General features: G+C 69.1%; 48 protein-coding genes and 1 pseudogene (2 of these 49 cut by a window edge). 33 read left to right on the top strand and 16 right to left on the bottom strand.

Features of this window, described 5'->3' with window-relative positions:
- Positions 1-769, bottom strand: the 5' portion of a protein-coding gene (gene corA, locus OG966_RS08180) for a magnesium/cobalt transporter CorA (protein WP_326648778.1). The gene continues 221 nt to the left of window position 1, outside the view; the window shows 769 of its 990 coding nt (coding positions 1-769); it begins with the start codon at positions 767-769; its stop codon lies off the left edge, out of view.
- A 59-nt stretch (positions 770-828) separates the two neighbouring features.
- Between corA and OG966_RS08175 the strand changes: the two genes are divergently transcribed.
- The 5 genes from OG966_RS08175 (at position 829) to OG966_RS08155 (ending at position 7,710) form a co-directional block, all read left to right on the top strand.
- Positions 829-1,515 carry a histidine phosphatase family protein gene (locus tag OG966_RS08175; protein ID WP_326648777.1) on the top strand — a complete coding sequence of 229 codons (687 nt, stop codon included), beginning with the start codon at positions 829-831 and terminating at the stop codon, positions 1,513-1,515.
- Between the two features lie 109 nt (positions 1,516-1,624).
- Entirely contained in the window at positions 1,625-2,215 is a 591-nt protein-coding gene (locus OG966_RS08170; protein WP_326648776.1) for a DUF3090 domain-containing protein, read from the top strand.
- Complete coding sequence (locus OG966_RS08165; protein WP_326648775.1) at positions 2,179-3,006, top strand: SCO1664 family protein; 828 nt, start codon at positions 2,179-2,181, stop codon at positions 3,004-3,006. Before OG966_RS08170 ends, OG966_RS08165 begins: the two co-directional genes overlap by 37 nt.
- Positions 3,007-3,342: 336 nt before the next feature.
- Positions 3,343-4,572 (top strand): cysteine--1-D-myo-inosityl 2-amino-2-deoxy-alpha-D-glucopyranoside ligase, encoded by a 1,230-nt coding sequence (gene mshC / locus OG966_RS08160; protein ID WP_326648774.1) that lies wholly within the window; start codon positions 3,343-3,345, stop codon positions 4,570-4,572.
- A 93-nt stretch (positions 4,573-4,665) separates the two neighbouring features.
- A complete protein-coding gene (locus OG966_RS08155) occupies positions 4,666-7,710 on the top strand; it encodes an NPCBM/NEW2 domain-containing protein (protein ID WP_326648773.1) in 3,045 nt (1,014 codons plus the stop codon).
- 66 nt (positions 7,711-7,776) lie between these two features.
- Here the strand turns inward: OG966_RS08155 and OG966_RS08150 are convergent, their stop codons facing one another.
- Both OG966_RS08150 and OG966_RS08145 read right to left on the bottom strand, forming a co-directional pair.
- Entirely contained in the window at positions 7,777-8,277 is a 501-nt protein-coding gene (locus OG966_RS08150; RefSeq protein ID WP_326648772.1) for a hypothetical protein, read from the bottom strand.
- A gap of 24 nt (positions 8,278-8,301) precedes the next feature.
- Positions 8,302-10,077, bottom strand: coding sequence for a S8 family peptidase (locus tag OG966_RS08145; RefSeq protein WP_326648771.1), 1,776 nt, complete (start codon positions 10,075-10,077; stop codon positions 8,302-8,304).
- Positions 10,078-10,359: 282 nt separating this feature from the next.
- On the opposite strand from OG966_RS08145, the gene OG966_RS08140 reads away from it, so the two are divergent.
- Complete coding sequence (locus tag OG966_RS08140) at positions 10,360-10,773, top strand: hypothetical protein (RefSeq protein ID WP_326648770.1); 414 nt, start codon at positions 10,360-10,362, stop codon at positions 10,771-10,773.
- A gap of 93 nt (positions 10,774-10,866) precedes the next feature.
- Here the strand turns inward: OG966_RS08140 and OG966_RS08135 are convergent, their stop codons facing one another.
- Positions 10,867-11,883: a PAC2 family protein gene (locus tag OG966_RS08135; RefSeq protein ID WP_326648769.1), complete on the bottom strand. Its 1,017-nt coding sequence runs from the start codon at positions 11,881-11,883 to the stop codon at positions 10,867-10,869.
- Between the two features lie 263 nt (positions 11,884-12,146).
- Here OG966_RS08135 and OG966_RS08130 point away from each other — a divergent pair, with 263 nt between their 5' ends.
- The 5 genes from OG966_RS08130 to OG966_RS08110 are packed head-to-tail and all read left to right on the top strand — an operon-like array spanning position 12,147 to position 17,851.
- Positions 12,147-13,505 (top strand): enolase C-terminal domain-like protein, encoded by a 1,359-nt coding sequence (locus OG966_RS08130; protein ID WP_326648768.1) that lies wholly within the window; start codon positions 12,147-12,149, stop codon positions 13,503-13,505.
- Positions 13,463-14,239, top strand: a complete 777-nt coding sequence (locus tag OG966_RS08125; RefSeq protein WP_326648767.1) for an SDR family NAD(P)-dependent oxidoreductase — start codon at positions 13,463-13,465, stop codon at positions 14,237-14,239. The genes OG966_RS08130 and OG966_RS08125 overlap by 43 nt, the downstream gene beginning before the upstream one ends.
- Before the next feature lie 35 nt (positions 14,240-14,274).
- Positions 14,275-15,312, top strand: coding sequence for a sugar ABC transporter substrate-binding protein (locus OG966_RS08120; protein ID WP_326648766.1), 1,038 nt, complete (start codon positions 14,275-14,277; stop codon positions 15,310-15,312).
- A 2-nt stretch (positions 15,313-15,314) separates the two neighbouring features.
- Positions 15,315-16,826: a sugar ABC transporter ATP-binding protein gene (locus OG966_RS08115; RefSeq protein ID WP_326648765.1), complete on the top strand. Its 1,512-nt coding sequence runs from the start codon at positions 15,315-15,317 to the stop codon at positions 16,824-16,826.
- Positions 16,823-17,851, top strand: coding sequence for an ABC transporter permease (locus OG966_RS08110; protein WP_326648764.1), 1,029 nt, complete (start codon positions 16,823-16,825; stop codon positions 17,849-17,851). The genes OG966_RS08115 and OG966_RS08110 overlap by 4 nt, the downstream gene beginning before the upstream one ends.
- Positions 17,852-17,965: 114 nt before the next feature.
- On the opposite strand, the gene OG966_RS08105 is transcribed toward OG966_RS08110, so the two are convergent.
- From OG966_RS08105 to OG966_RS08085, 5 genes are all read right to left on the bottom strand, one after another.
- The gene (locus OG966_RS08105) at positions 17,966-18,637 is read right to left on the bottom strand and encodes a FadR/GntR family transcriptional regulator (protein WP_326648763.1); all 672 of its coding nucleotides are present in this window, start codon (positions 18,635-18,637) and stop codon (positions 17,966-17,968) included.
- Positions 18,638-18,864: 227 nt separating this feature from the next.
- Positions 18,865-20,475 carry a glycerol-3-phosphate dehydrogenase/oxidase gene (locus tag OG966_RS08100; protein ID WP_326648762.1) on the bottom strand — a complete coding sequence of 537 codons (1,611 nt, stop codon included), beginning with the start codon at positions 20,473-20,475 and terminating at the stop codon, positions 18,865-18,867.
- Positions 20,476-20,481: 6 nt separating this feature from the next.
- Positions 20,482-22,017: a glycerol kinase GlpK gene (gene glpK, locus OG966_RS08095; protein WP_326648761.1), complete on the bottom strand. Its 1,536-nt coding sequence runs from the start codon at positions 22,015-22,017 to the stop codon at positions 20,482-20,484.
- A gap of 30 nt (positions 22,018-22,047) precedes the next feature.
- Positions 22,048-22,836 (bottom strand): MIP/aquaporin family protein, encoded by a 789-nt coding sequence (locus OG966_RS08090; RefSeq protein ID WP_326648760.1) that lies wholly within the window; start codon positions 22,834-22,836, stop codon positions 22,048-22,050.
- 244 nt (positions 22,837-23,080) lie between these two features.
- Positions 23,081-23,845, bottom strand: a complete 765-nt coding sequence (locus OG966_RS08085; protein ID WP_326655127.1) for an IclR family transcriptional regulator — start codon at positions 23,843-23,845, stop codon at positions 23,081-23,083.
- 240 nt (positions 23,846-24,085) lie between these two features.
- Between OG966_RS08085 and metH the strand changes: the two genes are divergently transcribed.
- From metH to OG966_RS08070, 3 genes are all read left to right on the top strand, one after another.
- A complete protein-coding gene (gene metH / locus OG966_RS08080) occupies positions 24,086-27,598 on the top strand; it encodes a methionine synthase (RefSeq protein WP_326648759.1) in 3,513 nt (1,170 codons plus the stop codon).
- A 96-nt stretch (positions 27,599-27,694) separates the two neighbouring features.
- Entirely contained in the window at positions 27,695-28,396 is a 702-nt protein-coding gene (locus tag OG966_RS08075; protein ID WP_326648758.1) for an HAD family hydrolase, read from the top strand.
- 502 nt (positions 28,397-28,898) lie between these two features.
- Positions 28,899-30,494, top strand: a complete 1,596-nt coding sequence (locus tag OG966_RS08070) for an ABC transporter substrate-binding protein (protein WP_326648757.1) — start codon at positions 28,899-28,901, stop codon at positions 30,492-30,494.
- Between the two features lie 70 nt (positions 30,495-30,564).
- Here the strand turns inward: OG966_RS08070 and OG966_RS08065 are convergent, their stop codons facing one another.
- Both OG966_RS08065 and OG966_RS08060 read right to left on the bottom strand, forming a co-directional pair.
- The gene (locus tag OG966_RS08065; RefSeq protein ID WP_326648756.1) at positions 30,565-31,236 is read right to left on the bottom strand and encodes a response regulator transcription factor; all 672 of its coding nucleotides are present in this window, start codon (positions 31,234-31,236) and stop codon (positions 30,565-30,567) included.
- Positions 31,237-31,251: 15 nt separating this feature from the next.
- Complete coding sequence (locus tag OG966_RS08060; RefSeq protein WP_326648755.1) at positions 31,252-32,112, bottom strand: RecB family exonuclease; 861 nt, start codon at positions 32,110-32,112, stop codon at positions 31,252-31,254.
- Between the two features lie 117 nt (positions 32,113-32,229).
- Between OG966_RS08060 and OG966_RS08055 the strand changes: the two genes are divergently transcribed.
- The 3 genes from OG966_RS08055 to OG966_RS08045 all read left to right on the top strand — a co-directional run bounded on the left by OG966_RS08055 (position 32,230) and on the right by OG966_RS08045 (position 35,257).
- Positions 32,230-33,477 carry a site-2 protease family protein gene (locus OG966_RS08055; RefSeq protein ID WP_326648754.1) on the top strand — a complete coding sequence of 416 codons (1,248 nt, stop codon included), beginning with the start codon at positions 32,230-32,232 and terminating at the stop codon, positions 33,475-33,477.
- A 90-nt stretch (positions 33,478-33,567) separates the two neighbouring features.
- Positions 33,568-34,455, top strand: coding sequence for a tRNA (adenine-N1)-methyltransferase (locus OG966_RS08050; RefSeq protein WP_326648753.1), 888 nt, complete (start codon positions 33,568-33,570; stop codon positions 34,453-34,455).
- Between the two features lie 229 nt (positions 34,456-34,684).
- Positions 34,685-35,257: a hypothetical protein gene (locus OG966_RS08045; protein ID WP_326648752.1), complete on the top strand. Its 573-nt coding sequence runs from the start codon at positions 34,685-34,687 to the stop codon at positions 35,255-35,257.
- Positions 35,258-35,261: 4 nt separating this feature from the next.
- Here the strand turns inward: OG966_RS08045 and OG966_RS08040 are convergent, their stop codons facing one another.
- Complete coding sequence (locus OG966_RS08040; RefSeq protein WP_326648751.1) at positions 35,262-35,576, bottom strand: ferredoxin; 315 nt, start codon at positions 35,574-35,576, stop codon at positions 35,262-35,264.
- A gap of 253 nt (positions 35,577-35,829) precedes the next feature.
- Here OG966_RS08040 and arc point away from each other — a divergent pair, with 253 nt between their 5' ends.
- From arc to prcA, 5 genes are all read left to right on the top strand, one after another.
- Complete coding sequence (arc, locus tag OG966_RS08035) at positions 35,830-37,596, top strand: proteasome ATPase (RefSeq protein ID WP_326648750.1); 1,767 nt, start codon at positions 35,830-35,832, stop codon at positions 37,594-37,596.
- Between the two features lie 237 nt (positions 37,597-37,833).
- Positions 37,834-39,345, top strand: coding sequence for a depupylase/deamidase Dop (dop, locus tag OG966_RS08030; RefSeq protein ID WP_406732641.1), 1,512 nt, complete (start codon positions 37,834-37,836; stop codon positions 39,343-39,345).
- Between the two features lie 137 nt (positions 39,346-39,482).
- Positions 39,483-39,701, top strand: a complete 219-nt coding sequence (locus OG966_RS08025) for a ubiquitin-like protein Pup (protein ID WP_326648749.1) — start codon at positions 39,483-39,485, stop codon at positions 39,699-39,701.
- Between the two features lie 171 nt (positions 39,702-39,872).
- On the top strand, positions 39,873-40,718 hold the full coding sequence (prcB, locus tag OG966_RS08020) for a proteasome subunit beta (RefSeq protein ID WP_326648748.1): 846 nt from the start codon (positions 39,873-39,875) through the stop codon (positions 40,716-40,718).
- Positions 40,719-40,770: 52 nt separating this feature from the next.
- Positions 40,771-41,538: a proteasome subunit alpha gene (prcA, locus tag OG966_RS08015; protein WP_326648747.1), complete on the top strand. Its 768-nt coding sequence runs from the start codon at positions 40,771-40,773 to the stop codon at positions 41,536-41,538.
- A gap of 190 nt (positions 41,539-41,728) precedes the next feature.
- Here the strand turns inward: prcA and OG966_RS08010 are convergent.
- A pseudogene (locus tag OG966_RS08010) lies at positions 41,729-42,727 on the bottom strand (LacI family DNA-binding transcriptional regulator); the annotation flags it as partial.
- Positions 42,728-43,273: 546 nt separating this feature from the next.
- Here OG966_RS08010 and OG966_RS08005 point away from each other — a divergent pair.
- The 11 genes from OG966_RS08005 to OG966_RS07955 all read left to right on the top strand — a co-directional run bounded on the left by OG966_RS08005 (position 43,274) and on the right by OG966_RS07955 (position 54,507).
- Positions 43,274-44,542: an MFS transporter gene (locus tag OG966_RS08005; RefSeq protein ID WP_326648746.1), complete on the top strand. Its 1,269-nt coding sequence runs from the start codon at positions 43,274-43,276 to the stop codon at positions 44,540-44,542.
- Between the two features lie 9 nt (positions 44,543-44,551).
- Positions 44,552-45,913 (top strand): Pup--protein ligase, encoded by a 1,362-nt coding sequence (gene pafA / locus OG966_RS08000; RefSeq protein WP_326648745.1) that lies wholly within the window; start codon positions 44,552-44,554, stop codon positions 45,911-45,913.
- A gap of 109 nt (positions 45,914-46,022) precedes the next feature.
- Positions 46,023-46,967, top strand: a complete 945-nt coding sequence (locus OG966_RS07995; RefSeq protein ID WP_326648744.1) for an FKBP-type peptidyl-prolyl cis-trans isomerase — start codon at positions 46,023-46,025, stop codon at positions 46,965-46,967.
- A gap of 43 nt (positions 46,968-47,010) precedes the next feature.
- Positions 47,011-47,385, top strand: coding sequence for an FKBP-type peptidyl-prolyl cis-trans isomerase (locus OG966_RS07990; protein WP_326648743.1), 375 nt, complete (start codon positions 47,011-47,013; stop codon positions 47,383-47,385).
- Positions 47,386-47,513: 128 nt separating this feature from the next.
- Complete coding sequence (locus OG966_RS07985; RefSeq protein ID WP_326648742.1) at positions 47,514-48,470, top strand: helix-turn-helix transcriptional regulator; 957 nt, start codon at positions 47,514-47,516, stop codon at positions 48,468-48,470.
- A gap of 17 nt (positions 48,471-48,487) precedes the next feature.
- Positions 48,488-49,468, top strand: coding sequence for a helix-turn-helix transcriptional regulator (locus OG966_RS07980; RefSeq protein WP_326648741.1), 981 nt, complete (start codon positions 48,488-48,490; stop codon positions 49,466-49,468).
- Positions 49,469-49,496: 28 nt separating this feature from the next.
- The gene (locus OG966_RS07975; protein WP_326648740.1) at positions 49,497-49,751 is read left to right on the top strand and encodes a hypothetical protein; all 255 of its coding nucleotides are present in this window, start codon (positions 49,497-49,499) and stop codon (positions 49,749-49,751) included.
- Positions 49,752-49,770: 19 nt separating this feature from the next.
- Positions 49,771-49,968: a hypothetical protein gene (locus OG966_RS07970; protein ID WP_326648739.1), complete on the top strand. Its 198-nt coding sequence runs from the start codon at positions 49,771-49,773 to the stop codon at positions 49,966-49,968.
- Positions 49,969-50,182: 214 nt separating this feature from the next.
- Positions 50,183-50,476, top strand: a complete 294-nt coding sequence (gene tatA, locus OG966_RS07965; RefSeq protein ID WP_326648738.1) for a Sec-independent protein translocase subunit TatA — start codon at positions 50,183-50,185, stop codon at positions 50,474-50,476.
- A 98-nt stretch (positions 50,477-50,574) separates the two neighbouring features.
- Complete coding sequence (tatC, locus tag OG966_RS07960; protein ID WP_326655125.1) at positions 50,575-51,483, top strand: twin-arginine translocase subunit TatC; 909 nt, start codon at positions 50,575-50,577, stop codon at positions 51,481-51,483.
- A gap of 195 nt (positions 51,484-51,678) precedes the next feature.
- A complete protein-coding gene (locus tag OG966_RS07955; RefSeq protein ID WP_326655124.1) occupies positions 51,679-54,507 on the top strand; it encodes a DEAD/DEAH box helicase in 2,829 nt (942 codons plus the stop codon).
- 77 nt (positions 54,508-54,584) lie between these two features.
- Here OG966_RS07955 and OG966_RS07950 read toward each other — a convergent pair whose 3' ends face one another.
- From OG966_RS07950 to OG966_RS07940, 3 genes are all read right to left on the bottom strand, one after another.
- The gene (locus OG966_RS07950) at positions 54,585-54,980 is read right to left on the bottom strand and encodes a nuclear transport factor 2 family protein (protein ID WP_326648737.1); all 396 of its coding nucleotides are present in this window, start codon (positions 54,978-54,980) and stop codon (positions 54,585-54,587) included.
- Positions 54,981-55,090: 110 nt separating this feature from the next.
- Positions 55,091-56,725: an allophanate hydrolase gene (gene atzF, locus OG966_RS07945; protein WP_326648736.1), complete on the bottom strand. Its 1,635-nt coding sequence runs from the start codon at positions 56,723-56,725 to the stop codon at positions 55,091-55,093.
- A gap of 520 nt (positions 56,726-57,245) precedes the next feature.
- Positions 57,246-57,671 carry the final stretch of a 5-oxoprolinase/urea amidolyase family protein gene (locus OG966_RS07940; RefSeq protein WP_326648735.1) on the bottom strand. It continues 3,081 nt past the right edge of the window, so only the last 426 of its 3,507 coding nucleotides appear in the window; its start codon lies beyond the right edge, outside the window; it ends in the stop codon at positions 57,246-57,248.

Genomic DNA, 57,671 nt, shown 5'->3' with positions numbered 1-57,671 from the left:
GGGCGGACAGGACGTCCGACAGCAGCCGGTCCAACCCCTCCACCTGCTCGTTCACTCGGGTCAGATGGTCGCTGACGTCCCGGAAGAACGGCTGTGCATGCTTATGGACGAACGGCACGCCCGCGCTCGCGAGACGGACCATCGGAGCCGCCAGCGGCGCGGCGGCGCGGCGGAACTCCAGCACCTGCCGCTTGAAGGTGTAGATCCGTACCGCGCTGTTGCGCGTGCTGCCGACGGGTGCGAAGACCTCGGTCTCCAATTCCTCCAGGTCCACCTGGAGCTCGCTGACCACATCGATGTAATGGTCGACGACCGCGTCACTGATCGCGTACAGCACAGCCGTCGGGCCGTGCTTGAGAACCTCGGGCTCGTTCTCCATACGCAGCCGTACGTCGTGCAACGGCGCGCTCTCACCGTGTCGCACGGTAACCACGAACGAGTCGCCGATGAAGACCATCAGCTCGTCGGTGGAGACGGCGTCGCTCTGGGGCTCGTACACCACCGGCTTGAGAACCACGAAGAGCGAGTCGTCATACACCTCGAGCTTGGGGCGCTGGTGAGCGTTGAGCGCGTCCTCCACCGCCAGGGGGTGCAGCCCGAACTCCGCCGCGACGTGGTCGAACTCCTTCTCGGTCGGCTCGTAAAGACCGATCCAGAGAAAGGCGTCCCCGGCGGCCCGTGCCTCGGCCAGAGCATCCGACAAGTCGGACGGGCCTTCGGTTCGGCGCCCGCCGCGGTAAATGGCACAGTCCACGATCACGGCGTGCATTCTTCCCTGCATGTGGCCCGGACGCACCCCCGGGCGCCGGGCCGCCTAGGCTGACGGGCATGGCCACGCTGATCCTCGTACGCCACGGACGCTCCACCGCCAACACCGCGGGGGTGCTCGCAGGCTGGACGCCGGGCGTCTCCCTCGACGAGCGCGGTGCGGCGCAGGCAGCCGCGCTGCCGGAGCGACTCGCCGCCGTGCCGCTCGCCGCGGCCGTCTCCAGCCCGCTGGAGCGCTGCGTGCAGACCCTGCGACCGCTGCTGGAGGCCCGGCCGGGTCTTGAGCTGCACACCGACGAACGGATCGGCGAGTGCCACTACGGCGACTGGTCCGGGCGCAAGCTCGCGGAGCTCGCCGACGAGCCGCTGATGGAGGTCGTGCAGCAGCATCCGTCCGCGGCGGCGTTCCCGGGCGGCGAGTCGATGCGGGACATGCAGGCGCGTGCCGTCGACGCCGTACGCGACTGGAACGCGCGCATCGACGCCGCGCACGGCGAGGACGCGGCCTATGTGATGTGCTCGCACGGAGACATCATCAAGTCCCTGGTGGCCGATGCCCTCGGTATGCACCTCGATCTGTTCCAGCGGATCCATGTGGAACCGTGTTCCGTGACAGCGATCCGTTACACCCGCACTCGCCCGTTCCTTCTGCGCCTCGGTGACACCGGGGACTTCGGCTCGCTGGCGCCGCGCGAGAACGCCGGTGGCGGGGCCGGAGTCGTCGGGGGCGGCGCGGGCGCACCGTGATCGCCGCGCGCAGTAGGGTGGACGGGCCGAAAACCCGTATGCCCACCCGATAGCCGTCCGAAGTCGTACGACAGTCGTCGATACCGACCGATCCCAAGGGAGACAGAACGTGTCCCGTCAGGTGTTCCTCTACGACCCGCCGGACCGCTTCGTGGCCGGTACGGTCGGGCTGCCTGGACGCCGTACGTTCTTCCTGCAGGCTTCCTCGGCGGGGCGCACCACCAGCGTCGCTCTGGAGAAGACCCAGGTGGCCGCACTCGCCGAGCGGATCGACGAGCTGCTGGACGAGGTCGTGCGCCGGACCGGGGGCAATGCGCCGGTGCCCGCTGTCGCGCCCGCCGACGTCGCCGACACCGCGCCGCTCGACGCGCCGGTGGAGGAGGAATTCCGGGTCGGCACGATGGCGCTGGCATGGGACGGCGAGGAACAGCGCATGATCGTCGAGGCGCAGGCGCTGGTGGAGCTGGACGCGGACTCCGAGGAGGACCTCGCGGAGGCCGAGGAGCGGCTGCTGCAGGACGAGGAGAACGGTCCGCCGATGCTCCGCGTCCGGCTGACCGGAGCGCAGGCCAGGGCCTTCGCCAAACGCGCGCTGGACGTGGTGAACGCCGGCCGGCCGCCGTGCCCGCTGTGCAGCCTGCCGCTCGATCCGGAAGGACACGTATGCCCGCGCCAGAACGGATACCGCCGGGGCGCGTGACCTCGGGGGACCTGCGCACCCTGCTGACCAAGGGTGAGCTCACCGTGCGCGGACGGATTCGTGAGGCGTCCAACGCGGTGCTGTACTGCTCCGTCTCGCACGAGGGCGAGGAGGCCCACTGCGTCTACAAGCCGATCGCCGGGGAGCGGCCGCTGTGGGACTTCCCGGACGGGACGCTGGCGCAGCGCGAGGTGGCGGCGTACGAGCTCTCGGAGGCGACCGGATGGGGCCTGGTGCCGCCCACGGTCCTGCGCGACGGCCCGTACGGCGAGGGCATGGTCCAGCTCTGGATCGAGGCGGACCCGTCGGCGTCCCTGCTGGGCCTGGTCGAGGACGAGGAGCCGGGCGAGGGCTGGAAGGCGGTGGGCTTCGCGGAAGTGGGCGCTGGCCGTACGGCGCTGCTGGTCCACGCGGACGATGTGCGGCTGCGGCGGCTGGCGGTGCTGGACGCGGTGATCAACAACGGTGACCGCAAGGGCGGGCATCTGCTGCCGACGGCGGACGGCGGCCTGTACGCGATCGACCACGGGGTCACGTTCAACGTGGAGGACAAGCTGCGGACGCTGCTGTGGGGGTGGGCCGGGGAGCGGCTGCCGTCCGAGGCGACGCAGGCCCTGGCCGCGCTCACGGTCGCCCTGACCGACGGCGAACCGCTCGCCACCCGTCTGGCGGAACTGCTGACGGCGGCGGAGGTGGAGGCGCTGCGGGAGAGGGTTGCCGGGCTGAAGGAGTCGGGGCGGCATCCGGGGCCGTCGGGGGAGTGGCCGGCGATTCCGTGGCCGCCGGTGTAGATGGCTGTTCCCCTGACCGGTCCCTTTCCGGAAACCGGGGGGCAGGCCCTGGGCGCCGATGGCGCAAGACGTGGGAGTGATGCCCCCCACACCCCGGGAGCGCCGACTTCGCGCTCGGCTTGAGCCCTGGTGCCGTCCGCTTCGCGGCGCGGGACCTTGCACGCCCGGGGCGTCGGCTGCGCCTCGCACGACAACGCACCCGGTCCCCGGAGCGGCAGCTCCACGGCGGCCGACCCCACGCGCGGCCACCGGCCCGTGACCGGGCACACGAACCCCAGTCAGCAGTTGGCATGATCCGGGTCGTATGCGGAACACCCGTCCGGTTAGGCTCATGACATGCATGCCTGGCCCGCTTCTGAGCTCCCCGCCCTGCCTGGCAAGGGCCGCGACCTACGGATCCACTCCACCGCGACCAGGGGTCTTGTGACCCTCGACCCCGGTCCCGTCGCCCGTATCTATGTCTGCGGCATTACGCCGTACGACGCGACCCATATGGGTCACGCGGCGACCTACAACGCGTTTGACCTGGTTCAGCGCGTGTGGCTCGACACCAAGCGGCAGGTTCACTACGTCCAGAACGTGACCGACGTCGACGACCCCCTGCTCGAGCGGGCGATCCGCGACGGGCACGACTGGACCGAGCTCGCCGAGCGGGAAACCGCCCTCTTCCGCGAGGACATGACCGCTCTCCGAATGCTTCCGCCGCAGCACTACATCGGCGCTGTCGAGGCGATACCAGGCATCGTGCCGCTCGTCGAGCGGCTCCGGGACGCCGGTGCCGCGTACGAGCTCGAAGGCGACGTGTACTTCTCCGTGGAGGCCGATCCGCACTTCGGGGAGGTGTCCCACCTCGACGCCGAGGCCATGCGGCTGCTCTCCGCCGAGCGCGGCGGCGACCCCGACCGGCCCGGTAAGAAGAACCCGCTCGACCCGATGCTCTGGATGGCCGCCCGTGAGGGCGAGCCGAGCTGGGACGGCGGCACCCTCGGCCGCGGCCGGCCCGGCTGGCACATCGAGTGCGTGGCCATCGCCCTGGACCACCTCGGCATGGGCTTCGACGTGCAGGGCGGCGGCTCCGATCTCGCCTTCCCGCACCACGAGATGGGCGCCTCGCACGCGCAGGCGCTCACCGGTGAGTACCCCTTCGCCAAGGCGTACGTCCACGCCGGCATGGTCGCGCTCGACGGCGAGAAGATGTCCAAGTCCAAGGGCAACCTCGTCTTCGTCTCCAGGCTGAGGCGAGACGGCGTGGACCCGGCGGCGATCCGGCTGGCGCTGCTCTCGCACCACTACCGGGCCGACTGGGAGTGGACCGACGCCGTACTCGACGAGGCGGTCGAGCGGCTCGGGCGCTGGCGCGCGGCCGTCTCGCGGCCCGACGGGCCGTCCGCCGACGCCCTCGTCGAGGAGATCCGCGACGCCCTCGCGAACGACCTCGACGCCCCCGCCGCGCTCGTCGCCGTCGACCGCTGGGCAGCGCTCCAGCAGTCCGACGGCGGTACGGACGAGGGCGCGCCCGGCCTCGTGTCCCGCGCCGTCGACGCCCTCCTCGGCGTAGCCCTGTAAACCCCTCCGGCCGCTCCTGGGCGTGCGACAAGTCCAGGAGCGGCCGGACACAAGTCCATGGTCGTGTCCGTGCCGACGCGCTACACACACGCCATGAGATCACCAACACGGTTCAGATCAGCGGTCGTTGCCGCTCTGCTCGGTCTCCTTGCCGCCTTCGTACCGACGGCCACGGGCGCGCACGCCGAACCGGCCGACACGACGGTCGGTGACATCACAGGCTTCGCTCACGACGGAGCCGTGTACCGGCTCACCGCCGGCGACGCCGCGGCCCGCGTCAGCTTCGTCTCCGCCGATACCTTCCGTATCGAACTCGCCCCGGACGGCGCCTTCACCGACCCGACCGGCAAGGACATCGTCCTGCCGCAGGGCGCGCCGCCCGCCACCCACTGGCGCGACAAGGGCGACCGCTACGAGCTGAGCACCTCCAAAGTCACCCTGCGCGCCTACAAGACGCCCCTGCGCTTCGCCCTCCACCGCGCCGACGGCACTCCGCTCTGGGCCGAGACCAAGGGGCTGACCTGGAACCGGGACAAGACCACACAGACGCTCGCCCGCGGCGCCGACGAGCAGTACTACGGCGCCGGAATGCAGAACGGCCGCGGCAACACCTCGCACCGCGGCAAGACCGTCGAGGTCGGCGTCGACTACAACTGGAACGACGGCGGACATCCCAACTCCGTCCCGTTCTATCTCTCTTCCTCCGGATACGGCGTCTATCGCAATACGTACGCCCCCAACACCTACGTCTTCGGTGATCCGGTCACCGCCACCGCCGGGGAACAGCGCTTCGACGCCTACTACTTCGCGGGACCGAGCACCAAGGACGTCATCGGCCAGTACACCCGGTTGACCGGGAAACCCTTCCTGCCACCCGTCTACGGCCTCGAAATCGGGGACGCCGACTGCTATTTGCACAACGCCAACCGCGGCGAGCGGCACACCCTCGACTCCCTCAAGGTCGCCGACGGGTACGTCCAGAACGACATGCCCAACGGGTGGATGCTCGTCAACGACGGCTACGGGTGCGGATACGAGAACCTCGCCGAGACCGCCAAGGGGCTGCAGGACCGCAAGACGCACATGGGCCTGTGGACCGAGGACGGCATCGGCAAGCTCGGCGACCAGGTCAAGGCAGGCCAGCGCGTCGCGAAACTGGACGTGGCCTGGGTCGGCGACGGATACAAGTTCGCTCTGGACGGCTGCAAGGGCTCCTACCGGGGCATCGAGGAGAACAGCGACGCCCGCGGCTTCACCTGGGCGCCGGAGAGCTGGTCCGGCGCGCAGCGCTGCGGAGTCCAGTGGTCCGGCGACCAGTCCGGGAGCTGGGAGTACATCCGCTGGCAGATCCCGACCTACGCGGGCGCGAGCATGTCCGGACTCGCCTACACCACCGGCGACGTGGACGGAATCTTCGGCGGCAGCCCCAAGACGTACACCCGTGATCTGCAGTGGAAGATGTTCCTGCCGGTCACGATGACCATGGACGGCTGGGCGGCGAGCGACAAGCAGCCCTTCCGGTACGGGGAGCCGTACACCTCGGTCAACCGCAGCTATCTCAAGCTCCATGAGTCGCTGCTGCCGTACATCTACTCCCACGCACACGAGGCGACGAAGACGGGCGTCGGGCTCGCGAGGCCGCTCGTGCTGGAGTATCCGGACGACCCGAAGGCTGCGACGGACGCGGCCAAGTACGAGTTCCTCAGCGGTGCGGACTTCCTCGTCGCGCCCGTCCACCAGGACGCCGTCGAGCGCGACGGGATCTACCTGCCGAAGGGGACCTGGATCGACTACTGGAGCGGGCGGACCTACGAAGGGCCGGTCACCGTCGACGACTACAGCGCGCCGCTGGACACGCTGCCGCTGTTCGTGAAGGCGGGGGCCGCCGTCCCGATGTGGCCGGGTATCCGCTCGTACGCCGACCGCACCGCCGCCTCCCCGCTCGCCTGGGACATCTATCCGCAGGGGAGGTCATCCTTCACGCTGTACGAGGACGACGGCGTCACGCGGCAGCACCGCACCGGCAAGTACGCCACCCAGCGCGCCGACGTCGAGGCGCCACTGCGCGGAGCGGGCGATGTGACGGTCCGGATCGGCGCGAGCAGGGGCGAGTTCACGGGCAGGCAGCCCACGCGTCCGTACAGCTTCAGCGTGCACACCGGGGACGCGCCGAGCAAGGTCGGGCTCAACGGGCGCGGGCTCCCGCGGCAGAACTCGAAGGCGGCGTACGCGAAGTCCACGCAGGGCTGGTGGTACGACCAGGACGACCGCGGCGGTGTGGTGCACATCAAGACGCCCTCGATGCGCACCGACCGTGGCTTCGGGCTGAAGCTCGAGGACACCAGCGCGGTCGGCGGCAGGACTCCTGGCGCTGCCGCGGCCGTGTCCGTCCCGGCGGGTCAGGAGCTCGGCGCCGGTTCGCCGGGCACGGTCGCCGTCGATGTCACGGCGGGCGGCCGGGACGCGACCGGCGTCCAGGTCTCGCTGGACGCGCCGGCGGGCTGGCAGATCACCCCGGCCCGGGCCGTCGACCGGATCCCGGCCGGGACGACGAAGCGCGTCGAGGTGGCCGTCGTCCCGGCCGCGGACGCCGGGCCCGGCGAGGCGACGCTGACCGCGACGGCGCGCCACCGGGCGGCGGGCGTGGACCGTACCGCCGTGCAGCGGTTCGCGGTCGGGGTGATGCCACCGCCGCCGGCCGCCGACGCCTGGGCGAGCGACCTCGTGTGGCTGAAGTCTGCGAACGGCTACGGCCCCGCGGAACGTGACCGCAGCAACGGTGAGTCGGGAGCCGCCGACGGGCGCCCTCTCACGCTGGCGGGCACGACGTACGCGAAGGGGATCGGCAGCCACGCCGACTCCGATATCGAGATCTACCTCGGCGGCCGCTGCACGGCGCTCACGGCGGACGCCGGCATCGACGACGAGATCAACGGCTATGGGGAGGTGGCTTTCTCGGTCGAGGCGGACGGGAAGGTGTTGTGGACCTCGCCCAGGGTGACCGGGTCCTCGGCGACCGTGCCCGTCAATGTCGCTCTGGACGGCGCACGCCATGTGCGGCTGAAGGTCACCGACACCAACGGGTCGAAGACCGGCGACCACGGGGACTGGGCCGCCGCGCGTTTCAACTGCGCCTGAAGCCACGGGAACAGATACGGGCGCCGGGTGGGCCGCTGCCCACCCGGCGCCCTCTGCGCCGACGTGTTACTTGTTCACCACGATCGCCACGAGCGTGCCGGCGTTGTTGGTGTCCCAGAACCCGATGACCTGCTGCCCGAAGGCGAACGCCTCCTGGACCTCGTCATGGGTGATCTGGTTGGGGTTCACCAGCTGACGCCAGGCGCCCTGGATGAACAGGAACAGGATGACCGGCTGCCCGGGCAGGGGCGTCACGACGTCCCAGAAGTGCTCGGCCACACCACTGGTGATGGCCTGGCTGTCGATCGCGCTCGGCAGGATCAGCGGCTGGCCCTGCTGCTGGCCCTGCTGCTGGCCCTGCTGACCGAGCTGCTGGAGCAGCTGCTGGTAGGGCTGCTGCTGGCCGAGCTGCTGCAGTTGCTGGAGCGGCTGCTGGCTCTGCTGACCCTGCGGGGGCGGAGAGGTGCTTGCGCCCTGCATCCGGCCGAACGGCTGCTGCTGGGCGTACTGCTGCTGGCCGTACTGCTGACTCATGGAGCTGGGGTTCATCTGCGGGGTGGTGCTCATGCGATGTTCACCTTCCCTTTCGATTCATCCGGCGACGACCAGGCCCACGACCTCGTCGTCCGAGTACCAGACGCGTACGTCCGGCCGGCCCCCCGCGAAGGCGGCATGTACCGCCTGGCGGACTTCTGGGGCGGGGTGGTTGAGGTTGCGCCACGCGCCGGCCACGAACAGCCTCAGGCGCGGCGGAAGTTCACGGGGGTACGGCATCAGTTCGTCCCAGTACCGCTCCGCCTGTCCCGAGCCGACCGACGACGGCACCAGCTGGGTGACCGCCGCCTTGATGTCGGGGCGGTTGCCGATCCGCTGCGAGGCGGGGCGGCCCGGAGCGTCCTGCTGCGGCGAACCGGTCCTGCGCAGCGCCTCACGGGCCTCCTCCGGGCCCATCGGCGCAAGGTGCGCGGCCTTGAGGATGCCCTGCAGCGACGCCAGGGCGCCGGCCACCACCGGCGAGGCCGAGGAGGTGCCGGAGAAGGTGTCCGTGTACCAGGCGATCTCCTCCGCGCCGCCCTGCAGGTCACCCGCCCGGTCCCAGAAGCCGCCGGTCGTGGTGACCTCGCGGCCCCAGCCCTGGGCGTCCAGCCGCGCGCCGTAGTTGGAGAACGCAAGCCGCGAGCGGTCGGGACCGTGATCGCGGCCGTGCGTCCCGGGCGGGGGAGCGCCCGCGCCGACGAGGACCGCACCGGAGGGCTGGTTCGACGGGTTGAAGGGGTTGCGCCACCACTCGGGGAACGCGTCCGGCCTGCGCTCGTACACCGCGTCGTCCAGGCTCTCGCCGCCGTTGCCGGCCGCCTCCACGACCAGGACGCCCTTCGACGTCGCCCAGCGGATCGCGGCGAAGTCGTCCGGCCACCACTCCACCGCGATGTAACCGCGCTGGTCGTCGCGGACCTCGAAGTCGAACCGTGGTCCTGGCCGGTGGAGTTCGATCAGGAGGAGGTCGCCGTGGCTGAGCCGCTCGGCCGCGGCGTGGATGGCCGCGGCGGAGCCGATGCCCTGGAACGACGCCGCCGCGGTCACCGCTTCGGGCGCGATACCGGTGATCCCCTTCTCGTCGCGGTCACCGCCGATGACGCCGAGGACCGCCGTGCCGTGGTTGCGCCATGCGATGTCCTGGACCGGGTTGCCGACGACAATGCCGGCGAGCTTCTCCGCCAGGTCCTCGTGGCCCAGCTGCCAGGCTCCTTCGACATCGACGACGGTGACGTGCTGTCCCGAGCCGCCTGGCCGCTGCCACGCCCAGTACGCGTCCACGCCTTCGGGCGCGGGTGCCAAGTAGCCCTGGCGCCCGGTGAAGTCGGGTGTCGCGGGTGCGCCTTCCTTGAGCCGCTTGGCCTCTTCGGGCTGGGCTTTCGCCGGGGCGCCGTGGGGTGCGGTCCGAGCGGGTACGGCGCCGGGCTTGAGGTACGCCGTCTCGATCTCGGGGAGGGCCGCCAGCCTGGCGGTGAGCTCCTCGGTCCGGTCCCCGCCGCCCCGTACACGGTAGAAGAGCGAGAGGTCCGGCAGCGTGCCCCGGCCGCCGCCGGCCGGTCCCTCCGGCTGCGGAGGCAGAGCGGACCGGGTCCGTTCCTCACTGCCGAACACCGGTTCCAGCGCGAGCTGTTCGTCGCTCAGGAACATGTTCAGTGCGGAGATGTCCGCCCCGGAGGCCGACCGTACGCCTTGAGTGTCGGCGCGCAGCCGGGCCTCGGCCCGTGCGACGACGATCAGCTCCGGCTCGGCTCCTTGATAGGTGAATCCAGCTCCGTCGGGTCCAGGGCCCGTAGTTCCAGGGCCCTGACCTGGGAGTTTCTGATCGGTCATCGCTATGACCGCTCCCTTCGGGTGCCGTGCTCCTTGTCGTTCGTGGACTGTGCCTCGGCCGTGCTGGTCTGTGCTCGGTCTGCGTGGTGGCCACCCTGCTCCCTCCGCCACAGCCCGTCCACCCTGCTTACGCGAAATACGTTTTAAATCAAGCTGAATGGGAACCCCGTGCAATTCGGCTGGAAGAAGATGTCACGCCACAATTCGGCCAAACACTGTGGAGGGGCCTGCCGTGTGCTGAGGTGAAAGGGGCTGTAGAACCTTTGCCGCAAGGACCGTTCGATGCACCGTTCCTTTGCACGTCGAAGAGTTCTCGGAGCGGCCGCGGCCGTGGCGGGCGCGGCACTCCTTGCCCCATGGGAAGGGGCGGCCCGGGCGGCCGAATCAACAGGTACGCGCCGGCCCGCCCATTTCCTGCTGCCGAACGGATTCCAGCCCGAAGGGATCACCATCGGAGCGAGTCCGTATGCCCGTTTCGGGTCGCCGGCCACCGGCGATATCTACCGGGCGAGCCTGGCCAACGGCCGGGGAAGCGTCATCAGCCACGGTCTCGGAGCGGACCACCCCGCAGTCGGACTCAAAATCGACCGGAGCGAGCGGCTGTTGTTCGTCTGCGGCGGTGTGAGCCGGGAGATCTTCGATGTGGAGCCGACACCCAGCACGTCCTACGACGCGGTCGCGGTGGACCAGGTCTGAGCACCTCAGGACGTACGTACCTCACGAGATACGAGCCAGACGCATGAGCGGGGCGGCGCCCACCGGCGCCGCCCCGCTCATCGTTCAGGTGTCTCAGTCCTCCGGGGAATCCTCCTCGTCGCCGGTTTCCCCTTCGGCGCCCGCTTCGGGCCCGGTCCCGGCTTCGGTCTCCGGCTCCGCACGTGGTGGCATCGGCGGCCGGGTGCGCCCGCTGGAGGTTTCGCGCAGATACGAACTGGCCTCGCCCCCGTCGGTCGCATGCCCGGGACCCCCGTCGCGCCGCCGCAGATACCGCTCGAACTCGCGGGCGATGGCCTCGCCGGTCGCCTCGGGAAGCTCCGCGGTGTCCCGCGCCTCCTCCAGTGTCTGGACGTACTCCGCCACTTCGCTGTCCTCGGCGGCCAGTTGATCCACGCCGAGCTGCCAGGCCCGCGCGTCCTCGGGCAGTTCGCCGAGCGGGATGCGCAGGCCGATGAGGTCCTCGAGACGATTGAGCAGCGCCAGCGTCGCCTTGGGGTTGGGAGGCTGCGACACATAGTGCGGCACCGCGGCCCACAGACTCACCGCCGGCACACCCGCATGCGTGCACGCCTCCTGGAGAATGCCGACGATGCCGGTCGGCCCCTCGTACCTGGTCTCCTCCAGATCCATGGTTCTGGCCAGATCCGGGTCCGAGGTGATCCCGCTGACCGGCACCGGCCGGGTGTGCGGCGTGTCGCCGAGCAGCGCGCCCAGGATCACCACCATCTCGACGCCCAGCTCATGGGCGAAGCCCAGGATCTCGTTGCAGAACGAGCGCCAGCGCATGGATGGCTCGATGCCGCGGACCAGCACCAGGTCCCGCGGTTTCTCGCCGCCGATGCGGACCACGGAGAGCCGGGTTGTCGGCCAAGTGATCTTCCGTACCCCGCCGTCCAGCCACACCGTGGGCCGGTTGACCTGGAAGTCGTAGTAGTCCTCGGCGTCCAGCGCCGCGAACACCTCGCCCTTCCATTCCCGGTCCAGGTGTGCGACCGCGGTGGAGGCGGCGTCGCCGGCGTCGTTCCAGCCCTCGAACGCGGCCACCATGACCGGGTCGATCAGCTCGGGTACCCCCTCGAGCTCGATCACCCAGTGCCTCCTTCCGAAGTTCCCGTTCGTACGCCCCAACCTTACGGCTTACGAGGCACCTCGCCGCAGCCCCCATGCACGGCCGGGTGAACTTCCGCTCGATAGGGCACGCGTCGGAGAACCAGGGCACCTCGCAGTCGATTCATCCGAGCTGTGTCTGATTAATTTCGTCACCGTCCTGGACGTTGTCGCGCGGACGGCGCTATACATCGGATGACAAGAGGTCCGATGTTCTCCGATGTTCGTCTCACGGGGGTGCGTGCATGAGTCAGACCGTCACGGAGTTCGAGGTCCACGACATCCGCTTTCCCACCTCGGAACAACTCGACGGCTCGGACGCCATGAACCCGGATCCCGATTACTCAGCCGCCTATGTGGTGATGCGCGCGACCGACGGGGCCGAGGGGCACGGCTTCGTCTTCACCATCGGGCGTGGCAACGATGTCACCGCCGCGGCCATCGAAGCACTGCGTCCCTATGTGGTCGGCCGCCCGGCGCCCCGTACCGCGGCCGACCTCGCCGCGCTCCACTACGACCTGACCCATGACTCCCAGTTGCGCTGGCTCGGCCCGGAGAAGGGAGTGATGCACATGGCGGCCGGCGCGGTCGTCAACGCGGCCTGGGACCTGGCGGCGAAGCGCGCGGGGCAGCCGGTCTGGGAGTTCCTTGCCTCGATGTCGTCCGAGGAACTGGTCGCGCTCGTCGACTTCCGCTATCTGACGGATGCCCTCACCCGGGACGAGGCGCTGGCCATCCTGCGGGCCGCGGAACCCGGCCGGGCCGAGCGCGCCGCGAACCTGCGGGAGAGCGGCTATCCCGCGTACACCACCTCGCCCGGCTGGCTCGGGCACTCCGACGAGAAGCTGGTGAAGCTGGCCAGGGAAGCGGTCGCCGACGGCTTCGGCCAGATCAAACTGAAGGTCGGCGCGGACCTCGACGACGACGTACGGCGGTTGAAGCTGGCCCGCGCCGCGGTCGGCCCTTCCGTACGCATCGCCGTGGACGCCAATCAGCGCTGGGACGTTGCCGATGCCGTGCGCTGGATGACGGCACTCGCCCCGTACGAACCGCACTGGATCGAGGAGCCGACCAGCCCCGACGACATCCTCGGACATGCCGCCGTCCGCGCCGGCCAGCCGGTCAAGGTCGCCACCGGCGAGCATGCCGCCAACCGCGTCATCTTCAAGCAGCTGCTCCAGGCCGGGGCCGTCGACTTCGTCCAGATCGACGCCGCGCGTGTCGCCGGTGTCAACGAGAACATCGCGATCCTGCTGCTCGCCGCCAAGTACGGCGTCCCCGTCTGCCCGCACGCGGGCGGGGTAGGACTGTGCGAGCTCGTCCAGCATCTGGCCATGTTCGACTACGTCGCCGTCTCCGGCAGCTGGGAGGACCGGGTCATCGAGTACGTCGACCACCTCCACGAGCACTTCGCCGACCCCGCCGTGATCGCCTCCGGACGCTATGTCGCGCCGCGCGCACCGGGCTTCTCCGCCCGCATGCTCCCCGAGTCGATCGCCGCCCACCGCTACCCGCAGGGGCCCGTCTGGCAGGCCCGCCGCACCACCGAGGAGGTCAACTCATGGCGGGGACAAGAGACTTCGAGGGACTGTACGCGCTGGTGACCGGCGGCGCTTCGGGTATCGGTGCCGCCGTCGCGGCACTGCTGCTCAGCCGGGGCGCCCAGGTCGCCGTACTCGACCGCGAGACGGCCGGAGCGCCCGACGGCGTCCTCGCCCTCCAGGCCGATGTCACCGACGACGCCGCGGTCCGCGCGGCCGTCGACGGGGCCGTGGCGGAGTTCGGCGCCCTGCACACCGTCGTCTCCAATGCCGGTATCGGCGCCATCGGCACGGTCACCGACAATCCCGACGAGGAGTGGCGGCGCGTCCTCGACATCAATGTGCTCGGCATGGTGCGGGTCGCCCGCCACACCCTGCCGTATCTGCGCCACACCGCCGCGGACCGCCCCGGCCATGTCTCCATCACCCAGACCTGCTCCATCGCCGCCACCGCCGGGCTGCCCGGGCGCGCCCTGTACAGCGCCAGCAAGGGCGCGGTGCTCTCGCTCACCCTCGCCATGGCCGCCGACCATGTCCGCGAAGGCATCCGCGTCAACTGCGTCAACCCCGGCACTGCCGACACCCCGTGGATCGGCCGTCTCCTCGACCGGGCCGACGACCCCGCGGCCGAACGCGCCGCCCTCGAGGCCCGCCAGCCCACCGGACGGCTGGTCTCGGCGGATGAGGTCGCCGCCGCCATCGTCTATCTCGCCAGCCCCGCCGCGGCCGCCGTCACGGGCACGGCACTCGCGGTCGACGGCGGAATGCAGGGACTGCGCCTGCGTCCCTCGAACTGAGCGCCCAGCAGCCGACACCCACGAAGGACGGGACAATGAGAGTGCGTACGACAAGTGCCGCGGCCTGTGCAGTACTTCTGGCCGTGACGGCCCTCGCGGGCTGCAACCGTGACTCTGACAGCGGGTCCGGCGGGGGCAAGGTGGGCATCGATCTGCCGCGCAGCGACAGCGACTTCTGGAACTCCTACCAGCAGTACATACAGAAGGGCGTCAAGGACGGCGAAGTCGACGCGCTGTCCGTGACCAACTCCCAGAACGACATCGGAAAGCTGGTCGCCAACGTCCAGACCTTCACCGACCAGGGTGCCAAGGCCGTCGTCATGGCACCGCAGGACACCGGCGCCGTAGCCGAGTCGCTGCAGAGCCTTCAGGAGAAGAAGATCCAGGTCGTCAGCGTCGACACCCGGCCCGACAAGGGCAACGTCTACATGGTGGTCCGGGCCGACAACCGCGCGTACGGCGAGAAGGCCTGCAAGTACCTCGGCGAGCAGCTGAAGGGCAAGGGCAAGGTGGTGGAGTTCCAGGGCGATCTGTCCTCGATCAACGGCCGGGACCGCTCCGAGGCCTTCAAGTCCTGCATGACAAAGGACTTCCCCGGCATCAAGGTCTTCGAGCTTGCCACCGACTGGAAGGGCGATGTCGCCTCCGCCAAGCTCCAGTCCACGCTTGCCGCGCACCCCGACATCAACGGCGTCTATATGCAGGCCGGGGGCGTGTTTCTGCAGCCCACGCTGGCGCTGCTCGAGCAGAAGAAGCTGCTGAAGGCCCCCGGAACCCCGGGCCACATCACGATCATCTCCAACGACGGCATCCCGGAGGAGCTGGACGCCATCAAGGCCGGGAAGATCGACGCGACGGTCTCCCAGCCCGCCGATCTGTACGCCAAGTACGCGCTGTACTGGGCCAGGCAGGCGCTGGACGGAAAGACCCCCGAAGAGGGTCCCACCGACCACGGATCCACGATCATCAAGATCCCGAACGGGTTCGAGGACCAGCTGCCCGCGCCACTGGTGACCAAGGAGAACGTCGATGATCCGAAGCTGTGGGCCAACCAGCTGGAGACGAAGAGCTAGCCATGGAGCACCGGGCACCGGCCGCCGTACATGCGGAAGGCATCGTCAAGCGCTTCGGCCCGACCGTGGCCCTCGACGGAGTGCGCCTCACTGTCGCGCCCGGCGAGTCGCACGCGCTCGTCGGGCGCAACGGCGCGGGCAAATCCACGCTGGTCAGCGTTCTCACCGGACTGCACAGGCCGGACGCCGGCAAGGTGAGCTTCAACGGCGAGCCGGCACCTGCCTTCGGGGACATGGCGGCCTGGCAGTCCAAGGTCGCCTGCGTCTACCAGAAGTCGATGGTCGTTCCTGACCTGACCGTCGCCGAGAACCTCTTCCTGAACCGCTTCGACGCCCGCGGCCGCTTCATCAGCTGGCGGCGGCTGCGGCGGCGTGCCGAGGAGCTCCTCGCCGGATACGGGGTGAGCGTCGACCCCAGTACCCGGGCGAAGGACCTCGCGGTCGAGCAGCGCCAATTCGTGGAAATCGCCCGCGCCCTGTCCTTCGGGGCGCGGCTGATCATCCTCGACGAGCCGACCGCGCAGCTCGACGCCCGCGGTATCCAGCGGCTCTTCACCAAATTGCGGGAACTGCAGAGCCGGGGAGTGGCGTTCCTCTTCATCTCCCACCATCTGCAGGAGGTGTTCGAGCTGTGCGCCGCCGTCACCGTGTACCGCGACGCCCGCCATGTCGTCACCGCCCCTGTCGCGGAACTCTCCAAGGACGACCTGGTCACGGCCATGACGGGTGAGTCCACCGGCGGCCCGTCGGCCTGGCACGCGGCCGTCGGCCCGGTCCGGGACGAGGAGCCGGTGCTGCGCACGGAAGGCCTCACCGTGGAGGGCGAGTTCGAACCGATGGACCTGGAGGTGCGGCCCGGCGAGGTGCTGGGTCTTGCCGGGGCCGCGGCCAGCGGCAACACCGCCCTCGGCGAAACCCTGGTCGGTATGCGCAGGGCGGGAGCGGGACGGATCACCGTACGAGGCCGGGCCGTGAGGCCGGGCAGTGTCCCGCACGCGCTCGACGCCGGTATCGGCTACATCCCCGAGGACCGCCACCTCCAAGGGCTGGTCACCGGCCGCAGCGTCGCCGAGAACGCCACGCTCACCGTCACCGACCAGCTCGGCCCGTGGGGGACCGTACTGCCCTCCCGTACACGGGAATTCGCCCGGTCGATGATCTCGTCGCTCGACATCAAGACGCAGGGACCGGAGCAGCCCGTCTCCGGCCTCTCGGGCGGCAATCAGCAGAAGGTCGTGGTCGCCCGCGCCCTGGCCCGCAAGCCCAGCGTGCTGGTGGCGGTCCGGCCCACCGCGGGCGTCGATGTGAAGTCCAAGGACTCGCTGCTCTCAGTCGTACGACGGGTGGCGGACGGGGGCAGCGCGGCCGTGATCATCTCGGACGAACTGGACGATCTGAGGGTGTGTGACCGGGTGCTCGCCCTTTTCCACGGGCGGGTGGTCGCCACGTTCGGCAGCGGGTGGACCGACCGTGAACTGGTCGCCGCCATGGAAGGTGTGGGGGAGCGGGAATGACCGGGACGATACGGCCGCTCACGGCCGACGCATTCAAGACCGCGAGCCCGCGCAGCCGGCTGCGGCTGATCCGGTGGAGCGACTTCTCGCTGGTACCGGTGATCCTGGTGCTGATGGTGATCGGTTTCATCGTCTCGCCGGTCTTCCTCACCTCGAACAACCTGATCAGCGTGGTCCAGCAGTCTTCCGAGCTCAGCCTGCTGGTCCTTGGCCAGGCGCTGATCCTGATCTGCGGCCGGATGGATCTGTCGCTGGAGTCGACGATCGGCATCGCGCCGGTCATCGCCATGTGGCTGGTCCTGCCGAGGGAGGGCGGGCGGTTCGCGGGCCTGGAACTGCTGCCGGTATGGACGGCAATCCCGCTCTGTCTGCTGGTCGGTACGGCGATCGGCGCGGTCAACGGCTTTCTGATGCTGAAGCTGCGGGTCAACGGCTTCATCGCCACGCTCGGCATGCTCACCATGCTGCGTGGCCTCCACATCGGCATCACCGAGGGCAAGTCGATCACCGATGTCCCGGAGTCCTTCCGGTACTTGGGCAAGACCGACTGGCTCGGCGCGCCGGCCGCCGTGTGGATCTGTCTGGCACTCTTCGCCATCGGCGGCGCGGTGCTGGCGTATCTGCGTCACGGGCGCGCCCTGTACGCGATCGGCGGCAACCCGGAGGCGGCCCGGGCCGCCGGTGTCCGCGTCGACCGGATCACCTGGATCGTGCTGGCTGTCGGCGGCCTGCTCGCCGCCTTCGCCGGCATCCTCTACACCGGCCACTACGGATCGGTCGCGGCCACCCAGGGCAACGGCTGGATCTTCCAGGTGTTCGCCGCGGCCGTGATCGGCGGGATCAGCCTCAAGGGCGGCCGCGGCACGCTCTTCGGCGCGCTGACCGGTGTGCTGACGCTCCAGCTGGTCGTCAATGTGATGACGCTGGGCGGAGTGCCGGCGCTGTGGAACCAGTTCCTCAACGGCGCGATCATCATCGTCGCCCTGGTGATCTCCCGCTTCGCGAGCGGGGAGAAGCAGGACTAGCTGGGCGGGGGTGGGGCGTCCCCGTACGCCCTTCGGGCTTGTCCGCATTCGCCGGACGGGCAATTCAAGCCCCGCCGGCGATCGAGGCGCGGGCGTTCGGGGGCGGAGCCCCCGCTACAGCGTTGACCTCAGCCACTGCTCCACGCTCGCGATATGCACCGTCGCCCACGACTTCGCCGCCTCCGCGTCCCGGTCGCGCAGCGCCGACAGGATCGCCCGGTGCTCATGAAGCGTACGGCTGACCGCGTCCTCCTGCGTCAGCCCGCGCCAGACCCTCGCCCGGGTGGTCGGCCCGGAGAGCCCGTCCAGCAGCGAGCAGAGCACAGAGTTGCCCGCGGTCCGGACGATGCCGCGGTGGAATTCCAGGTCGGCGGCGACCAGTTCCTCGACCGAGGGCTGCGGTCCGAGCGCGTCCAGCTGGGCGCTCAGTACATCCAGTTCGCTCTCGCTGATCCGGGCGGCGGCCATCGCCGTGGCGGCCGGCTCCAGGATCCGGCGTACGGCCAGGAACTCCAGCACCGTGTCGTCCCGGTGGAAATCCACGACGAAGCTCAGCGCTTCCAGCAGCAACTGCGGGTCCAGGCTGGTCACATAGGTGCCGTCACCCTGCCGTACGTCCAGGATGCGGATCAGCGACAGCGCGCGTACCGCCTCACGCAGCGAGTTGCGGGACAGCCCCAGCTCGGCGGCGAGTTCGCTCTCCTTGGGGAGGCGGTCGCCGGGGCGCAGCGCACCCGAGACGATCATTCCCTTGATCTTCTCGATGGCCTCGTCGGTGACAGCCATGGGGCGACCTCCAGACATCCGATGTATCGGCACCCATTATGCGTCCCCGCGGGTGGTCGGAGCCTGCTTCCGCACGATCGGGGCGACCTCCTCGGAAAATCGATGGGAGCTTCCATCCGTTCCGCCCGATCGATCCCGAAACCGTCCACCGTGATCGACTGCGGATCACGTAAGGGGCGGCCTCCAAGGAGGCCGCCCCTTACCCATGCCGTACAACCGCCGTGCTGCTACGCCTTGTCGATCAGCAGCTTGTCGACCTTGCCGCGGATCTCGTCCGTCGCCAGACCGCGGATTGTCAGCGTCGTACGGCGACGCAGCACGTCGTCCGCCGTCTCGGCCCACTCGTGGTCACGCGCGTACACGACCTGCGCCCAGATCTCCGGCGCGTCCGGGTGGATGCGCTCGGCGAGCGCCGGGTTCTCGTTGGCCAGGCGCGCGATGTCGAAGGACAGCGAACCGTAGTGGGTGGCGAGGTGACGCGCAGTGTCGGCCGCCATCCGCGGGCCCGGCGTGCCGCCGTCGACGAGCAGCCGGTGGGCGACCGCGTTCGGGTTGGCTATACCGGGCAGCGGGAGCTTCTTCGGCAGATGCGCGATCGGCTCCATGTCCTCGGCCAGTGGCTGCCCGGGCAGGGCGGCCAGCTTGTTCATCACGGTACGGCCGATGTGACGGAAGGTCGTCCACTTGCCGCCGGCCACCGACAGCATGCCGCCGCGGCCCTCGGTGACGACCGTCTCGCGCTTGGCCTTCGAGGTGTCGCCGGGACCGCCCGGCAGCACCCGCAGGCCCGCGAAGGAGTACGTGATCAGATCCCGCGACAGCTGCTGGTCCCGGATGGAGAACGCCGCCTCGTCCAGGATCTGCGCGATGTCCTTCTCGTTGACCGCGACATCCGCCGGGTCGCCCTCGTACACCTCGTCCGTCGTACCGAGCAGCAGCATGTCCTCCCAGGGGAGGGCGAAGGTGATCCGGTACTTGTCGATCGGGGTCGCCAGCGCGGCCTTCCACGGCGACGTCCGCTTGAGCACCAGATGCGCGCCCTTGGAGAGACGGATGGACGGAGCCGCGTCCGGGTTCTCCATCCGGCGCAGGTGGTCCACCCACGGACCGGTGGCGTTGAGCACCAGACGGGCCGTGACACCGAACTCCGTACCGTCCAATCGGTCCTTGAGTTCCGCGCCCGTGACCCTGCCCTTGGTGAAGCGCAGCCCGGTGACCTCGGCGTGGTTGAGAACGGTGGTGCCCGACTCGACGGCCGCACGCACCGTCATCAGCGCCATCCGGGAGTCGTTCATCTGGTCGTCGCCGTACACGGCAACGGCCTTCAGGCCTTCCGTACGCAGCTCGGGAACATCGCGCTGCGCCTTGTTCGCGCTGATGACATGGCCGACGCCGTCACCGAACGCCGAGAGCGCGGAGTAGGCGAAGACGCCCGCGCCGAGCTTCGCCGCGCCGTGCGGTCCGCCCTTGTACACCGGCAGATAGAAGGTGAGCGGGTTGGCCAGGTGCGGGGCCACCTGACGGGAGACCGCACGGCGCTCGAAGTGGTTCTCCGCGACCAGCTTCACCGCGCCGGTCTGCAGATAGCGCAGACCGCCGTGGAGAAGCTTGGAGGAGGCGGAGGAGGTGGCGCCGGCGAAGTCGCCGGCGTCCACCAGGGCCACCCGCAGCCCGGACTGCGCCGCATGCCAGGCGGTGGAGATGCCCAGGATGCCGCCGCCGATCACCAGGAGGTCGTACGTCGCCTTGGAAAGCTGCTCCCGAGTCTCGGCGCGGCTCGGAAGGGAGCCGGAGGCCGGGTGCGTCCCCAGGGCAGGGACGCTCTGCAGGGTGGTCATCTCGATTTACTCCTCGTCAGCGTCGTCTTCGAGCCAGCCCATGGTCCGCTCGACGGCCTTGAGCCAGCTCTTGTACTCGCGGTCCCGTTGGTCCGCATCCATGTGGGGGGTCCACTCGGCGGCCCGGCGCCAGTTGGCGCGCAGCGCGTCGGTGTCCGGCCAGTAACCGACGGCAAGGCCGGCGGCGTATGCAGCGCCGAGGCAGGTCGTCTCGGCGACCATCGGGCGCACCACCGGTGCGTCCAGGAAGTCCGAGAGGGTCTGCATCAGCAGGTTGTTGGAGGTCATACCGCCGTCGACCTTGAGTGCGGTCAGCTCGACGCCGGAGTCCTTGGTCATGGCGTCACTGATCTCGCGGGTCTGCCAGGCCGTGGCCTCGAGCACGGCACGCGCGATGTGCGCCTTGGTGACATAGCGGGTCAGTCCGGCGATCACACCGCGGGCGTCGTCACGCCAGTACGGGGCGAAGAGGCCGGAGAAGGCCGGCACGAAGTAGGCGCCGCCGTTGTCCTCGACAGTCAGAGCGAGGGTCTCGATCTCCGCGGCAGTGCTGATCAGGCCCATCTGGTCGCGCATCCACTGCACCAGCGAACCGGTGACGGCGATGGAACCCTCCAGCGCGTACACGGGGGGCTGGTCGCCGATCCGGTAGCCGACGGTCGTCAGCAGACCGTTGTACGAGTTGACGGGCTCGCTGCCGGTGTTCATCAGCATGAACGTGCCCGTGCCGTACGTCGACTTGGCCTCGCCCTCGGCGAAACAGGTCTGGCCGAACAGGGCCGCCTGCTGGTCACCGAGCGCGGACGCGACCGGCACACCGGCGAGCGCGCCGCCCTTGGCGGTCCCGTAGACCTCGGCGGACGAGCGGATCTCCGGCAGCACCGCGGCCGGCACCTCCATCGACTGGAGGATCTTCTCGTCCCAGTCGAGGGTGTGAAGATTCATCAGCATGGTGCGCGAGGCGTTGGTGACGTCGGTGACGTGCACGCCGCCGTCGACGCCGCCGGTCAGGTTCCAGATGACCCAGGAATCCATGGTGCCGAAGAGGATCTCGCCGCGCTCGGCGCGCTCGCGCAGGCCCTCGACGTTGTCCAGCAGCCAGCGGATCTTCGGGCCGGCGAAGTACGAGGCCAGGGGCAGGCCCGTCTCGCGGCGGAAGCGGTCCTGGCCGACGTTCCGGCCGAGCTCCTTGCAGAGAGCGTCGGTACGGGTGTCCTGCCAGACCAGCGCGTTGTGCACCGGCTCACCGGTGTTCTTGTCCCAGAGGACCGTGGTCTCACGCTGGTTGGTGATGCCGATGGCCTTGACGTCGGCGGAGGTGATGCCCGCCTTCGCGATGGCGCTGTCGACGACCTCCTGGACATTGGTCCAGATCTCGGCGGCGTTGTGCTCCACCCAGCCCGGCTTCGGGAAGATCTGCTCGTGCTCCTTCTGGTCGACGGAGACGATCCGGCCGTCGGTGTCGAAGACGATGCAGCGGCTGGAGGTGGTGCCCTGGTCGATGGCCGCGATGAACGGGCCGGTGGTGTGTGCGTCGGTCACGGAGTGCTCCTGCGAGGTCAGAGGGTCGGCTTAGGCGAACGCGAGGTTGTAGATACCCGCTGCGAGGGCGCCGCCGATCAGCGGGCCGACGACCGGGATCCAGGCGTAGCCCCAGTCCGAGCCGCCCTTGTTGGGCAGCGGCAGCAGGGCATGCACGATGCGCGGGCCGAGGTCGCGGGCCGGGTTGATGGCGTAGCCCGTCGGGCCGCCGAGCGAGAGGCCGATGCCGACGACGGTGAGCGCGACGATCAGTGCGCCGATGACGCCGAGACCCTTGCCGCTGTCGTTGAGGCCCTGCGTCAGGACCGCGAGCACGAGCACCGTGGTGCCGATGATCTCGGTGGCCAGGTTCTGCCACACGACGCGGACCTCGGGGCCTGTCGAGAAGACGCCGAGCACCGGTCCGGCCTTCGGCGCGGCCGCCTCGCTGACCAGGCCTTCCTCATGCGGAGGCGCGGAGATGATCTCCGGGTCCGTGAGGTGGGCCTGGAACTGTCCGTAGTACGCGATCCAGACCAGCGTGGCACCGATCATGGCGCCGAGCAGCTGCCCGGCGAGGTAGACCGGAACGTTGCTCCAGTCCCCGTCCTTGACCGCGATGCCGATGGTGACTGCGGGGTTGAGGTGAGCACCGGAAAGAGTGCCCGTCATGTAGACCGCGATCATGACCGCGAATCCCCACCCGAAGGTTATCGCCAGCCAGCCGGCGTTCTGCGCCTTCGAGCGCTTGAGTACGACGGCGGCAACCACGCCACCACCGAGCAGGATGAGTACGGCGGTACCAATGATCTCGCCGATGAAGATGTCGGAGCTGGACACCCGCGACTCCTTTGTCCTTCGTCCAGGGAAAGCGAACCCCGGGTCACTCCGGTGGTTCGTGCCCTCAGGTGAGGGCAATTGCCGGCCCTGGCGTTGCCACACCCTAGCGCGTATTGCCGGTAGGTGTTCGACAATGCCGACCGATGAACGGCAGTTTTGCCCCCGTGTTAACACGACGTCAAGGGTTGTGTTGCCGGAAACCCGATCGTTACCGATGGGGTGCCGAACGGGGCCGAAGCGCCGCTCAGAATCGCTGGGCGCCCAGATCCCTGGAGACCGCGCGGGCACAGTCCCGTACCGCCGCGACCAGCTCGGACCTCAGCTCACCGGCATCGCAGATCCGCTCGACCGCGCCCGTGATGGCCACCGCGCCCACCGGCATACGGCGACGGTCGGTGATGGGCGCGGCCAGCGAGGCGACGCCCTCCCAGGTCTCTTCCACGTCGGCGGCCCAGCCGCGCGCCCGCGCATGGTCGAGCATCGACTCGAAGTCCGCCAGGCCCGTGACCGTGCGCGGGGTGAAGGCCTTGCGCTCGACCTCCATCACCTCGCTGTGTGCCACCGGGTCGTACGCCGAGAGCACCTTTCCGAGCGCGGTGGAGTGCAGCGGCTGCATGGCCCCCACCTCCAGGACCTGCCGGCTGTCGTCCGGACGGAAGACGTGGTGGATGATCAGCACGCCGTGCTGGTGCAGCACCCCGAGGTGCACGCTCTCGCCGCTGGAGCGCGCCAGGTCGTCCGTCCAGACCAGGGCGCGGGCGCGCAGCTCGTGCACGTCCAGATAGCTGTTGCCGAGCCGTAGGAGCTCCGCCCCCAGCTGGTAGCGGCCGGACGCCGGGTCCTGCTCGACGAATCCCTCGGCCTGGAGCGTGCGCAGAATGCCGTGGGCGGTGCCCTTGGCCAGATCCAGCGACGAGGCGATGTCGGACAGACCCAGTCGGCGTTCGCCGCCGGCCAGTAGTCGTAGCATCGCCGCCGCTCGCTCGAGCGACTGGATGTTCTTCGGCATCGGTCGGCCCTTCTCCACATGCAGTTCGACAATGCCGAACACTATCGCTCGATGTCGACCTTGGTCACCGCCTTGGAAAACAGCACGACCGAGAAACACATCACGGACGCCCGGGGACACGACGCCGTCCGCCTCGTGGGACGCCCAGGCCCGTCGGCGGCCGCCCGGTTACTCTGGCTCCGTGCGCCTTCCACCGGAAGACGCAAAGCCGACAGCCGTCGCATCCCAGGGAGCACATCCATGGCCTCGTTGCCGACCCCCTCCGCTGACAGCCGGACCCGAATCGACGCCCTGCGTGAGGCGCTCGCCACTCGTGTGGTGGTGGCTGATGGTGCGATGGGCACGATGTTGCAGGCGCAGGATCCGACGCTTGAGGACTTCGAGAATCTCGAGGGGTGTAACGAGGTCCTCAATGTGACGCGGCCGGACATTGTGCGGTCGGTGCATGAGGAGTATTTCGCGGTCGGTGTGGACTGTGTGGAGACCAATACCTTCGGTGCGAATCTGGCGGCGTTGGGGGAGTACGACATTCCCGGGCGGGTCTTCGAGCTGTCGGAGTCGGGGGCGCGGATCGCGCGTGAGGTGGCGGACGAGTTCACGGCGTCGACGGGGCGGCAGCGGTGGGTGCTGGGCTCGATGGGGCCGGGTACGAAGCTGCCGACGCTGGGGCATGCTCCGTATGTGAAGCTGCGGGACGCGTACCAGCAGAACGCGGAGGGCATGATCGCCGGTGGTGCGGACGCGTTGCTGGTGGAGACGACGCAGGACCTGCTGCAGACGAAGGCTGCGATCCTGGGCGCGCGCCGGGCGCTGGAGGCGACCGGTACGAGTCTTCCGGTGATCTGCTCGGTGACGGTGGAGACGACCGGGACGATGCTGCTGGGTTCGGAGATCGGTGCGGCGCTGACGGCGCTGGAGCCGCTCGGTATCGACATGATCGGTCTGAACTGTGCGACGGGTCCGGCGGAGATGAGTGAGCATCTGCGCTATCTGGCCCGGCATTCGCGGGTTCCGCTCTCGTGCATGCCCAATGCGGGGCTGCCGGTGCTGGGCAGGAACGGTGCGCATTATCCGTTGTCGGCGGGTGAGCTGGCGGATGCGCAGGAGACGTTTGTGCGGGAGTACGGGTTGTCGCTGGTGGGGGGGTGCTGCGGGACGACGCCGGAGCATTTGCGGCAGGTGGTGGAGCGGGTGCGTGGTCTTGTTCCGACGGTGCGGGAGCCGCGTCCGGAGCCGGGTGCGGCGTCGTTGTACCAGTCGGTGGCGTTCCGTCAGGACACCTCGTACATGGCGATCGGTGAGCGGACCAATGCCAATGGCAGCAGGAAGTTCCGTGAGGCGATGCTGGAGGGCCGCTGGGACGACTGTGTGGAGATTGCGCGGGATCAGATCCGTGAGGGCGCGCACATGCTGGATCTGTGTGTGGATTATGTCGGGCGGGACGGTGCGGCGGACATGGAGGAGCTGGCCGGCCGGTTCGCGACCGCGTCGACGCTGCCGATTGTGCTGGATTCCACCGAACTGAACGTGCTGCGGGCGGGGTTGGAGAAGCTGGGCGGCCGGGCGGTCATCAACTCGGTCAATTATGAGGATGGTGACGGTCCGGAGTCCCGGTTTGCGAAGGTGACTGCGCTGGCGCGGGAGCACGGTGCCGCGTTGATCGCGCTGACCATCGATGAGGAGGGCCAGGCCCGTTCGGTCGAGCACAAGGTCGCGATCGCGGAGCGGCTGATTGATGATCTGACGGGTAACTGGGGTGTGCATGAGGGCGACATTCTCATCGACACGCTGACGTTCACGATCTGCACGGGGCAGGAGGAGTCCCGTAAGGACGGGGTGGCCACGATCGGGGCCATTCGTGAGCTGAAGCGGCGTCATCCGGCGGTGCAGACGACGCTGGGTCTGTCGAACATCTCCTTCGGGCTGAACCCGGCGGCCCGGGTGGTGCTGAACTCGGTGTTCCTGGACGAGTGTGTGAAGGCGGGTCTGGATTCGGCGATTGTGCATGCGTCGAAGATCCTGCCGATCGCCCGGCTGAAGGAGGAGGAGGTCCGGGTCGCGCTGGATCTGATCTACGACCGGCGGGCCGAGGGCTATGACCCCCTGCAGAAGCTCATGGAGCTGTTCGAGGGGGTCAATATGAAGTCGATGAAGGCGGGCAAGGCGCAGGAGCTGCTTGCCCTGCCGCTGGGGGAGCGGCTGGAGCGCCGCATCGTGGATGGTGAGAAGAACGGTCTGGAGGCGGATCTGGATGAGGCTCTGCGGTCCCGTCCGGCGCTGGACATCGTCAACGACACGCTGCTGGAGGGTATGAAGGTTGTCGGTGAGCTGTTCGGTTCCGGTCAGATGCAGCTGCCGTTCGTGCTCCAGTCGGCCGAGGTGATGAAGATCGCGGTGGCGTATCTGGAGCCGCACATGGAGAAGACCGACGCGGACGGCAAGGGCACGATCGTGCTGGCCACCGTGCGTGGTGACGTGCATGACATCGGCAAGAACCTCGTCGACATCATCCTCTCCAACAACGGCTACAACGTGGTGAATCTGGGCATCAAGCAGCCGGTCTCGGCGATCCTGGAGGCCGCGGAGGAACACCGGGCGGACGTCATCGGAATGTCCGGGCTGCTGGTCAAATCCACGGTGATCATGAAGGAGAACCTGGAGGAGCTCAACCAGCGCAAAATGGCCGCCGACTACCCCGTCATCCTCGGCGGCGCCGCCCTGACCCGCGCCTACGTCGAACAGGACCTCCACGAAATCTACGAAGGCGAAGTCCGCTACGCCCGCGACGCGTTCGAGGGCCTGCGGCTGATGGACGCCCTCATCGGCGTCAAGCGCGGCGTCCCCGGAGCAACCCTCCCCGAACTCAAGCAACGCCGGGTCAGGGCCACCACGAACGCGGTGGTCGAGGAGCGCCCCGAGGAGGGCGCGGCCCGCTCCGACGTGGCCATCGACAACCCGGTCCCCGAGCCGCCGTTCTGGGGCACGCGGGTGATCAAGGGCATCCAGCTGAAGGAGTACGCCTCCTGGCTGGACGAGGGCGCGCTCTTCAAGGGCCAGTGGGGGCTGAAGCAGGCCCGCACCGGCGACGGCCCGACCTACGACGAGCTCGTCGAGTGCGAGGGCCGGCCGCGGCTGCGCGGCTGGCTGGACCAGCTGCACACCCGCAACCTGCTGGAGGCGGCCGTGGTCTACGGCTACTTCCCCTGCGTGTCGAAGGGCGACGACCTCATCCTCCTGAACGAGGACGGCTCCGAGCGGACCCGCTTCTCCTTCCCGCGTCAGCGCCGCGGCCGCCGGCTGTGCCTGGCGGACTTCTTCCGCCCCGAGGAGTCCGGCGAGACCGACGTGGTCGGCCTCCAGGTCGTCACCGTCGGCTCGAAGATCGGCGAGGCGACCGCCGAGCTCTTCGCGTCCGACTCCTACCGCGACTACCTCGAACTCCACGGCCTGTCCGTCCAGCTCGCCGAAGCCCTCGCCGAGTACTGGCACGCCCGCGTCCGTGCGGAGCTCGGCTTCGCGGGCGAGGACCCGGCCGATGTGGAGGACATGTTCGCCCTGAAGTACCGGGGCGCCCGGTTCTCGCTCGGCTACGGCGCCTGTCCCGATCTGGAGGACCGCGCGAAGATCGCGGCCCTGCTGGAGCCCGAGCGGATCGGCGTCGAGCTCTCCGAGGAGTTCCAGCTCCACCCGGAGCAGTCCACCGACGCGATCGTCATCCACCACCCCGAAGCGAAGTACTTCAACGCACGTTAGTCGGCAGAGTCGTACACTGGTCGGTCCAGTGCAGGCCGGTCGCCTTCCCACCTGGGAGGGCGGCCGGCCTTCTCGTCCCTAGTGGAGGTGTGCCGGATGACCAGTACGGTCCCCGCGTCCTTGACCCGATCGGCCGAAGGCTCTGCCCTTCAGGCCGTCTTTCTCGACATGGACGGCACCCTCGTGGACACCGAAGGCTTCTGGTGGGACGCGGAGGTGGAGGTCTTCGCCGATCTCGGCCACGAGCTCGACGAGACATGGCGGGACGTGGTGGTCGGTGGTCCCATGACGCGAAGCGCCGGCTATCTCATCGAGGCCACCGGCGCGGACATCACGCTCGCCGAGCTGACCGTGCTGCTGAATGACCGCTTCGAGGACCGCATCGGGCGCGGAGTGCCGCTGATGCCCGGCGCCGCCCGGCTGCTGGCCGAGCTCGCCGCGCACAATGTGCCCACCGCTCTGGTCTCCGCCTCCCACCGCCGCATCATCGACCGGGTCCTCGCCTCGCTCGGCCCTCAGCACTTCGCGCTCTCCGTCGCGGGCGACGAGGTGCCGCGTACGAAGCCGCACCCCGACCCGTATCTGCTCGCCGCCCAGGGGCTGAGCGCCGAGCCGGCGAGATGCGCCGTCATCGAGGACACGGCTACGGGTGTGGCGGCCGCCGAGGCTGCGGGCTGCCGGGTCGTGGCCGTACCGTCCGTGGCACCGATCGCGCCCGCCGACGGCCGGGTGATCGTACGCTCACTCGAAGAAGTCGACCTTGTTTTTCTGCGCACCCTCATCACTACAATGAACTGATGCGTGTACTGTCCGTGCTTCTTGAATGCACGGAAAACTCTCGGCGGCGGATCGCTCATTTTCCGTGACATGAGCAACCGCTTTTCGGCGTCCCGTAAGGGGTTTCACTACGTGACGTTCGTCACGCTGAGTGGTCTTGATCGGATAGGTCCGGACCGCTCCGTGTCCCGACCGGAGCGTGCCGGACGGGCTGTTCTGTCCGCATTCGTGGCGTGGTGCACGAATGGTTCCCGGCCGCGATCGTCCACTCACAGACACAACTGATCACTGAGCGGATACGTTCCCAACTCAGGCTCGGTCAAGCTTTCCTGGCATTGCCGACTAATCTCATCGCGAGAACTTCGCCGCATCATCGATGTGCCCCGGCGGCCATCAAGCCGACGCGAACACAGGACTGATCGTCCGTTCCCCGGCCCGATCGCACCGCCCCGAACGGGCGGTCGCGGCGCAGTGCCCGTAAACATCGCTGTATCCCAGTGCCGGATGAGGGAGTACGTCCAGGATGAACCGTAAGACTTTGGTGCTGCCGGCCGTGGTCGGCCTGCTCGCGCCCGTGCTCGTCGCCTGCGGCGGGACGGACGGTGGGTCCGGCGGCGGTGATGCCATTGTCGTGGGCACCACGGACCAGTTCACCGCCACCGCGGACGCGCCCGCGCCCCTCGATCCAGCCTACGCGTACGACACCGGCGCCTGGAACGTGCTCCGGCAGACCGTCCAGACGCTGATGCACGCCCCGCTCGGCGGCGGCGAGCCGGTGCCCGACGCTGCCGAGTCCTGTGCCTTCACGGACACCGCGAGCGAGAGCTACCGCTGCAAGCTGCGCAGCGGGCTGCAGTTCGCCGACGGCACCGCCATCACCGCCGACGACGTGAAGTTCTCCGTCGAGCGTGTGCGGGACATCAACTCCGACAACGGCACGGCCGGCCTCCTCGCGAACATCGACACCATCGAGGCCAACAGTGACGAGGTGGTCTTCCACCTCTCCACGCCTGACGCGACCTTCCCGTACAAGCTCTCGACGCCGGCCGCCGGCATCGTCAGCAAGAAGAACTACGAAGGAAAGAAGCTCCGCGCGGGCTTCCAGGTGGACGGCTCGGGCCCGTACACCATGAAGACGGAGACCAAGGGCGAGAACATCTCCAGGGTCGTCTTCACCAAGAACCCCAAGTACCAGGGTGACGTCAAGCTCCACAACGACAAGGTCGAGCTGCGGTCGTTCCCGGACGCCGGCTCCATGGGCAAGGCGCTGGAGGACGGGGACATCGACATCATGACCCGTGCGATGTCGCCCGAGCAGATCAAGGATCTGTCCGAGAACCCCAAGAAGAACATCGAGCTCACCGAGATGCCGGGTCTGGAGATCCGCTACCTCGGCTTCAACACCAATGACCCGTCGGTGAAGGACAAGGCCGTCCGGCAGGCCATGGCAGCGGTCGTAGACCGTGGCCACATCGCCGGCCAGGTGTACGGCTCCACCGCCGAGCCGCTCTACTCGCTCATCCCGACGAGCATCGCGGCGCACACCAACTCCTTCTACAACAAGTACGGCGAGCCGAGCCGCAGGAAGGCCGCGGAGATCCTCAGCGACGCCGACATCACCACGCCGGTGAAGCTGAAGCTCCACTACACCACCGACCACTACGGTGCCGGCACGGCCAAGGAGTTCGAGGCGCTCAAGAACCAGCTGAACGCCACCAAGCTCTTCGACGTCAGTGTCGAGGGCACCGAGTGGGCGAAGTTCCGGCCCGCCCAGAAGCGCGGTGACTACGCGGTCTACGGACTGGGATGGTTCCCCGACTTCCCGGACCCGGACAACTACATCGCCCCGTTCCTGGACAAGGGCAACTTCCTCAACACCCCGTACGTGAGCACCGTGGTGCGCGACCTCATCCCGCAGTCGCGGCGTTCCGCGGACCGCACCGCCGCGTCCAAGGCCTTCACACAGATGCAGGACATCGTCGCGACCGACGTCCCGGTGCTGCCGCTGTGGCAGGGCAAGCAGTACGTCGCCGCCCGCGTCGGCGTCACCGGGGTCGAGCGGGTGCTCAACTCCAGCTCCGACCTGCAGCTCTGGGAGCTGGGTCGCGGCACCGAATAGCCCCCGCGGTATCCGGATGGACAAGCGGCGGCGGGCATCAGCCCGCCGCCGCTTGCCTTCCGCCGACGACCTACTGCGCGCCGGGACGCACCAGACCGCTCTCGTAGGCGTACACCGCGGCCTGTACGCGGTCGCGCAGGCTCAGCTTCGTCAGGACATGGCCCACATGTGTCTTGACGGTGGTCTCGCTGACGAAGAGGTCCGCGGCGATCTCGGCGTTGGACAGGCCCCGCGCGACGAGCTTGAGCACCTCCACCTCACGCTCGGTCAGCCTGTTCAGCGTGTCGGGGACCGGCTCCTCACCGGACGGCAGATGGTCCGCGTACTTGTCGAGCAGCCTGCGGGTGATGCTCGGCGCCAGCATCGCCTCGCCCGCCGCGACCACCCGGATCGCCTGCACCAGCTCATCGGCGGGCGCGTCCTTGAGCAGGAAGCCGCTCGCGCCGGCGCGCAGCGCTTCCACCACGTACTCATCGAGGTCGAAGGTGGTCAGCACCAGCACCTTGGCCGGGCCGTCCCGGCCGGGCCCGGTGATCTGCCGGGTCGCCTCCACCCCGTCCATCCGCGGCATCCGGATGTCCATCAGCACCACATCGGGCTGCAGCGCCCGCACCTGGTCCAGAGCCTGGAGGCCGTCCCCGGCCTCGCCGACGACCGCGATGTCCTGCTCCGCCTCCAGGATCATCCGGAAGCCGGTACGCAGCAGCGGTTGGTCGTCGACCAGTAGGACGCGGATAGCCACGGGTACTCCTTCGTTTTAGACCGGGCCCATTCTGCCCTGACCATCCTCTGCCGCCGGGGCCGGGGAAATGCTCAGCGGATAAACCGGGGGAGTGCCACCGAATTCAGGACAGACCTCCTGGTGGTCGCACCAGCCACACAGCTTGGTCGGCCGCGGCCGCCAGTCGCCCGTCTCGGTCGCCTGCTTGATCGCGTCCCACAGCGCCAGCAGCTTGCGCTCCATACGCTCCAGGTCCGCAGGGACCGGGTCGTACGTCAGCACATCGCCGCTGCCCAGATAGACGAGCTGCAGCCGCCGCGGCACCACGTCCTTCAGCCTCCAGATCACCAGGGCGTAGAACTTCATCTGGAACAGCGCACCCTCGCTGTACTCGGGGCGCGGGGCCTTGCCCGTCTTGTAGTCGACGATCCGCACCTCGCCGGTGGGCGCCACATCGACCCGGTCGATGACGCCGCGCAGCCGCAGCCCCGACTCCAGCTCCGTCTCGACGAACATCTCCCGCTCGGCGGGCTCGAGCCGGGTCGGGTCCTCCAGCGAGAACCACCGCTCGACAAGCCGCTCCGCCTCGCTCAGCCAGCCCGCCAGCCGCACGCCCTCGGCATCCTCGGCGAACAGCTCGCCGAGCTCGGGCTTCGTCTCGAGCAGCCGGTCCCACTGGCCCGGGATCAGCGCCTTGGCGCGCGGAGCCGTGCGCTCCGCCGCCGGGGCGTCGAAGAGCCGCTCCAGCACCGCGTGGACCAGCGTGCCGCGGGTAGCCGCCTCGCTGGGCTTCTCCGGCAGCTTGTCGATCACACGAAACCGGTACAGCAGCGGACACTGCATGAAGTCGCTCGCCCGTGATGGTGACAGCGATGTGGGCTGCCGGCTCGTACTCATGACTCAGACCCTACGACCCGCCACTGACAGCGAGCGGAATACCATCGACCTCAGACGCTGCGCACTGCATGATCAAGATGACCGAGCGAACGACGCACTCCGCGACGAAGGGAACCCGTGAACGAGGACGACAGGAGCGGTGAGCGCGAGCGGCCGAAGTCCGGAACGGGTGGAGTCAACCCCGACGGCCGCAAGCCGAGGCGCTCCGACGGGCCCGGCGGCGGAATCCTCATGGGCCGTCCCTTCGGTGTGCCGGTCTATGTCGCCCCCAGCTGGTTCATCGTCGCCGCCCTCATCACCTGGGTGTTCGGCGGCCAGCTCGACCGGGTGCTGCCCGAACTCGGCGGCGCCCGCTATCTCGTCTCCCTCTTCTTCGCGGTCGCCTTCTACGCTTCCGTACTCGTCCATGAACTGGCGCACACGATCGCCGCGCTGCGCTTCAAACTGCCGGTGCGCCGCATCCAGCTCCAGTTCTTCGGCGGCGTCTCGGAGATCGAGAAGGACTCCGAGACCCCGGGCCGCGAGTTCATCCTCGCCTTCGTCGGGCCGCTGCTCTCCCTTGTCCTGTCCGGCGTCTTCTACCTGGGGATGAAGGCCGTCGAGCCGGGAACCGTCCCCGGTGTGCTGCTCGCCGGCCTGATGATCTCCAATCTCATCGTCGCGGCGTTCAACCTGTTGCCCGGACTGCCGCTGGACGGCGGCCGGATGCTGCGCGCCGTCGTCTGGAAGATCACGGGCAAGCCGATGTCGGGCACGATCGCCGCCGCCTGGGTCGGCCGGGCGCTGGCCGTCGCCGTCCTCATCGGCCTGCCGCTCCTCACCCACACCGGCGCGCTCGGTAACGCCGCCACGGACATCGGGGGCATGGAGACCGTCACCGACGCGCTGCTCGCCGCGATCCTCGCCGCGATCATCTGGACCGGGGCCGGCAACAGCCTGCGCATGGCGCGGCTGCGCGAACACCTCCCGGAGCTCGAGGCCCGGACGCTCACCAGGCGCGCCGTCCCCGTCGAGTCCGACACCCCGCTCTCCGAGGCCCTTCGCCGCGCCAACGAGGCCGGTGCCCGCGCCCTGGTGGTCGTCGACGGCCATGGCGAGCCGAAGGCCCTGGTCCGCGAAACGGCCATCGTCGGGGTCCCCGAACACCGCCGCCCCTGGGTCGCCGTCAGCGGCCTCGCGCAGGACCTCACCGAGGGCATGAGGGTCTCGGCCGAACTGGCGGGCGAGGCGCTCCTCGAGCGGCTCAGGGCATCGCCGGCGACGGAGTACCTGGTGGTCGAGGAGACGGGCGAGATCTACGGCGTCCTGTCCACGGCAGATGTCGAGCGGGCCTTCGTCGCCGCCATGGCCCGGCCGTCTTCCTAGGGGCCCGTCCCGCCTCGGGGGCGTGCGAGCCGCTGAGGCCCGCTCACGGCCGTGGTCTCCGCGCCCGCCCCGGCCCGGTAGGCTGTTCACATGTCCGAACCGACCGGTGCCGCCCGCCGACGCGGCCCCTTCAAGGTCGGGGACCAGGTCCAGCTCACCGACCCCAAGGGACGCCACTACACGTTCACGCTCGAGGCCGGGAAGAATTTCCACACCCACAAGGGTTCCTTCCCGCACGACGAGCTGATCGGCGCTCCCGAGGGCAGTGTTGTCCGTACCACGGGAAACGTCGCCTACCTCGCGCTGCGCCCCCTGCTCCCCGACTATGTCCTGTCCATGCCCCGCGGCGCCGCCGTGGTCTACCCCAAGGACGCGGGGCAGATCCTGGCCTTCGCCGACATCTTCGCCGGCGCCCGCGTCGTCGAGGCCGGGGTGGGCTCCGGCTCGCTCAGTGCCTTCCTGCTGCGCGCCATCGGCGACCACGGCATGCTGCACTCCTACGAGCGCCGCGAGGACTTCGCCGAAATCGCCCAGCAGAATGTGGAGCGCTACTTCGGCGGCCCGCACCCCGCCTGGCAGCTCACCGTCGGCGACCTCCAGGACAACCTGACCGACGCGGACGTCGACCGCGTCATCCTGGACATGCTCGCCCCCTGGGAGTGCCTGGAGGCCGTCTCCAAGGCGCTCGTCCCCGGCGGCATCCTCTGCTGCTACGTCGCGACCACCACCCAGCTCGCGCGCACCGTCGAGTCCATCCGTGAGATCGGATGCTTCGCCGAGCCGCAGCCCTGGGAGTCGATGATCCGCAACTGGCACGTCGAAGGCCTCGCCGTCCGCCCGGACCACCGGATGATCGGCCACACCGGCTTCCTCGTCACCGCCCGCCGTCTCGCCGACGGTGTGGAGCCCCCGATGCGCCGCCGTCGCCCCGCCAAGGGTGCGTACGGCGATGACTACGAAGGCCCCAACAAGGGCTGACCCCCGCACAACGCACCGACGCCGCCGCCGAGTTCCCGTGAGACCACGGAGAACTCGGCGGCGGCGTCCTTGTATTGACGACCATCTCCACACCGTGTGTGTGTCGGGTGTCTTTACGTGAGAGTTACGGACCCCACTGTTCCGCGCCCGCTGTGACGTATGGCACGATGCAGACTTCCTCCCCCTCGCTGACTCCCCGCCGGCACCGCCTTCACAGGAGACATCCCGCGTGCAGACCTCCGCCGTCCCGGACCTCGCGCACACCGACGCCCGCCCGGTGCACTGGCTTGCCACCGCGACGGCGATGGCAGCCGTCATCGCGGCCGCCGGGCTGCTTCAGCCCAAGGCGGCCACCGCGTCCCAGCCGGGCTCGCAGTCGCAGATCAGCACCGCCGCGGCCCCCGCGCCCGACCCCGCGGGAGTGGAGCTCCCACTGGAGTGCGGTGGCGCGAAGGGCGTGGTGACCAAGAAAGCCTCGGGCGACCTCGACGGCGACGGAAACCCCGAGACCGTGGCGGTGGCCCGCTGCGACGCGGGTTCCGGCACCCCGCCGAGCGCCATCTTCGTACTGACCCAGGGCAGGGGGACGGGCCCGCGCGTCGTCGCGACGCTGCTGGAGCCCGTGCAGAAGCAGAGCGTCGGGGACTTCGCAGTACGTGACGGAGCGGTCACGGCGACGCTGCTCGGCTACTCCTCGTCCGCCGTGCCGAGCTGCTGTCCCGACAAGCAGGAGAAGGTCAAGTGGCAGTGGCGGGGTGGGAAGTTCGTACGGACGGCCCCGGCCGAAGCGCGCGGTATGTGATCCGTCACTCTGCGTCGGGGCCGTAGACCTCGACCCGGTCCGAAACGCGACGTACGTGGATGCAGTCGCCGGGGCATTCCTTCGCGGAGTCCACGACATCCTTCAGCAGCGGCAGGGGTACGGGCGTTGTGGAGCCCGGGTTCTGGAGCAATTCGTCGTCGGTGCTCTTCACGTAGGCGAGCCCGTCGATGTCGAGCTCGAAGACCTCCGGGGCGTACTGCGCGCAGATCCCGTCCCCGGTGCAGAGGTCCTGGTCGATCCAGACCTCCAGAGCCTCCCCGACGACGCCTTCGCTGGGAGCCTCGTGCTGCACGGTCATATCTCCTGCCGTTTCGTTCGTCGGGTGTAGCAATGTGAAGCAAGTCGTGCCAGCCCTGACGGGTGTTGAACGCTTCGACGATACCTCCGCCTGCTTTCCGATGTTGATGGGTGGGTATTCCCCTGGCGTAAGGGAGAGCGCAAGGGTGAAGATCGGACACACCTCTACCGTCTTTGTGATCTAGGGGTTTCAATCACCACCCACGCAGGTAGGGTCAGGAAGCGTCCAGCTCCCCTTGGAGGAGGTGAGGACCGTGGCAGCCCACGACGACGACATCAACCGCGGCATCCGGCCGGGGCGGGGGTCTGAAGACCCAGCCGGCCAGGTTGCCTATCTCGAGCAGGAAATCGCCGTCCTGCGCCGCAAGCTCGCCGACTCACCGCGTCATACGAGGATTCTCGAAGAGCGGATTGTCGAGCTGCAGACAAACCTGGCCGGCGTGTCCGCTCAGAACGAGCGGCTCGCCAACACACTCCGCGAGGCCCGCGACCAGATCGTGGCCCTCAAGGAGGAGGTCGACCGGCTCGCACAGCCGCCGGCCGGCTTCGGTGTCTTCCTGCAGGCGAATGAGGACGGCACGTGTGACATCTTCACCGGGGGCCGCAAGCTCCGGGTGAATGTCAGCCCCAGCGTCGAGCTCGACGAGCTCCGGCGCGGCCAGGAAGTCATGCTCAACGAGGCGCTCAACGTGGTCGAGGCCATGGAGTACGAGAGTGCCGGGGACATCGTCACCCTCAAGGAGATCCTCGAGGACGGCGAGCGCGCCCTGGTGGTCGGGCACACCGACGAGGAGAGGGTGGTGCGGCTCGCGGAGCCGCTGCTGGACATCACCATCCGCCCCGGCGACGCCCTGCTCCTCGAGCCCCGCTCCGGCTACGTCTACGAAGTGATCCCCAAGAGCGAGGTCGAAGAGCTCGTCCTCGAAGAGGTCCCGGACGTCGACTACGAGAAGATCGGTGGTCTGGGCAGCCAGATCGAGATGATCCGTGACGCGGTCGAGCTTCCGTACCTCTATCCGGATCTCTTCAGGGAGCACGAACTGCGGCCGCCGAAGGGCATCCTGCTCTACGGACCGCCCGGATGCGGCAAGACGCTGATCGCCAAGGCGGTCGCCAACTCCCTTGCCAAGAAGGTCGCCGAGGTGACCGGCCAGCCCGCGGGGAAGAGCTACTTCCTCAACATCAAGGGCCCCGAGCTCCTCAACAAGTACGTCGGTGAGACCGAGCGGCACATCCGCCTCGTCTTCCAGCGTGCTCGGGAGAAGGCGAGCGAGGGCACCCCCGTCATCGTCTTCTTCGACGAGATGGAATCCCTCTTCCGCACCCGTGGTTCCGGTGTCAGCTCGGACGTGGAGAACACCATCGTCCCGCAGCTGCTCGCCGAGATCGACGGTGTGGAGGGCCTGGAGAACGTCATCGTCATCGGCGCCTCCAACCGCGAGGACATGATCGACCCCGCGATCCTGCGCCCCGGCCGACTCGATGTGAAGATCAAGATCGAGCGTCCGGACGCGGAGGCCGCGAGGGACATCTTCGCCAAGTACCTGAGGTCGTCGCTACCGCTGCACGCCGACGATCTCGCCGAGCACAGCGGCTCCAAGGACGCCGCCGCGCACGCCATGATCCAGTCCGTCGTCGAGCAGATGTACGCGGAGTCCGAGGAGAACCGCTTCCTCGAGGTCACGTACGCGAACGGCGACAAGGAAGTCCTGTACTTCAAGGACTTCAACTCCGGCGCGATGATCCAGAACATCGTCGACCGGGCCAAGAAGATGGCCATCAAGGCCTTCCTCGACCAGAACCAGAAGGGCCTTCGGGTCTCCCATCTCCTCCAGGCCTGCGTGGACGAGTTCAAGGAGAACGAGGACCTGCCAAACACTACAAACCCGGACGACTGGGCCCGGATCTCCGGTAAGAAGGGCGAGCGGATTGTCTTCATCCGCACCCTGGTCACCGGAAAGCAGGGCGCGGACACAGGGCGTTCCATCGACACGGTGGCGAACACCGGTCAATACCTGTAGGACGCAAACCGGCTGCGGATGCCCGGCCGGGGCATCCGCAGCCGGTTGTTTTCTTGACAGGTCCGGCCATACCGGAGCAATGACGCAATTGATCTCCCCACCAGCGCAGAGGCGTTCTAGGCTCTTCGGTACCGCCAAGTCGCGCAGTGCGGGGACGGGCACCGCACACGCACCGGAGAGACAGCGGTACTTGAGCGCCGTTCCCGGAGGGGAGCGCCGCCGGGCAAGGAGGGCCGCATGACCGTACGGCGAGTAATGGGCATCGAGACGGAGTACGGGATCTCCGTCCCTGGCCACCCGAACGCCAATGCCATGCTCACCTCGTCCCAGATCGTCAACGCCTACGCGGCGGCGATGCACAGGGCGCGGCGCGCACGCTGGGACTTCGAGGAGGAGAATCCGCTGCGGGACGCGCGGGGCTTCGACCTCGCCCGCGAGGCCGCCGACTCCAGTCAGCTCACCGATGAGGACATCGGCCTTGCCAATGTCATCCTCACCAATGGTGCGCGGCTCTACGTCGACCACGCCCACCCGGAATACAGCTCGCCCGAGGTGACCAACCCGCGGGACGCAGTGCTGTGGGACAAGGCCGGCGAGCGGATCATGGCGGAGGCCGCCGAGCGCGCGGCCCAGCTCCCCGGCGCCCAGCCGATCCACCTCTACAAAAACAACACCGACAACAAGGGCGCTTCCTACGGGACCCACGAGAACTACCTGATGAAGCGGGAGACCGCCTTTTCGGACATCGTGCGTCACCTGACGCCGTTCTTCGTCTCCCGCCAGGTCGTCACCGGCGCGGGACGGGTCGGAATCGGCCAGGACGGCCATGAACACGGCTTTCAGATCAGCCAGCGCGCCGATTACTTCGAGGTCGAGGTCGGGCTCGAGACCACTCTCAAGCGGCCCATCATCAACACCCGCGACGAGCCGCACTCCGACGCCGAGAAGTATCGACGGCTCCATGTGATCATCGGCGACGCGAACCTTTCGGAGATTTCTACCTATCTGAAGCTGGGCACCACGGCCCTGGTCCTGTCGATGATCGAGGACGGCTTCATCGCCGTGGACCTCGCTGTCGACCAGCCGGTACGCACCCTGCACCAGGTCTCCCACGACCCGACCCTGAAGCAGTTGGTCACACTGCGCAGCGGGCGGACACTCACCGCGGTCCAGCTCCAGATGGAGTACTTCGAGCTGGCCCGGAAGTACGTCGAGGAGCGCTTCGGCGTGGACGCCGACGAACAGACCAAGGATGTCCTGATCCGCTGGGAGGACACGCTCAACCGGCTCGAGAACGACCCGATGAGCCTGTCCGGCGAGCTGGACTGGGTCGCCAAGAAGGAGCTCATGGAGGGCTACCGGCGGCGTGACAGCCTCGAGTGGGACGCGGCGCGGCTGCACCTGGTGGACCTCCAGTACGCCGACGTACGCCCCGAGAAGGGCCTGTACAACCGGCTGGCGGCCCGCGGGAAGATGAAGCGGCTGCTGGACGAGCCGGACGTCGCGCGGGCCCGGACGAAGCCGCCCGAGGATACCCGTGCGTACTTCCGCGGTCGCTGTCTGGAGCAGTACGCCGACGACGTCGCCGCGGCCTCCTGGGACTCGGTGATCTTCGATCTGCCGGGCCGGGACTCGCTGCAGCGGGTGCCGACGCTGGAACCGCTGCGTGGTACACGCAACCACGTCAAGGAGCTCCTTGACCGGTGCCGGACCGCGGAAGACCTGGTCCGGGTGCTGTCCGGGGGCTGAAATGGTCCTCGTCCGGGAATCATCGAGGTGGTCCCCGGACGTTGAGGCAAGTGCGGGGCCGATGTCGGACCCTGCTTGTAGGGTCTGATCTTGACCGAACGAACTCACGTCAGGGCAAACCGAGCGGGGTGAGGGATATGGCGACCAAGGACACCGGCGGCGGGCAGCAGAAGGCCACGCGTTCCACTGAGGAGACCGAGGAGCAGACGCAGGAGGCGCAGGCTTCGGAGGACCTCAAGGAGCGCCAGGAGAAGCTGTCGGACGACGTCGACTCCGTACTGGACGAGATCGACGACGTCCTCGAGGAGAACGCCGAGGACTTCGTGCGTTCCTTTGTCCAAAAGGGCGGAGAGTAGCTCCCCGTAACTTCGGTGGGGGTACACCCTGTTGTCCATCCCGGTGCCGTCGGCGAAAGCCGGTGGCACCGGGGCGGATGACCGGCGAGGACACGGGTAATGTCCGTGCACAGTTCGAAAGATCGGCCCGCGTCCGACACGGCGGGCCGCCGCCAATCCGGAAGGAAACGCGTGGAAGCCAACCCTCGTAGCACCGGGCGTCTGCCGGCAGCCTTCCTGACGCCCGGCTCGTCCTCGTTCATGGACTTCCTGGGCCAGCACTCCCCGGAGATGCTGCCCGGCAGGCGCGTGCTGCCGCCTGTGCACGGCGCCATCGAGGCACCGCACGGCACGACCATTGTCGCGACGACGTTCCCCGGCGGTGTGGTGCTCGCCGGTGACCGCAGGGCGACGATGGGCAACATGATCGCCCAGCGCGATATCGAGAAGGTCTTCCCGGCCGACGAGTACTCGGCCGTGGGCATCGCCGGCACCGCCGGCCTCGCGGTGGAGATGGTCAAGCTCTTCCAGCTCGAGCTGGAGCACTTCGAAAAGGTCGAAGGCGCCCAGCTCTCCCTGGAGGGCAAGGCCAACCGGCTCTCCACCATGATCCGAAGCAACCTCGGCATGGCTTTGCAGGGCCTGGCCGTCGTGCCGCTCTTCGCGGGCTACGACGTCGACCGGGAGAAGGGCCGCATCTTCTCGTACGACGTGACGGGGGGCCGCTCCGAGGAGCACGGCTACGCGGCCACCGGCTCCGGTTCGGTCTTCGCCCGCGGGGCGATGAAGAAGCTGTACCACGACGACCTGACCGAGCAGCAGGCCATCACTCTGGTCATCCAGGCGCTGTACGACGCGGCCGACGACGACTCGGCGACCGGCGGGCCCGACGTGGCCCGGCGGATCTACCCCATCGTCACCGTCATCACCGACGAGGGCTTCCGCAAGCTCACCGAGGCCGAGTCCTCCGAGGTCGCCCGCCTGGTCCTGGAGCGCCGCCTCGCACAGCCCGACGGCCCGCGCGCCGCGCTGCTCTGATGGCCCCTTCTTCCGAACCGATATGCCACTGACAGGAAGGGACGGATAGCCGGTGTCGACGCCGTTCTATGTCTCACCCCAGCAGGCCATGGCCGACCGGGCGGAATACGCCCGCAAGGGCATCGCCCGTGGTCGCAGCCTCGTCGTGCTGCAGTACACCGACGGCATTGTCTTCGTCGGTGAGAACCCGTCCCGTGCGCTGCACAAATTCAGTGAGATCTACGACCGGATCGGCTTCGCCGCGGCCGGCAAGTACAACGAGTACGAGAACCTGCGGATCGGCGGCGTCCGCTACGCCGATCTGCGCGGGTACACCTACGACCGCGACGACGTGACGGCCCGTGGGCTCGCCAACGTCTACGCCCAGACACTGGGCACGATCTTCTCCAGCGCGGCCGAGAAGCCGTACGAGGTGGAGTTGGTCGTCGCCGAGGTCGGTGCCACACCTGAGGGCGACCAGATCTACCGGCTGCCGCACGACGGATCGATCGTGGACGAGCACGGCTCGGTCGCGGTCGGCGGCAGTTCCGAACAGATCAGCACCTATCTCGACCAGCGGCACCGTGACGGAATGTCGCTGGCGGAGGCGCTGAAGCTGGCCGTCCAGGCCCTGTCCAGCCAGACCAACGGCAACGAGCGGGAGATCCCCGCGGAGCGGCTCGAGGTGGCGGTTCTGGACCGCACGCGACCGCAGCAGCGGAAGTTCAAGCGCATTGTCGGGCGGCAGCTGTCGCGGCTGCTCGAAGCCGACGGTGCCGCGTCGACCCCGACGGACGCGCCGTCGGACACCGAGGAGACGGAAGAGGACGGCGGGGAGTAGCCCCGACCGCGGACACATCCTGCCCGACTGCGCCCCGGACCGCCTTGTGCGGTTCCGGGGCGCAGCCGTATCGCGTGCTCAGGGGAGCGTCCGGTGATGGAGCGCGGTCCCGGGTGAGCCGGCTGCCGCTGCCGAGCGGCCTCGCCTGCACAGGCCGCGGTCCGCACGGACGGGATCAGCACGGACGGGATCAGAGGGAGGGAGCGGCCGTCGAATCCCGTATGACCAGATCCACCGGGAGATCCCCCTCTTCGGGCGGGCGGTGGTCGAGGACCGCGAGCAGGGCGGCCATTCCGCGCTCGCCGACCCGTTCCGCGGGCAGGCGCACCGTGGTGAGCTCGGGCTCCACGGCGCTGGCTAGCGCGAGATCGTCGAAGCCGGTGACGGAGATGTCCTCGGGCACCCGCAGGCCCAGCCGGCGTACCGCCTTGCAGGCCCCGGCGGCCAGGATGTCGTCGTCGCAGAGGATGGCGGTGGGCCGCGCTCCCGGGGCGATGAGCGCCCGCTCCACGGCCTCGCGCGCGCCGCCCACCTCGAGCGGAGCTGGGACGGTCCGTACGACGGCGTCGGGAACGTCACGCACCGTCTCGTGCAGCGCGCGGGCCCTTACGTCGAAGGTCCAGGAGGCCACGGCCGAGGCGAGATGGACGAAGCGACGGTGGCCGAGTGCGAGGAGATGGGCCGTCACCTGCCGCATGCCATCGGCAATATCGAGGTTCACGTGGGCCGCGGCACCGGGGTCCGACGGATCGCTGTCGAGCATGACCAGCGGGAGGTCCGTACCGCGGATGGCGGTCAGTGCCTCGGCGGCCATGGAGGAGGCGATCACCCCGTCGAGTGCGGCACGGGCGGAGGCGAAGGGGTCCCTGGCAGGCCCGACGCCTTCGGGGGAGGGGTAGAGCACCACGCCGAAGCCGTGCTCGGCTGCGACGGTGGCCGCGCCCGTGTAGACGCGGGCGAAGAACTCATTGGTGAGGGCGGGTACGACGAGCAGCGCGGTCCTGGTCCGCCCGAGCCGCAGATTGCGGGCGGCGAGATTCGGCCGGTACCCGAGCTCGCGCGCGGCATCCCGCACCAGCCCGGCGGTGCGTTCGGACACCCTGCCGCGCCACTTCTCACCGAGGACGAGCGACACGGTGGCCTGCGAAACCCCGGCGGCCCGAGCGACATCCCGGCTGGTGGGCCGGGGGCTGCTCTCGCCGCGGTGGCCGGCGGGCGGCTCTCGGTCTGCGCCGGAGGGGGTGGGCCCGTCGCCCGGCCGGGCGGAGTCAGGGCCCTTGGCCGCGTGGGCGGCGGTCGGTTCCTCGTGCGCAGCGGTGGAGGCCCGGGGCCCGGCGGAGGGCGGCCGGTCCGCCTCGGCGCCGGTGGGCGGCACCGGCTCGCTGCCGGATGAAGGCGGCTCCGGGGTGGATGTGCCGGGGGAGGGCGGCTCCCGGTCCGAGGTGCCGCCGGCGGGGCGGTCGCCCGGCCGGGGCCGACGGGGCTCCTCGGCCGCGACGGGGGCGCCCGGCTCAGTTCCGCCCCGCCCGGCGGGCTGCCGCCCGTGGGCCACGAGGCCCTCGGGCCCTGGGGCGGCTGCCGCGGGCTCGTCCTGGGACCCGTGTGCCATCGGTGCCGTCCTCCGCCGCTCGCTCCGACATCGCCCGCGGTGGACCCGCGGACTGCCGACATGGTACGTATGACCGACCACGTTATACGTAAAACCTCGGGTCGAGCCGGGAGTGAGGGGCGGAACATGGCCGTCGGAGCCACCGGCTACGCAGACATACTCAAGGCGCCGCACGCCGCCCGGCTGCTCACCGGCACGCTCGTCGGCAGGCTGCCCAGCGCCACCGCCCACATCGCCATCGTCCTGTTCACCCGCGCCGAAGGCGGCAGCTACACCCTCGCCGGCGCGCTCGCCGCCGTGTACGGACTGGCGACCGCGGTGGGCCAGCCGCTGCTCGGCCGCGCCGTGGACCTGTACGGACAGCCGCGGGTCCAGTTGCCCGCCGCAGTCCTCTCCGCCCTCGGCATGACCCTCCTCGCCGCCGTCGGCACCGGCTCACTGCCGGCCGCGTACGCCGCCGTGGTCGTCGCGGGCCTCTTCACCCCACCTCTCGAAGGGGGACTGCGGGCCCTGTGGCCGAGCGTCCTCGACCGCGAGGACCAGGTGCACCGGGCCTATGCCATGGACGCCGTGGCCCAGGAAGTCATGTTCACCGTCGGCCCGCTGCTGGTTACCCTGCTCGTCTCACTCTGGTCGCCCGCCGCGGCCCTGCTCGTCATCAATGCCATAGGCGTGCTCGGCGCGCTCTCTGTCGTCCTTTCCGAACCGTCCCGCGCCTGGCGTTCCGCACCCCGCGAGGCTCACTGGCTCGGCGCGCTGCGTTCACCGGGGCTGCTTGCCCTCCTCGGTGCCTTCTTCTTCGTCGGCCTCGCGCTCGGCTCCATCACCGTCGCCGGCGTCGCGTACGCCGACGATCACGGCCGCCAGGCGGTGTACGGCTGGCTGATGGCGGCTCTCGGACTCGGCGCGCTCCTCGGCGGCGTGGTCTACGGCGCCCGGCAGTGGGCCGGAGCACCCGAGCGCCGCCTCCTGGCCATCGTCGCCCTGCTCGCGCTGGGCTACCTGCCGCTCGCGCTCACCCCCGGCGTGGCCGCCATGACCGCGCTCTCCGCCGTCGCCGGAGTCTTTCTGGCGCCCGCGATAGCCTGCGCCTTCATTGTCGTCGACCGGCACGCTCCGACCGGCACGGTCACCGAGGCTTTCTCCTGGCTCGTCACGACCTTCGGTGTCGGCGCGGCGGTCGGAACGGCTGTCGCGGGCCCGGCGGTCGAGCTCGGCGGGACCGGCTGGAGCTTCGCCGTCGCCGGAGCCGGAGGCGTCGCCGCGCTCATGGTTCTGATGGCCACTCAGCGGGTACTCGCAGTTCCCGGCCGTACCAAGGACATCGCGGGCTCATCGGAAAATGATCGAAACGGTGCTGCCGAACCCGGTTTCAGCACAGGCCTTGAGGCGTAATGTTCAGACATGGACCGCCGCATTTTCGGGCTGGAGAACGAGTACGGCGTCACGTGCACGTTCAGGGGACAGCGCCGACTGTCACCTGACGAAGTGGCGCGCTACCTCTTCCGCCGTGTTGTCTCATGGGGCCGCAGCAGCAACGTCTTCCTGCGGAACGGCGCCCGCCTCTACCTCGACGTGGGTTCGCATCCGGAATACGCAACACCGGAATGCGACAACGTGACCGAACTGGTCACCCACGACAAGGCGGGCGAGCGCATTCTCGAAGGCCTGCTCGTCGACGCCGAACGCCGCCTGCACGAGGAGGGAATCGCGGGCGACGTCTATCTCTTCAAGAACAACACCGATTCGGCGGGAAACTCCTACGGTTGCCACGAGAACTATCTCGTCGCCCGCCACGGAGAATTCTCCCGGCTCGCGGACATCCTCATCCCGTTCCTGGTCACCCGTCAGCTGCTGTGCGGCGCGGGCAAGGTGCTGCAGACCCCGCGTGGCGCGGTCTACTGCGTCAGCCAGCGCGCCGAGCACATCTGGGAGGGCGTCAGTTCCGCCACCACCCGCTCGCGCCCGATCATCAACACCCGCGACGAACCGCATGCCGACGCGGAGCGCTACCGCCGCCTGCACGTCATCGTCGGCGATTCGAACATGTCCGAGACGACCATGCTGCTGAAGGTCGGCGCGACCGACCTCGTGCTGCGCATGATCGAGGCGGGCACGGTCATGCGCGATCTGACCCTGGAGAACCCGATCCGGGCGATCCGCGAGGTCAGCCACGACATCACCGGACAGCGCAAGGTACGCCTGGCCAGCGGACGCGAGGCCTCGGCACTCGAAGTGCAGCGCGAGTACTACGAGAAAGCCGTGGACTTCGTCGACCGGCGCGGGATCCGCACCGGCACCGTCGAGCAGGTCCTGGAACTCTGGGGCCGCACGCTGGAAGCGATCGAGGCCGAGGACCTCGACCGGATCGGCACCGAGATCGACTGGGTGATGAAGTACAAGCTCATCGAGCGGTACCGGGCCAAGCACAATATGACCATGTCGCATCCGCGAGTCGCCCAGATAGACCTCGCCTACCACGACATCCACCGCCGCCGGGGGCTCTACTACCTCCTCGAGAGGAAGGGGCAGGCCACCCGGATCTGCAACGACCTGAAGATCTTCGAGGGCAAGTCGGTGCCCCCGCAGACCACCAGGGCACGGCTGCGCGGCGACTTCATCCGCCGGGCGCAGGAGCAGCGGCGCGACTTCACCGTCGACTGGGTGCACCTCAAGCTCAACGACCAGGCGCAGCGCACCGTGTTGTGCAAGGACCCCTTCCGGTCGGTCGACGACCGGGTGGAGAAGCTCATCGCCGGTATGTAGCCACCACCTGGTGGAACGCGACTCGGGCCCCGTACGTTCCTCGTACGGGGCCCTGGGCACGCCCTAGAGTGTCGGGCAACTACTGTGCCGTCTGAGATCTGAGGAACACGTGCGCCGACTTGCCGGCCTTCTCGTCGTCCCCTTGCTGCTGTTGTCGACAGTGGCGTGCGGCAGCGACGACAAGGGCTCCGACTCCACCTCGTCCAAGAACGGACTGCCTGCGATCACCGCCGGCGCCAAGTTCGGCCAGAAGCCGACCCTGGCGAAGGGCGAGGGTGATCCGCCCAAGGAGCTGAAGGTCGATGTCGTCAGCAAGGGTGACGGCGCGACGACCAAGAAGGGCGATGTCCTTCAGGTCAACTATCTCGGGCAGACCTGGGTCTCGGACAAGCCGTTCGACAACAGCTTCGACACCAAGCAGCCGCTCGACCTCACGCTCGGCGCCGGCAATGTCATCCCGGGCTGGGAGAAGGCCCTCGAGGGCCAGAAGGTCGGCAGCCGCCTCGAGATGTCGATCCCGCCGGGGCTCGCATACGGGGATCAGGCCAAGGGCGACCAGATTCCCGCCAACTCCACTCTGGTCTTCGTCGTCGACATTCTGAAGGCGACCACGCTTCCGGTGTCCGCCAAGGGAACCGAGGTCGCACAGGACAACATCGACCTGCCGAAGGTGGGCACCAACACCGACGGCAAGGCCCCTTCGGTCACCTTCCCCAAGAAGTCCGACCCGCCGAAGAAGCTCGTCTCCAACTACGTGATCGAGGGCACGGGCCCGGTGCTCACGGCGAAGGACACGGTCGTCGTGAAGTACGAGGCCTATCTCTGGAACGGCGCCAAGAAGTTCGACAGCACGTACCAGGCGGGCAAGACCCAGACCTTCCCGCTGGCGCAGGTGACGCTCAAGGGCCTCAAGGACGGTCTCATCGGCAAGAAGGTCGGCAGCCGCGTGCTGCTGGTCATCCCGCCGGACCAGGCCTTCGGCGCCGAGGAGAAGCAGGGCATCCCGAAGAACTCGACGCTCGTCTTCGCCGTGGACCTTCTGACAAAGATGTAAGACTGTCCAGGTTGCCCCGTTCATCATTTAGAGGAGCAGTTCAGTGAGCATCGAGAAGCCCGAGATCGATTTCCCGGGTGGCGAGCCGCCGGCCGACCTGGAGATCAAGGACATCTGGGAGGGTGACGGCGCGGTAGCGAAGGCCGGTGACACCGTCTCCGTCCACTACGTGGGCGTGGCCTTCTCCACCGGCGAGGAGTTCGACGCTTCCTGGAACCGCGGCACTCCGCTCCAGTTCCAGCTCGGTGTCGGCCAGGTCATCTCCGGCTGGGACCAGGGCGTGCAGGGTATGAAGGTCGGCGGCCGTCGCCAGCTGACCATCCCCGCGCACCTTGCCTACGGCGAGCGTGGCGCCGGTGGCGGCGTCATCGCCCCCGGCGAGACGCTGATCTTCGTCTGCGATCTGGTTGCTGTCTGAGTCCGATCGCTTCGTAGCGTAACGAGGGCCCATGCCGCCTGGCGTGGGCCCTCGGCTTTTGCCCCGACACCCCGGAGCGGTACGGTCAACGCTCGGAAGTGTTACGTAGATGGGGGCGAAGGGCGTCGATGGCCATTGCCAAGGCCGAGCGGCTGATGAATCTGGCGCTGTGCCTGCTGGGAACCCGGCGTCCGCTCAGCAAGCGCGAGCTGCGCGGGTCCATCGAGGCCTATCTGGAGGCCGGCTCCGACGACTCCTTCAACCGGATGTTCGAGCGCGACAAGGACGATCTGCGCGAACTCGGCCTGGTCATCGAGACGGTGGAGAACCTCGACGGCGACACCGGCTATCTCGCCCGCCGCGACTCCAACCGGCTGCCCGCCATCACGCTGGACGCCGAGGAGGCCGCCGCCCTCGGGCTGGCGGCCAAGGTCTGGCAGCAGGCGCGACTGGCCGGAGCCGCAAGCGGCGCCCTGCAGAAGCTGCGCGCTGCCGGTATGCCCGAGGCCGAGGATTCGTACGAGGCGCACCACAGCGCACTCGAGCCCCGCATCCCGGTCCATGAGGCCGCTTTCGAACCGCTGATGCTCGCCTGCCGCGACCGCCGCCCCGTCGTCTTCGACTACCGCAAGGCCAATGCCGCGCGCCCCGAGCAGCGCCAGGTCGAACCGTGGGCCCTCGAGTTCTGGCGCGGCCACTGGTATCTCGCCGGCTGGGACCGGGACCGGGGGGCCGAGCGGGTCTTCCGGCTCTCCCGTATCACCGGCCGGGTCCGCTCCCGGGCCGGCTCGTTCACCGCCCCCGTGCCCGACGTCGTGACCGTCCGCGAGACGGTCGAGACCTGGGCGGGTGAGACCGCGACCCGCTCCGCCGTGATCCGGCTGCGCTCCGGCTGCGGCTATCCGCTGCGCTCGAGAGCACAGTCCGTCCGGGAACTGGGCGAGGGCTGGGACGAGTTGGAGATTCCGTACGGGCACGGACTCGACGCCTGGCTCGTGGAGTTCGGCCCGGACGTCGTCGTACTGGAGCCCGCGGATCTGCGGGCCGATGTGGTCGACCGGCTCCGTGCCGTGGCCAAGGGCTGAGGGGGACTCGTACAACCATGGCCGCCAACGCCATTGACCAGACCCGGCGGATGCTCTCGCTGGTGACCTATCTGCGCGAGCGCCCCGGCGCGCGCGTGGGGGACGTCGCCCGCGCCTTCGGGATCACCGAGGACGAGCTGATCTCCGACCTCGACGTATTGCCGATGTGCGGGACCAGCTTCCGCGGCGGCGATCTGCTCGACATCGACACCGACGGGGACCGTATCTGGTGGCGCAATCCCGATGCCTCCGGCACGAGTACCGCTGAGCCGCTGCGGCTCGCCGCCGACGAGGCGACGGCTCTGCTGGTGGCCGCGCGCGCCGTCGCCACTCTGCCCGGGCTGCGCGAGGGCGACCGCGAGGCGCTGCTGCGGGCCACGGCCAAACTGGAGACCGCGGCGGGCGAGGCGGCAGGGGCGAGCTCCCGGCTCTCGGTCACCTTCGAGTCCGAGGGCGGTGTCTTCGCCGATGTGGACCGGGCGATCTCCGAGCGGCGGCGGCTGTGGCTGAAGTACTACTCGCCCGCGCGCGACGAGCTCACCGAGCGCGAGGTGGACCCGATCCGGCTCTTCGCCGTGGGGCATACGTACATGGAGGCGTGGTGCCGTCTCTCCGAGGCGCGCAGGACCTTCCGCCTCGACCGGGTGGCCGAGATCAAGCTGCTCGACGCCCCGGCCGCACCGCCCGAGATCGAGCTGAGGGATCTCTCCGAAGGGCTGGTGCAGCCGTCCGCGGACGATCCGGAGGTCGTGGTCGAGGTCGGCCCCGGCGGACGCTGGGTTGCCGAGTACTACCCGCACGACAGCGCGGAGGAGCTCCCCGAGGGTGGCCTGCGCATCACTCTGCGTACACCAGCTCCCGCCTCGCTGCGGCGGCTTGCGCTGCGGCTGGGGCGGGACGGGCGGATCGTCTCGCCGCAGGACCTGGCGGACAGTGCCCGGCTGGCGGCGCGTGAGGCGCTCGCGGCGTATGACAGTCAGGAATCTCGCGGCGTATGACAGTCAGGAAAAAGGAGATTCGCGCGGCATGTCTCTGATGTCTGGAATTCCGGCGACGGTGGGACCGGTCCTCTTCAAGGCAGCGTGCCCCGAGTGCCGCGGCCGATTCGAGCTCTCCGCGGGGGCACTGCGGCTCGCCATCGGCGCCAGCCGCCGCACCACTTTCTACTCCTTCACCTGCCCCGAGTGTGAAAAGGCCGTCCGCCGGCCGGCCGGGGAGCGCATCGTCGAGCTCCTCACCGGCGGCGGCGTGCGGACCCTGCGCCTCCACTCCACCGTCTAGAACGGCCCAGGTTCTGCCTATGTTCTGGCCCATGCTCGCCATCGCCCTCGGCTTCCTCGGGATCGCCGTACTCGGGATCCTCGGTGTCCGGGTCTTCCTCGAGGCCCAGCGACTGGGCCGTGAGGTGGCCCGCACCACGGAGCGGATCAACCGGGCCGCGCAGGATCTGGAGAACGCGGCGACCGGTCTGGCCCGCACCGGTGAAGCCCTGCGGTAGCCGGGGTGCACCCTGATGCACGGCTGACCCGGGCGGTAGGCTGAAGACGGCGGCGACAGGCAATGAGGCGCCGGCCGCGACGGGAGTACGCAAGGGCATTGCCCTGCGTTTACCCGTGAGAGTTACGATCGCAGCCGGTCGCGGCTCGGACACCAGTCCGCAGCGATCTGCAGCTCAGCCCCATGCCGCCTCGGTGAGAAGGTAGACACCAGTTATGTTCCGACAGATCGGCCCCACCGAGATCATTCTCATCCTCGTCGTCGTTGTCTTGCTCTTCGGAGCCAAGAAGCTTCCCGAGATGGCCCGTTCGCTGGGCAAGTCCGCCCGGATCCTCAAGAGCGAGGCCAAGGCGATGAAGTCGGAGGGTCAGCCGGCTGCCACTCCTGCCGACCCGTCGCAGGACCCGGCCCAGGGTCAGGCCGCTCCTCGCACGATTCAGGCTTCGCCCGGCGATGTGACGAGTGCTCGTCCTGTGAACGAGCCGACCGACACCACCACCCAGCGCTGACCCCAAGGCCGCCGATCGTGGCCTGCCGCACGAGATGAGGACGTGGGTTGCTCAAGCCTGCCCGCTCGAAACCGAAGGAGAAGGACCCCGAGGGGCGGATGCCGCTCGCGGACCATCTGCGTGAGCTGCGCAACCGGCTTGCCAAGGGACTGCTGGCGATCGTCATCGCGAGCATCATCGCGGCCTTCTACAACAAGCAGCTGATGGACTTCCTCTCCGCGCCCGTACCCAAGTGCAAAGGCGGCGGGATCGCAGAGAACACCGGTGGTCAGTGCGCCACCATCGTGTTCAACAAGCTGCTGTCGCCCTTCACCACCACCGTCAAGGTGACCATGATGGCGGGCATCCTCCTCTCCTGTCCCGTCTGGCTCTACCAGCTCTGGGCCTTCGTGGCCCCGGGCCTGCACAGGAGCGAGAAGAAGTACACGTACTACTTCGTGACCGCCGCGGTTCCGCTCTTCACGGCCGGCGCGTACCTGGCGTACGTGATCATGCCCATCAGCATGAAGGTACTGCTGAGCATCACACCCGACACCGCGGGCAACCTCCTCGAACTGGACGACGTCCTCGACTTCTCCGTTCGCATGGTGCTGGTCTTCGGGCTCGCCTTCGAACTGCCGCTGTTGCTGATCATGCTCAACCTGGTGGGCATGGTGAGCGGGCGCCGTATGGCCCGCTGGTGGCGCGGCGTCGTGATGGGCGTGTTCGTCTTCGGTGCGGTCGCCACGCCCACCACGGACCCGATCGGCATGATCGCCCTGTCCGGGCCGATCGTGATCCTTTACTTCATGGCCGTGGGCTTCGCCATTGTCAACGACAAGCGCCGCGCGCGGCGGAACCCCGACGCCGAGCTCGACGACGACGAGGCATCCGAACTCGACCTCACCCCCGAGGCCGTCGGTGAGATCGAGTCCGTACCTGCCAGCCGGGCGCTGCCCGAGCAGGCCGGCGGTGAAGCGGACGGTGGGCGTTCGAACCGGCTCAACGGCTACGACGACATCACCTGAGCCTGCAGGGTGCGCCGGGTGACCGGCGGGATCACCTCTCGCCAGTACCACCGCGGGACGCGGCCGGGGCGCGCACGCCGCGCAACCGGCCGCTCGTGCGTTCCGGGCGCCGTGCGGGTGCCCGTACCGGTACTTGCCCCGGTCAATTAAAGATCGCGCTCACTGTCAGAGGTGACGGGTAGGCTCGTGAGCAAGATGACCGAGGACCTCTCTCCCGCTGAGCGCTACGTCGCTGCCCGTATTCGCGCTGCTGAGGAGGCCACCGCGCTGGCCCCCTTCCGAGCGCTGTACGAATTCGACCTGGACCCCTTCCAGATCGAGGCCTGTCAGGCCCTGGAAGCGGGCAAGGGCGTGCTCGTCGCGGCGCCCACCGGCTCCGGCAAGACCATCGTCGGCGAGTTCGCCGTCCACCTGGCCCTTCAGCAGGGCCGTAAATGCTTCTACACCACACCCATCAAGGCACTGTCCAACCAGAAGTACACCGACCTCGCCAGGCGCTACGGCGCGGACAAGGTCGGCCTGCTCACCGGTGACAACAGCGTCAACCCCGAGGCGCCGGTGGTCGTGATGACCACCGAGGTGCTGCGCAACATGCTGTACGCGGGCTCGCAGTCGCTGCTCGGCCTCGGCCATGTGGTCATGGACGAGGTCCACTACCTCTCCGACCGCTTCCGCGGTGCCGTCTGGGAGGAAGTGATCATTCACCTCCCCGAGTCGGTGACCCTGGTGTCCCTGTCGGCCACCGTGTCGAACGCCGAGGAGTTCGGCGACTGGCTGGACACCGTCCGCGGCGACACCGAGGTGATCGTCTCCGAGCACCGGCCCGTGCCGCTGTGGCAGCACGTCCTGGCGGGCCGCCGGATGTACGACCTCTTCGAGGAGGAGAGCGACCACGGCGGCCGCGGCGTGACCCGGCGCGAGGTCAACCCCGATCTCGCACGCATGGCGCGGATGGAGAACCAGCGCACGTACAACCCCCGCGATCGCCGTCGCGGGAAGATGGTCCGCGAGGCGGACCGTGAGCGTGAGCGGCGCCAGCGCACCCGGATCTGGACGCCGGGACGGCCCGAGGTCATCGAGCGGCTCGACGCGGAAGGGCTGCTGCCCGCGATCACCTTCATCTTCAGCCGGGCGGGCTGCGAAGCCGCCGTACAGCAGTGCATGTACGCGGGACTGCGGCTCAACGCCGAGGAGGCGCGGCTCAAGGTGCGCGAGATCGTCGAGGAGCGGACCGCCGCCATCCCCGGCGAGGACCTGCATGTCCTGGGTTACTACGAGTGGTTGGAAGGTCTGGAGCGGGGCATCGCCGCGCACCACGCCGGCATGCTGCCGACCTTCAAGGAGGTCGTCGAGGAGCTTTTCGTCCGCGGTCTGGTCAAGGCCGTCTTCGCCACCGAGACACTGGCGCTCGGCATCAACATGCCTGCCCGCTCGGTGGTGTTGGAGAAGCTCGTCAAGTGGAACGGCGAGCAGCACGCCGACATCACCCCCGGTGAGTACACCCAGCTCACCGGCCGGGCCGGACGGCGCGGCATCGATGTCGAGGGCCATGCGGTGGTGCTGTGGCAGCGGGCAATGGACCCGGCCGCGCTCGCCGGTCTCGCCGGCACGCGAACGTATCCCCTGCGCTCCAGCTTCAAGCCCTCGTACAACATGGCCGTCAATCTGGTGCAGCAGTTCGGACGCCACCGCTCGCGCGAGCTGCTCGAGACCTCGTTCGCGCAGTTCCAGGCGGACAAGTCGGTCGTCGGCATAAGTCGCCAGGTGCAGAAGAACGAAGAGGGACTCGAGGGCTACCGCGAGGGTATGACCTGCCACTTGGGAGACTTCGAGGAGTACGCACGGCTGCGCCGTGAGCTCAAGGACCGCGAGACGGAACTGGCCAGGCAGGGCGTCGCACAGCGGCGGGCCGCCGCCGCATCCTCGCTGGAGAAGCTGAAGCCCGGCGATGTCATCCATGTCCCGACGGGCAAGTTCGCGGGTCTCGCGCTGGTGCTCGACCCGGGCATTCCGGCCGGACGCAGCAACGGACACCGCGGCTTCGAGCAGCACGACGGCCCGCGGCCGCTGGTCCTGACCGCCGAGCGGCAGGTCAAGCGGCTGGCATCGATGGACTTCCCGGTGCCGGTCGAGGCGCTGGAGCGGATGCGGATCCCGAAGTCATTCAACCCGCGCTCGCCCCAGTCACGGCGCGATCTGGCGTCCGCGCTGCGGACGAAGGCCGGCCACATCGTGCCCGAGCGGCACCGCAAGCAGCGGGCCGAGGCCGCCGACGACCGCGAGATCGCCCGGCTCCGTGCCGAGCTGCGCGCGCACCCCTGCCACGGCTGCGCCGAGCGCGAGGACCATGCGCGGTGGGCGGAGCGGTACCACAGGCTGCAGCGCGACACCCGGCAGCTGGAGCGGCGCATCGAGGGGCGTACGAACACCATCGCCCGCACCTTCGACAGGATCGTGGCGCTGCTGACCGAACTGGACTATCTGCGCGGGAACGAGGTCACCGAGCACGGCAGGCGACTCGCGCGGCTCTACGGCGAGCTGGATCTGCTGGCGAGCGAATGCCTGCGCGACGGCGTGTGGGAGGGGCTCAACCCGGCCGAACTGGCCGCGTGCGTCTCGGCGTTGGTGTACGAGGCGCGGCAGTCCGACGACGCGGTCGCGCCCAAGGTCCCGGCGGGAAAGGCGAAGGCCGCACTCGGCGAGATGATCCGTATCTGGGGCCGGCTCGACGCCCTGGAGGAAGAGTTCAAGATCAATCAGGCGGAGGGTGTCGGAGAGCGCGAACCCGATCTCGGCTTCGCCTGGGCCGCGTACCAGTGGGCGTCCGACCGGAGCCTTGACGAGGTGCTGCGCGAGGCGGAGATGCCTGCCGGCGACTTCGTCCGCTGGTCCAAGCAGGTCATCGACGTCCTCGGCCAGATCGCCGCGGCGGCGCCGCGGGAGGGCAGCACGGTCGGGAAGAACGCACGCAAGGCGGTCGACGCGCTGTTGCGGGGTGTTGTGGCGTACAGCTCGGTCGGCTGACCGTCAGCCGTCGCACTGCCCCGTCCACCGCCTGTAGGCGGTGGACGGGGCCGAGACGATCGGCCGGCTCCGGGAGGTCAGCTCCAGAACCTGTCTTCCTCGTCGATGTCCTCGGTGCACTGGTCGATGTCAGTGATCTTGCCGCCGACGATGGTGAAGAAGAGTCCCTGGCGGACCTCGATGCCGAGATCGCCGCGGTCGGCCCGGGTCGTATGGAAGGACATGACATGCCCGCGCCCGTCGGCGAGCACCGCTTCGAGCTCGATCAGCATCGTGCCGACGGTCTCCTCGCCGAGGCGGCGATAGAGGTCGAGAACGGCGTCGCGGCCCTTGTGGTGTCCGGACAGCGGGTTGTTTCCCGGAATGTGGTGGACGACATCCGCGGTCATCAAGGAGCCGAGTGCCTCCATGTCACCCAGCCCGAACGCTGCGTAACCCCGGCGTACCAGGGCGCAGTCCGGGTGTTCAGCCATAGCGATTCCCACCTTTCGTCCCAATAACCTCCGCTTTTTTCCATCATCCGTCGGGTTCGGATGGCTGTCCACGCAGCTCCGCGACGGCGAGAAGGCGCCGCGAGCCCTGGTCAACTGTTTCTGAACGCCCGCCAGCCGCCGTACTCCGTGATGTCCAGGGCGTCGTCGAGAGCGGCGGGTTCGCAGAGAAATCCGGGGGCGGCGGTGCCGTCGGCCAGTTCCACGCGGCCAATGGCCATGGGGCGGGGGAGGGTGGCGGTGAGTGTGCCGAGGCCCTCCGGAGGCAACTCCCAGATCTCGGCCTCGATCTTCTGGCCGCCGGTTTCCACATGGACAAGGCCTGGCTTGGGCGGGTCGGTGCGCAGGGCGAAGAGCCGGTAGGCGGGGGCTGTGGTGGTGGTACGGATCAACCGCGCGCCGAGGGCGAGGAGTTGGGGATTGAGGGGCTGGCCGCTGAGATGGGCCCCGACGACGGCGAGGCGAGCGCGCGGGGTGAGGTGCCCGGCGATCCTGGCGAGTCGGTCGTCCGTGCCGGCCGGGCCGATCAGCATGACACCGAAGGGGCGGCCGTCCACTTCACCTGCGGGGACGGCGACCGCGGCGAGGTCGAAGAGATTGGTGGAGTTGGTGAACCGGCCGAGCCGGGCGTTGGCGCCGAACGGGTCGGCGGCGACGTCGGCGAGGGTGGGGTGGCCCGGGGTGGTGGGCAGGAGGAGCGCGTCCGCTTCGGCGAGGGCGGTCGTGGCGCGCGAGCGGAGGGCGGCGAGCCGGGCCTGGTCGGCGAAGAGCCGATGGGCGGGGATGTCGCGGGCGCCACGGATGATGGCGGCGACGGTGGGGTCGAGGTCGATCATGGCTTTATCGACAAAGGTGCCGACGGCTGTGTAGCGCTCGGCGACGAATGCGCCGTCGTAGAGGAGCGCGGCTGCCTCGGTGAAAGGCGTGAGGTCGATGGGGCTGAGGCGGGCGCCGACGGCCGCGAGGCGGTCCGCTGCCGCTTCGTACGCCTCGGCCCAGCCGTCGTCCATGGCCCCGAGCTGCGCCGCCGAGGGCACGGCGACCCGCCAGGGGCCGGGGGTGCGGTGCGGGGCCGCGCGACCGGGCGGCGTGGCGAGGACGGCGAGGGCGAGCTCGGCCTCGGGGAGCGTTCGGGCGAAAACGCTGACGCAGTCGAGGCTCGCGCAGGCGGGGACGACGCCGTCCGTGGGGACGAGGCCGCGGGTGGGCTTGATGCCGACGATTCCGTTGAAGGCGGCGGGGACCCGGCCCGAACCGGCGGTGTCCGTGCCGAGCGCGAGGTCGGCGATGCCGAGGGCGACGGCGACGGCGGATCCGGAGCTGGATCCGCCGGCGATCCTCGCCGGGTCGTGGGCGCTGCGTACCGCGCCGTACGGGGAGCGGGTGCCGACGAGGCCGGTGGCGAACTGATCCATGTTGGTACTGCCGAGCACGACGGCACCGGCGGCTCTGAGCCGCGCGACGGAGGGGGCGTCGGCGGCCGGGTTGTAGGAGTAGGAAGGGCAGGCGGCGGTGGTGGGGAGGCCGTCGACGTCAATGTTGCCCTTGACGGCCACGGTGCGGCCGGCGAGGGGGAGTTGCTCACCGGCGTCGACGCGCGCGTCGATGGCACGGGCATCCGATTCGGTGTCCGCGCGGGGGCGGAGGGTGATCCAGATGTCGGGCCGGTGAGCCCGGTCGATGCGGTCGTATGCGTCCCGCACGCGGGCGAGGGCGGTAGGGGGCATGTGTGGCGGCTCCTTGGGCTGCGGTGATGGTGGTCGGGGTGCGGGGTGCGGGGCGTGGAGTTCCCCCACCCCGCCCCTTCCCGGAACTGTGGGCGGTGCCCCCAGGCACCCTGGGGGGAGGGGTTCGTGGGGGCTGACGCCCCCACGTCCCCGGAGCGGCAGCTTCGCGCCAGAAGTCGGGGCTGATGCCCACGCCCCCGGTGCGGGCACCCGAGGGGCCCCCGGCCCTTGCCCCCTGGCAGGGGGACGCGCAGGGGTCGTGTCCGGGACGTAAAGCGTCGCAACTCGCGCGAAGCGCGGTGAGGAAAGCAGTCCCGGACACGAGCCCCGGAGCGGACCCCGGACGGCCACCCGCCCAAGACCGGACACGCCCAAGCACCCACAACCCGCACCCCGCAAGGCACCCGCACCCTGCAAGGCACCCGCACCCTGCAAGGCACCCGCACCCTGCAAGGCACCCGCACCCCCAGGCACGCGCCCCCGCACCCGAGCCCCGCACCCGAGCCCCGCACCCCCCATCTCATTCCCCCACCGGCGTCAGGATCAGCAGCGGAGTGCCCGCCTCCACCTGGGTGCCGGGGGTGACCAGGAAGCGGGTGATCCGGCCCGCCGACGGGGCGTGGACGCGGGATTCCATCTTCATCGCCTCCAGGGTGAGCAGCGGCTGGCCCGCCGACACCTCCGTGCCCGGCTCGGCATTCAGCTGCCAGACCGAGGCTGCGAATTCGGCCTCCACCACCCGGCCGCCCGGCGGGACGTCCAGTTCCGGGACGGCAGCCGGCGCCGGCCCCGCCGCCGTCGCCGAGTCCGCGCGGGCGAACTCGCCAGCCGCCTCCCACGCGTCGCGCTCCGCCCCGAACGCCCTCGACTGGCGGGCCCGGAAGGCCGCGATCGACTCCGCGTTCTCGTCGAGGAATCGCCGGTACTCGGCCAGCGAGAACGTTCC

Origin of the sequence: Streptomyces sp. NBC_01750, from assembly GCF_035918095.1 — a bacterium.
GTDB lineage: Bacteria > Actinomycetota > Actinomycetes > Streptomycetales > Streptomycetaceae > Streptomyces.
This window is presented reverse-complemented; position numbering and strand designations above follow the sequence as displayed.

Bases quoted from the DNA above. Each gene is read 5' to 3' on its own strand.
- tatC (WP_326655125.1), top strand. From the start codon at position 50,575: ATGCCGCTCGCGGACCATCTGCGTGAGCTGCGCAACCGGCTTGCCAAG.
- metH (WP_326648759.1), top strand. From the start codon at position 24,086: ATGGCCTCGTTGCCGACCCCCTCCGCTGACAGCCGGACCCGAATCGAC.
- OG966_RS07985 (WP_326648742.1), top strand. From the start codon at position 47,514: ATGGCCATTGCCAAGGCCGAGCGGCTGATGAATCTGGCGCTGTGCCTG.
- dop (WP_406732641.1), top strand. From the start codon at position 37,834: ATGACCGTACGGCGAGTAATGGGCATCGAGACGGAGTACGGGATCTCC.
- OG966_RS08140 (WP_326648770.1), top strand. From the start codon at position 10,360: ATGCACCGTTCCTTTGCACGTCGAAGAGTTCTCGGAGCGGCCGCGGCC.
- OG966_RS08145 (WP_326648771.1), bottom strand. From the start codon at position 10,077: ATGACCGATCAGAAACTCCCAGGTCAGGGCCCTGGAACTACGGGCCCT.
- OG966_RS08085 (WP_326655127.1), bottom strand. From the start codon at position 23,845: ATGCCGAAGAACATCCAGTCGCTCGAGCGAGCGGCGGCGATGCTACGA.
- OG966_RS08025 (WP_326648749.1), top strand. From the start codon at position 39,483: ATGGCGACCAAGGACACCGGCGGCGGGCAGCAGAAGGCCACGCGTTCC.
- OG966_RS08105 (WP_326648763.1), bottom strand. From the start codon at position 18,637: ATGGCTGTCACCGACGAGGCCATCGAGAAGATCAAGGGAATGATCGTC.
- OG966_RS08040 (WP_326648751.1), bottom strand. From the start codon at position 35,576: ATGACCGTGCAGCACGAGGCTCCCAGCGAAGGCGTCGTCGGGGAGGCT.
- pafA (WP_326648745.1), top strand. From the start codon at position 44,552: ATGGACCGCCGCATTTTCGGGCTGGAGAACGAGTACGGCGTCACGTGC.
- OG966_RS08130 (WP_326648768.1), top strand. From the start codon at position 12,147: ATGAGTCAGACCGTCACGGAGTTCGAGGTCCACGACATCCGCTTTCCC.
- OG966_RS08075 (WP_326648758.1), top strand. From the start codon at position 27,695: ATGACCAGTACGGTCCCCGCGTCCTTGACCCGATCGGCCGAAGGCTCT.
- OG966_RS08060 (WP_326648755.1), bottom strand. From the start codon at position 32,112: ATGAGTACGAGCCGGCAGCCCACATCGCTGTCACCATCACGGGCGAGC.
- OG966_RS08110 (WP_326648764.1), top strand. From the start codon at position 16,823: ATGACCGGGACGATACGGCCGCTCACGGCCGACGCATTCAAGACCGCG.
- OG966_RS07970 (WP_326648739.1), top strand. From the start codon at position 49,771: ATGTTCTGGCCCATGCTCGCCATCGCCCTCGGCTTCCTCGGGATCGCC.
- OG966_RS08120 (WP_326648766.1), top strand. From the start codon at position 14,275: ATGAGAGTGCGTACGACAAGTGCCGCGGCCTGTGCAGTACTTCTGGCC.
- OG966_RS08100 (WP_326648762.1), bottom strand. From the start codon at position 20,475: ATGACCACCCTGCAGAGCGTCCCTGCCCTGGGGACGCACCCGGCCTCC.
- OG966_RS07980 (WP_326648741.1), top strand. From the start codon at position 48,488: ATGGCCGCCAACGCCATTGACCAGACCCGGCGGATGCTCTCGCTGGTG.
- OG966_RS08115 (WP_326648765.1), top strand. From the start codon at position 15,315: ATGGAGCACCGGGCACCGGCCGCCGTACATGCGGAAGGCATCGTCAAG.
- OG966_RS08165 (WP_326648775.1), top strand. From the start codon at position 2,179: ATGCCCGCGCCAGAACGGATACCGCCGGGGCGCGTGACCTCGGGGGAC.
- OG966_RS07955 (WP_326655124.1), top strand. From the start codon at position 51,679: ATGACCGAGGACCTCTCTCCCGCTGAGCGCTACGTCGCTGCCCGTATT.
- OG966_RS07950 (WP_326648737.1), bottom strand. From the start codon at position 54,980: ATGGCTGAACACCCGGACTGCGCCCTGGTACGCCGGGGTTACGCAGCG.
- tatA (WP_326648738.1), top strand. From the start codon at position 50,183: ATGTTCCGACAGATCGGCCCCACCGAGATCATTCTCATCCTCGTCGTC.
- OG966_RS08175 (WP_326648777.1), top strand. From the start codon at position 829: ATGGCCACGCTGATCCTCGTACGCCACGGACGCTCCACCGCCAACACC.
- OG966_RS07975 (WP_326648740.1), top strand. From the start codon at position 49,497: ATGTCTCTGATGTCTGGAATTCCGGCGACGGTGGGACCGGTCCTCTTC.
- OG966_RS08070 (WP_326648757.1), top strand. From the start codon at position 28,899: ATGAACCGTAAGACTTTGGTGCTGCCGGCCGTGGTCGGCCTGCTCGCG.
- OG966_RS08050 (WP_326648753.1), top strand. From the start codon at position 33,568: ATGTCCGAACCGACCGGTGCCGCCCGCCGACGCGGCCCCTTCAAGGTC.
- OG966_RS08155 (WP_326648773.1), top strand. From the start codon at position 4,666: ATGAGATCACCAACACGGTTCAGATCAGCGGTCGTTGCCGCTCTGCTC.
- mshC (WP_326648774.1), top strand. From the start codon at position 3,343: ATGCATGCCTGGCCCGCTTCTGAGCTCCCCGCCCTGCCTGGCAAGGGC.
- OG966_RS08150 (WP_326648772.1), bottom strand. From the start codon at position 8,277: ATGAGCACCACCCCGCAGATGAACCCCAGCTCCATGAGTCAGCAGTAC.
- atzF (WP_326648736.1), bottom strand. From the start codon at position 56,725: ATGCCCCCTACCGCCCTCGCCCGCGTGCGGGACGCATACGACCGCATC.
- OG966_RS08005 (WP_326648746.1), top strand. From the start codon at position 43,274: ATGGCCGTCGGAGCCACCGGCTACGCAGACATACTCAAGGCGCCGCAC.
- OG966_RS08125 (WP_326648767.1), top strand. From the start codon at position 13,463: ATGGCGGGGACAAGAGACTTCGAGGGACTGTACGCGCTGGTGACCGGC.